Annotated in this window: 52 protein-coding genes, 1 other RNA gene and 1 pseudogene (2 of these 54 cut by a window edge); 38 read left to right on the forward strand and 16 right to left on the reverse strand. The window is 46.3% G+C overall.

Annotated features, from left to right (window positions below):
• From BM292_RS00805 to BM292_RS00845, 9 genes are all read left to right on the forward strand, one after another.
• On the forward strand, positions 1–532 hold the end of the coding sequence (locus BM292_RS00805) for an efflux RND transporter periplasmic adaptor subunit (RefSeq protein ID WP_092854340.1). It extends 686 nt beyond the left edge of the window; 532 of the gene's 1,218 nt are visible here — the last part of the coding sequence; its start codon lies off the left edge, out of view; its stop codon occupies positions 530–532.
• Entirely contained in the window at positions 525–3,701 is a 3,177-nt protein-coding gene (locus tag BM292_RS00810; protein ID WP_092854342.1) for an efflux RND transporter permease subunit, read from the forward strand. The genes BM292_RS00805 and BM292_RS00810 overlap by 8 nt, the downstream gene beginning before the upstream one ends.
• A gap of 78 nt (positions 3,702–3,779) precedes the next feature.
• Positions 3,780–4,508 carry a DUF599 domain-containing protein gene (locus tag BM292_RS00815; protein WP_092854344.1) on the forward strand — a complete coding sequence of 243 codons (729 nt, stop codon included), beginning with the start codon at positions 3,780–3,782 and terminating at the stop codon, positions 4,506–4,508.
• Positions 4,508–5,563, forward strand: a complete 1,056-nt coding sequence (gene astE, locus BM292_RS00820) for a succinylglutamate desuccinylase (RefSeq protein WP_342742006.1) — start codon at positions 4,508–4,510, stop codon at positions 5,561–5,563. Before BM292_RS00815 ends, astE begins: the two co-directional genes overlap by 1 nt.
• Before the next feature lie 86 nt (positions 5,564–5,649).
• Positions 5,650–6,849, forward strand: a complete 1,200-nt coding sequence (locus BM292_RS00825; protein WP_092854346.1) for a thiamine pyrophosphate-dependent dehydrogenase E1 component subunit alpha — start codon at positions 5,650–5,652, stop codon at positions 6,847–6,849.
• Positions 6,849–7,826, forward strand: coding sequence for an alpha-ketoacid dehydrogenase subunit beta (locus BM292_RS00830; protein ID WP_092854348.1), 978 nt, complete (start codon positions 6,849–6,851; stop codon positions 7,824–7,826). Before BM292_RS00825 ends, BM292_RS00830 begins: the two co-directional genes overlap by 1 nt.
• A gap of 12 nt (positions 7,827–7,838) precedes the next feature.
• The gene (locus BM292_RS00835) at positions 7,839–9,407 is read left to right on the forward strand and encodes a dihydrolipoyllysine-residue acetyltransferase (RefSeq protein WP_092854350.1); all 1,569 of its coding nucleotides are present in this window, start codon (positions 7,839–7,841) and stop codon (positions 9,405–9,407) included.
• Between the two features lie 126 nt (positions 9,408–9,533).
• Positions 9,534–10,298 carry an EAL domain-containing protein gene (locus BM292_RS00840; RefSeq protein ID WP_092854352.1) on the forward strand — a complete coding sequence of 255 codons (765 nt, stop codon included), beginning with the start codon at positions 9,534–9,536 and terminating at the stop codon, positions 10,296–10,298.
• 41 nt (positions 10,299–10,339) lie between these two features.
• Entirely contained in the window at positions 10,340–13,276 is a 2,937-nt protein-coding gene (locus tag BM292_RS00845) for a ligand-binding sensor domain-containing diguanylate cyclase (protein ID WP_092854354.1), read from the forward strand.
• On the opposite strand, the gene BM292_RS00850 is transcribed toward BM292_RS00845, so the two are convergent.
• Entirely contained in the window at positions 13,266–14,051 is a 786-nt protein-coding gene (locus BM292_RS00850) for an SDR family oxidoreductase (protein WP_092854356.1), read from the reverse strand. The genes BM292_RS00845 and BM292_RS00850 overlap by 11 nt on opposite strands.
• Before the next feature lie 6 nt (positions 14,052–14,057).
• The gene (locus BM292_RS00855) at positions 14,058–15,605 is read right to left on the reverse strand and encodes an AbgT family transporter (RefSeq protein WP_092854358.1); all 1,548 of its coding nucleotides are present in this window, start codon (positions 15,603–15,605) and stop codon (positions 14,058–14,060) included.
• 82 nt (positions 15,606–15,687) lie between these two features.
• On the opposite strand from BM292_RS00855, the gene rnhB reads away from it, so the two are divergent.
• Complete coding sequence (gene rnhB, locus BM292_RS00860; protein WP_130203080.1) at positions 15,688–16,266, forward strand: ribonuclease HII; 579 nt, start codon at positions 15,688–15,690, stop codon at positions 16,264–16,266.
• Here the strand turns inward: rnhB and argE are convergent.
• Together argE and BM292_RS00870 are read right to left on the reverse strand one after the other, a co-directional pair.
• Positions 16,244–17,374, reverse strand: coding sequence for an acetylornithine deacetylase (gene argE, locus BM292_RS00865; RefSeq protein ID WP_407681425.1), 1,131 nt, complete (start codon positions 17,372–17,374; stop codon positions 16,244–16,246). The two genes, rnhB and argE, sit on opposite strands and share 23 nt — an antisense overlap.
• A gap of 76 nt (positions 17,375–17,450) precedes the next feature.
• Positions 17,451–18,026, reverse strand: coding sequence for a hypothetical protein (locus BM292_RS00870; RefSeq protein WP_092854364.1), 576 nt, complete (start codon positions 18,024–18,026; stop codon positions 17,451–17,453).
• Between the two features lie 161 nt (positions 18,027–18,187).
• Here BM292_RS00870 and BM292_RS00875 point away from each other — a divergent pair, with 161 nt between their 5' ends.
• The 3 genes from BM292_RS00875 to BM292_RS00885 all read left to right on the forward strand — a co-directional run bounded on the left by BM292_RS00875 (position 18,188) and on the right by BM292_RS00885 (position 22,131).
• Complete coding sequence (locus BM292_RS00875; protein WP_092854366.1) at positions 18,188–19,120, forward strand: isopenicillin N synthase family dioxygenase; 933 nt, start codon at positions 18,188–18,190, stop codon at positions 19,118–19,120.
• A 111-nt stretch (positions 19,121–19,231) separates the two neighbouring features.
• Complete coding sequence (locus BM292_RS00880) at positions 19,232–20,950, forward strand: 5'-nucleotidase C-terminal domain-containing protein (protein WP_092854368.1); 1,719 nt, start codon at positions 19,232–19,234, stop codon at positions 20,948–20,950.
• Entirely contained in the window at positions 20,950–22,131 is a 1,182-nt protein-coding gene (locus BM292_RS00885) for a multidrug effflux MFS transporter (protein ID WP_092854369.1), read from the forward strand. Before BM292_RS00880 ends, BM292_RS00885 begins: the two co-directional genes overlap by 1 nt.
• Positions 22,132–22,258: 127 nt before the next feature.
• Here BM292_RS00885 and BM292_RS00890 read toward each other — a convergent pair whose 3' ends face one another.
• Together BM292_RS00890 and fadE are read right to left on the reverse strand one after the other, a co-directional pair.
• The gene (locus BM292_RS00890; RefSeq protein ID WP_092854371.1) at positions 22,259–23,818 is read right to left on the reverse strand and encodes an AbgT family transporter; all 1,560 of its coding nucleotides are present in this window, start codon (positions 23,816–23,818) and stop codon (positions 22,259–22,261) included.
• A 109-nt stretch (positions 23,819–23,927) separates the two neighbouring features.
• The gene (gene fadE, locus BM292_RS00895) at positions 23,928–26,387 is read right to left on the reverse strand and encodes an acyl-CoA dehydrogenase FadE (protein ID WP_092854373.1); all 2,460 of its coding nucleotides are present in this window, start codon (positions 26,385–26,387) and stop codon (positions 23,928–23,930) included.
• A gap of 184 nt (positions 26,388–26,571) precedes the next feature.
• Here fadE and BM292_RS00900 point away from each other — a divergent pair, with 184 nt between their 5' ends.
• The gene (locus BM292_RS00900; protein ID WP_092854375.1) at positions 26,572–27,270 is read left to right on the forward strand and encodes a DUF3108 domain-containing protein; all 699 of its coding nucleotides are present in this window, start codon (positions 26,572–26,574) and stop codon (positions 27,268–27,270) included.
• Between the two features lie 3 nt (positions 27,271–27,273).
• Here BM292_RS00900 and purN read toward each other — a convergent pair whose 3' ends face one another.
• Both purN and purM read right to left on the reverse strand, forming a co-directional pair.
• Positions 27,274–27,912 (reverse strand): phosphoribosylglycinamide formyltransferase, encoded by a 639-nt coding sequence (gene purN, locus BM292_RS00905; RefSeq protein WP_092854377.1) that lies wholly within the window; start codon positions 27,910–27,912, stop codon positions 27,274–27,276.
• Entirely contained in the window at positions 27,909–28,955 is a 1,047-nt protein-coding gene (purM, locus tag BM292_RS00910) for a phosphoribosylformylglycinamidine cyclo-ligase (protein WP_092854379.1), read from the reverse strand. Before purM ends, purN begins: the two co-directional genes overlap by 4 nt.
• A 162-nt stretch (positions 28,956–29,117) precedes the next feature.
• On the opposite strand from purM, the gene BM292_RS00915 reads away from it, so the two are divergent.
• The 3 genes from BM292_RS00915 to ssrA all read left to right on the forward strand — a co-directional run bounded on the left by BM292_RS00915 (position 29,118) and on the right by ssrA (position 32,815).
• Positions 29,118–30,248 carry a GNAT family N-acetyltransferase/peptidase C39 family protein gene (locus tag BM292_RS00915; RefSeq protein ID WP_092854381.1) on the forward strand — a complete coding sequence of 377 codons (1,131 nt, stop codon included), beginning with the start codon at positions 29,118–29,120 and terminating at the stop codon, positions 30,246–30,248.
• Positions 30,249–30,440: 192 nt separating this feature from the next.
• The gene (locus tag BM292_RS00920) at positions 30,441–32,375 is read left to right on the forward strand and encodes a S8 family serine peptidase (protein ID WP_092854383.1); all 1,935 of its coding nucleotides are present in this window, start codon (positions 30,441–30,443) and stop codon (positions 32,373–32,375) included.
• An 80-nt stretch (positions 32,376–32,455) separates the two neighbouring features.
• Positions 32,456–32,815, forward strand: a transfer-messenger RNA (tmRNA) gene (gene ssrA / locus BM292_RS00925).
• A gap of 64 nt (positions 32,816–32,879) precedes the next feature.
• Here the strand turns inward: ssrA and BM292_RS00930 are convergent.
• On the reverse strand, positions 32,880–33,161 hold the full coding sequence (locus BM292_RS00930) for a YebG family protein (RefSeq protein WP_092854385.1): 282 nt from the start codon (positions 33,159–33,161) through the stop codon (positions 32,880–32,882).
• 103 nt (positions 33,162–33,264) lie between these two features.
• Positions 33,265–33,492 carry a hypothetical protein gene (locus tag BM292_RS00935; RefSeq protein ID WP_092854387.1) on the reverse strand — a complete coding sequence of 76 codons (228 nt, stop codon included), beginning with the start codon at positions 33,490–33,492 and terminating at the stop codon, positions 33,265–33,267.
• 209 nt (positions 33,493–33,701) lie between these two features.
• On the opposite strand from BM292_RS00935, the gene BM292_RS00940 reads away from it, so the two are divergent.
• Positions 33,702–34,049, forward strand: coding sequence for a zinc ribbon domain-containing protein YjdM (locus tag BM292_RS00940; RefSeq protein WP_092854389.1), 348 nt, complete (start codon positions 33,702–33,704; stop codon positions 34,047–34,049).
• Positions 34,050–34,089: 40 nt separating this feature from the next.
• Here the strand turns inward: BM292_RS00940 and BM292_RS00945 are convergent, their stop codons facing one another.
• The gene (locus BM292_RS00945; protein WP_092854391.1) at positions 34,090–34,224 is read right to left on the reverse strand and encodes a DUF2256 domain-containing protein; all 135 of its coding nucleotides are present in this window, start codon (positions 34,222–34,224) and stop codon (positions 34,090–34,092) included.
• Between the two features lie 116 nt (positions 34,225–34,340).
• Between BM292_RS00945 and BM292_RS00950 the strand changes: the two genes are divergently transcribed.
• From BM292_RS00950 to murI, 11 genes are all read left to right on the forward strand, one after another.
• The gene (locus BM292_RS00950) at positions 34,341–35,558 is read left to right on the forward strand and encodes a permease (protein ID WP_092854393.1); all 1,218 of its coding nucleotides are present in this window, start codon (positions 34,341–34,343) and stop codon (positions 35,556–35,558) included.
• A 53-nt stretch (positions 35,559–35,611) separates the two neighbouring features.
• Positions 35,612–36,505: an aspartyl protease family protein gene (locus BM292_RS00955; RefSeq protein WP_177203769.1), complete on the forward strand. Its 894-nt coding sequence runs from the start codon at positions 35,612–35,614 to the stop codon at positions 36,503–36,505.
• A 21-nt stretch (positions 36,506–36,526) separates the two neighbouring features.
• Positions 36,527–37,924: a serine hydrolase domain-containing protein gene (locus tag BM292_RS00960; RefSeq protein ID WP_092854397.1), complete on the forward strand. Its 1,398-nt coding sequence runs from the start codon at positions 36,527–36,529 to the stop codon at positions 37,922–37,924.
• A gap of 144 nt (positions 37,925–38,068) precedes the next feature.
• Entirely contained in the window at positions 38,069–38,668 is a 600-nt protein-coding gene (locus BM292_RS00965) for a thermostable hemolysin (protein WP_092854399.1), read from the forward strand.
• The gene (locus BM292_RS00970) at positions 38,662–40,068 is read left to right on the forward strand and encodes an AMP-binding protein (RefSeq protein WP_092854401.1); all 1,407 of its coding nucleotides are present in this window, start codon (positions 38,662–38,664) and stop codon (positions 40,066–40,068) included. Before BM292_RS00965 ends, BM292_RS00970 begins: the two co-directional genes overlap by 7 nt.
• Before the next feature lie 14 nt (positions 40,069–40,082).
• Positions 40,083–40,772, forward strand: a complete 690-nt coding sequence (locus BM292_RS00975; RefSeq protein ID WP_092854403.1) for an iron-containing redox enzyme family protein — start codon at positions 40,083–40,085, stop codon at positions 40,770–40,772.
• Positions 40,769–41,563 (forward strand): SDR family oxidoreductase, encoded by a 795-nt coding sequence (locus BM292_RS00980; protein ID WP_092854405.1) that lies wholly within the window; start codon positions 40,769–40,771, stop codon positions 41,561–41,563. The genes BM292_RS00975 and BM292_RS00980 overlap by 4 nt, the downstream gene beginning before the upstream one ends.
• Positions 41,560–42,207, forward strand: a complete 648-nt coding sequence (locus BM292_RS00985) for a tetratricopeptide repeat protein (RefSeq protein WP_092854407.1) — start codon at positions 41,560–41,562, stop codon at positions 42,205–42,207. Before BM292_RS00980 ends, BM292_RS00985 begins: the two co-directional genes overlap by 4 nt.
• The gene (locus BM292_RS00990; protein WP_092854409.1) at positions 42,208–42,870 is read left to right on the forward strand and encodes a response regulator; all 663 of its coding nucleotides are present in this window, start codon (positions 42,208–42,210) and stop codon (positions 42,868–42,870) included. It begins immediately after the preceding gene.
• 83 nt (positions 42,871–42,953) lie between these two features.
• Complete coding sequence (locus tag BM292_RS00995) at positions 42,954–44,207, forward strand: histidine kinase dimerization/phospho-acceptor domain-containing protein (protein ID WP_233340214.1); 1,254 nt, start codon at positions 42,954–42,956, stop codon at positions 44,205–44,207.
• The gene (murI, locus tag BM292_RS01000; protein ID WP_092854413.1) at positions 44,204–44,950 is read left to right on the forward strand and encodes a glutamate racemase; all 747 of its coding nucleotides are present in this window, start codon (positions 44,204–44,206) and stop codon (positions 44,948–44,950) included. The genes BM292_RS00995 and murI overlap by 4 nt, the downstream gene beginning before the upstream one ends.
• Positions 44,951–44,954: 4 nt before the next feature.
• On the opposite strand, the pseudogene BM292_RS01005 reads toward murI, so the two are convergent.
• Positions 44,955–45,545: pseudogene (locus BM292_RS01005) on the reverse strand (EAL domain-containing protein); the annotation flags it as partial.
• A gap of 236 nt (positions 45,546–45,781) precedes the next feature.
• Complete coding sequence (locus tag BM292_RS01010) at positions 45,782–47,749, reverse strand: LTA synthase family protein (protein WP_092854417.1); 1,968 nt, start codon at positions 47,747–47,749, stop codon at positions 45,782–45,784.
• A gap of 105 nt (positions 47,750–47,854) precedes the next feature.
• Here BM292_RS01010 and BM292_RS01015 point away from each other — a divergent pair, with 105 nt between their 5' ends.
• The 7 genes from BM292_RS01015 (at position 47,855) to BM292_RS01040 (ending at position 52,336) form a co-directional block, all read left to right on the forward strand.
• Entirely contained in the window at positions 47,855–48,229 is a 375-nt protein-coding gene (locus BM292_RS01015; protein ID WP_092854419.1) for a diacylglycerol kinase, read from the forward strand.
• 32 nt (positions 48,230–48,261) lie between these two features.
• Positions 48,262–48,789, forward strand: a complete 528-nt coding sequence (locus tag BM292_RS01020) for a GNAT family N-acetyltransferase (RefSeq protein WP_092854421.1) — start codon at positions 48,262–48,264, stop codon at positions 48,787–48,789.
• 55 nt (positions 48,790–48,844) lie between these two features.
• Entirely contained in the window at positions 48,845–49,333 is a 489-nt protein-coding gene (locus BM292_RS01025) for an LURP-one-related/scramblase family protein (RefSeq protein WP_092854423.1), read from the forward strand.
• Positions 49,334–49,828, forward strand: a complete 495-nt coding sequence (locus tag BM292_RS01030) for a SixA phosphatase family protein (protein WP_092854425.1) — start codon at positions 49,334–49,336, stop codon at positions 49,826–49,828.
• 6 nt (positions 49,829–49,834) lie between these two features.
• A complete protein-coding gene (locus BM292_RS01035) occupies positions 49,835–51,016 on the forward strand; it encodes a methyltransferase (protein WP_092854427.1) in 1,182 nt (393 codons plus the stop codon).
• Positions 51,017–51,091: 75 nt separating this feature from the next.
• Entirely contained in the window at positions 51,092–51,238 is a 147-nt protein-coding gene (locus tag BM292_RS11710) for a DUF3149 domain-containing protein (protein ID WP_130203066.1), read from the forward strand.
• An 81-nt stretch (positions 51,239–51,319) separates the two neighbouring features.
• Positions 51,320–52,336: a catalase family peroxidase gene (locus BM292_RS01040; RefSeq protein WP_092854429.1), complete on the forward strand. Its 1,017-nt coding sequence runs from the start codon at positions 51,320–51,322 to the stop codon at positions 52,334–52,336.
• Positions 52,337–52,340: 4 nt separating this feature from the next.
• On the opposite strand, the gene BM292_RS01045 is transcribed toward BM292_RS01040, so the two are convergent.
• A complete protein-coding gene (locus tag BM292_RS01045) occupies positions 52,341–53,696 on the reverse strand; it encodes a patatin-like phospholipase family protein (RefSeq protein WP_092854431.1) in 1,356 nt (451 codons plus the stop codon).
• A 121-nt stretch (positions 53,697–53,817) separates the two neighbouring features.
• Here BM292_RS01045 and BM292_RS01050 point away from each other — a divergent pair, with 121 nt between their 5' ends.
• Together BM292_RS01050 and BM292_RS01055 are read left to right on the forward strand one after the other, a co-directional pair.
• Positions 53,818–55,158 carry a diguanylate cyclase domain-containing protein gene (locus tag BM292_RS01050; RefSeq protein WP_092854433.1) on the forward strand — a complete coding sequence of 447 codons (1,341 nt, stop codon included), beginning with the start codon at positions 53,818–53,820 and terminating at the stop codon, positions 55,156–55,158.
• On the forward strand, positions 55,155–56,072 hold the full coding sequence (locus BM292_RS01055; RefSeq protein WP_092854435.1) for a sensor domain-containing diguanylate cyclase: 918 nt from the start codon (positions 55,155–55,157) through the stop codon (positions 56,070–56,072). Before BM292_RS01050 ends, BM292_RS01055 begins: the two co-directional genes overlap by 4 nt.
• On the opposite strand, the gene BM292_RS01060 is transcribed toward BM292_RS01055, so the two are convergent.
• Positions 56,044–57,564 (reverse strand): putative bifunctional diguanylate cyclase/phosphodiesterase, encoded by a 1,521-nt coding sequence (locus BM292_RS01060; RefSeq protein WP_092854437.1) that lies wholly within the window; start codon positions 57,562–57,564, stop codon positions 56,044–56,046. The genes BM292_RS01055 and BM292_RS01060 overlap by 29 nt on opposite strands.
• A 106-nt stretch (positions 57,565–57,670) precedes the next feature.
• Position 57,671, reverse strand: partial view of an S-formylglutathione hydrolase gene (fghA, locus tag BM292_RS01065; RefSeq protein ID WP_092854439.1) — a 1-nt sliver only. It continues 836 nt past the right edge of the window; only 1 of the gene's 837 nt is visible here; the start codon falls outside the window, past its right edge; the stop codon is cut by the window's right edge — 1 of its three bases falls inside, at position 57,671.

The raw sequence follows: 57,671 nt of genomic DNA on the forward strand, positions 1-57,671 counted from the left end.
TATTGATCTCCCTGACGCGAACCATGATGGCGCATATCCACATGTTGCCTTAACTAGTGAGGTAGCAGGTGAGACGTATACTTGGCACGGTAACCTTGTGCGTAGCGAAGGAGTCCTCGATCAAAATAGCCGTGTAATTTATGGGGTAGTGGAAGTTGAAGACCCGTATAACCAACAGTCAGACCGTCATCCAGTTCCACTGCGATTCGGACGCTTTGTTGAGTTGGTGATTGAAGGCATTGAAGCACAGCAAGTGTTTCGTGTACCACGTTATGCACTGTCAATTAATAATACACTTTGGGTTGTCGGCGATGAGCGTCGCTTAGAGCAGCGTGAAGTGAATATTGTACGTTCAGAAGCGCAACATGTTGTCATTAATAAGGGATTAGAAAGTGGCGATTTGGTTGTGCTAACCCAACTGTCGAATGCTTTACCGAGCATGAAAGTGCGTATTCCAGGTGATCCAGTGATCAAACAACAGGAAACGAAAGAAACGCAAACCGCTGGTGTAGCAGGTAACGACAATGAGTAAGTACGATATCGATCCAAAACGAGGCATTATCGCTTGGTGGACGAACAACTCCGTTGCCGCCAACCTGTTAATGGCGCTTATCATTATTACGGGTATTTTCATGGTGGGGCAGGTGCGCAAGCAAATGTTCCCCGAAATTGAGCTAAATATCATCAGTATTCAGGTGCCGTTTCCAGGGGCAGCACCTCAAGAAGTCGAACAGGGTGTTTTAGTCAGAATTGAAGATGCCATTGAAGACGTAAACGGCATCGAGCGGGTTACTTCAACAGCACGTGAAGGCAGCGGCTCAGTATCGATTGAAGTCGAAAGTGGCTATGACGTTCAGGTGGTCATGGACGAAATCAAAATGTTGGTTGATGCGATTCCAAGCTTTCCCCAGCAAATTGAAAAGCCTAATATTTATCGGATTCGACCGCAACGTCAGGTGATTTGGATTAGTGTCTTTGGCGATGTCGGAGAAGCAACCCAAAAAGAGCTTGCGAAACAGATTCGCGACGATATTAAAGATATTGGCGGGATTACCAAAGTTGAAGTTGTTGGTGCCCGTGACTATGAAATTTCAGTCGAGATTTCAGAAGCTGATTTACAGCGTTACAACTTAACCTTTCAAGATATCGTCTCTGCCATTCGTGGCACCTCGTTGGATGTCGCAGGCGGCTCAATTCGCACACCGAACGGCGATATTTTGCTCCGCGCAAATAACCAAGCTTATGTTGGTGATGAGTTTGAGCAAATTGTTTTAATTAAGCGCCCAGACGGCACACGTTTGACGCTAGGCGATATTGCTACCGTGCAAGATGCCTTTATTGAGCGTCGTCGCTTCACGGAATTTGATGGAAAGATGGCGACTTTTGTGCGAGTTGATTCGGTTGGTGATCAAAACGATTTAAGAACAGCTGAACTAGTTAAAAATTATATCGACCGTAAACAAAAAGAGCTGCCACCGGAAATTCAAATAGCGCATTGGGGAGATTCATCATACTACCTCCAAGGTCGCCTCGATTTAATGATAGACAATATGCTGTTTGGGGGAGCGTTGGTTTTCATTATGCTAGCGTTATTCTTGCAGTTACGACTCGCGTTCTGGGTCATGATCGGCATTCCGCTTTGCTTTTTGGGCACAATTGCACTCATGCCACTACCGATGTTCGATATCTCTATCAACATGATCTCGTTGTTCGGGTTTATACTCGTGCTCGGCATAGTGGTGGACGACGCCATAGTTATCGGTGAAAGTGCCTACTCCGAGATAGAAAAGAACGGTAAGTCGATTGATAACGTTGTTATTGGCGCTAAAAAGGTCGCTATGCCGGCGACCTTTGGCGTACTCACAACGATGGTAGCTTTCATTCCAATGCTGATGGTTGAAGGCGGTATGGGCGCAATCTGGGAATCAATCGCTTGGGTTGTCATCTTGTGTTTGGCGTTTTCTTTAATTGAATCAAAATTCATTCTGCCAGCGCACATAGCCCACATGAAATTTTCGAAAAACGGCAATGAAAAGCAAAATGGCTTTCAACGGGTGCGTAATAAAATTTCTAACGGATTGCTTTATTTCGCTAAGAACTTTTATCAGCCATTCTTGAAAAAATGTCTGCATTATCGCTACACCACCTTGGCTGCGTTTATTGGGTTATTCATTCTTTCCATCGGCCTCATTGCTGGCGGGACCGTGCGTTGGGTATTCTTCCCCAATATTCCAAGCGACTTCATTCAGGCGAATGTAACCATGCAACCGGGTGCTTCTGAAGAAGCCACGATACGTACTTTGCAGGCGGTTGAAAAATCACTGATAGATGTTGATAAGCAAGCCGAAGAAGAAAATGGTGAAAACATTATCAAGCACATCAACGTGTGGATGAATGGAACCACCAGCGGAACCGTATTCGCTGAGCTTGAGAAAGGTGAAGATCGAAATCTGGATGGTTTCGCAATCATCAATAATTGGCGCGAAAGCACGCCAGAAATTGCTGGCGTGAAAGCGCTGAACTTCCAAGGAAGCATCGGCGGTGGTGGTGGTTTTGACGTTGAATTCCAGCTCACCGGTGAAAACCTCGAAGAACTTGCTGCAGCGGCGACTTTACTGAAGCAAGATCTTGCCCAATTTGATGGCGTGTTTGATATCGAAGATACCTTCGGTGAGGGCAATGATGAGATTATTCTTGAGCTAAAACCGTTAGCGACCGCTATGGGCATTACCTTGCAGGAGCTTGCAAGTCAGGTGCGTTATGCGTTCTATGGTGCAGAAGCGCAACGGATTCAGCGTGACGATGAAGAAGTCAAAGTGATGGTACGCTATCCGCTATCGGAGCGTCAGTCTGTCGGCAACCTAGAAGACATGAAATTGCGCACTGCTGATGGTTCATTGATTCCGTTCACTGAGCTTGCAGATGTACGTTTTGCCAAAGGCTACAACACGATTACACGTATTAATCGTGAGCGTTCGGTGAATGTGCGTGCTCGTGTCGATAAAGACAAAGTGCAACCGTTTGATATCGTTCGTCAAGTTCGTGAAGACAAAATTCAGCCGATTCTTGACCGTTATCCATCAGTTGGATTCCAGCTTGAAGGGGCGTCACAAGATGAAGCGGAAGCAACAAGTTCACTGGCGCTTGGTTTTGTTCTCGCATTGTTTGCAATTTATGCGCTGATGGCCGTTCCTCTGAAGTCTTATAGTCAGCCGCTCATTATCATGTCAGTCATTCCGTTCGGCATGATTGGTGCCGTGGTGGGGCACTGGATTTTAGATATGCCAATTTCGATACTAAGTTTATTCGGAATTATTGCGTTGGCGGGGGTTGTCGTAAATGACTCACTGGTTATGGTGGATTACGTTAACCGTGCGCGTGCTGACGGTGAAAGCTTACGTAAAGCTGTAGCTGAAGCTGGTGTGGCGCGTTTCCGTGCCATTATATTGACCTCGTTGACGACCTTCTTCGGTTTGGTGCCTATCGTGCTTGAGAAGAGTATGCAAGCTAAGTTGGTCATTCCAATGGCAATATCACTTGCATTCGGTATCTTATTTGCCACTGTGATCACGTTACTATTGGTACCGAGTTTGTACTTGATTCTTAATGATACGCGCCGTGGTATGAAAACGATGTTGAGCTGGTATGGTCTGACCAAGCCGCCAGAACCGAAATCAGAACAACAAAACTCTGTCACATAATGTTAAACTATTGACCTTACACTAATTGACGCTAGCAGCAATTGTGCTGCTAGCGTTTTAGTCACAGGAAGGTCATGCATGAATTTGGCGCTTATCGATATTCTCGCATTGGTATTTTTTGTGTCTGTTTGGGTTATCTACACCCAATTTGCACGTCTGCGAGCCCGCACTACTTATAGTCTGTCACACATCTTGCGCCAACTTCGTATCGATTGGATGCGCACCTTAACGCGTAAAGAACACCAGATTGCTGATGCTGCATTACTTGGAAATGTCGAGCGAACCGTCACGTTTTTTGCATCATCAACAGTCTTGGTTCTCGCAGGTGTACTAACCTTGCTGGCGTCAGCCGATAAAGTGGTTGAAGTACTACATTCAATTCCCTACACCGCAGATACCGCGCCAGATAAAGTTCAATTCAAATTAGCCGTACTATCCTTGTTGTTTGTATTTGCGTTTTTTAAATTTACCTGGTCAATTCGGCAATTTGGTTTTGTCTCAGTACTGATGGGGGCGGCGCCGCAATATCGCTCGACCGATTTCACCGATGAGCAACGCGAAGTGTTCGCACGCCAAACTGCCAAGGTCATTGATCAAGCTGGCCATGAATACAATAACGGTTTGCGTGCGTATTACTTTGCTTTGGCTTATCTGTGTTGGTTTATTCACCCATACTTATTTATTGCTTCAACTGCGGTTGTCGTACTGGTTTTATATCGGCGTGAATACCGCTCAAAAGTATTAAGAGCGCTACTAGCCACCAAAGGCTGGGAGCCAGGCCCAATTAAAGATAATGGAGAATCATAGTGACACTTGATGTACTGAAGTGGACGATTGCGAGTTATTTCGAAGCAACTGGGAAGGTTTTGCCTGACCTTCCGGCTGTACTTGGGCCTTATGACGGCGAGACTTTAGTGGGGAAATCAGTGCGTGTCGGCGCAACCCAAATCGAATTTTGGGATGCGGGTGTTATCGCAGTAGAACCTGATCAACCCGGCGACAAAGACGTGATTTTTTCTTGCGCAGTGCATGGCGATGAAACGGCGCCTATCGAAATTGTGCGAGATATGCTGACAGATATACTTGCCGGCAAGCTACAGGTGACACATCGAACTTTATTTCTAATTGCTAATCCAGCAGCGATTGTGAATGGTACCCGGTTTATTGATGTGAATATGAATCGATTGTTTAGTGGTGCTCATAAACAGGGGAATACTCCAGAACATCGACGCGCCGCTAAGCTTGAACAATACGTCACGCGTTTTTATCAACAACAGCGCCGCTATCATTACGACTTACATACGGCAATTCGTGATTCAGCGCACGAAAAGTTCGCGGTTTATCCATTTACGCACGGTGGTCCATACAAAATGGAGCAGCTAACCTATTTAGCTGAATGTGGTGTTGACACGATCTTATTGAATCAAGCGCCAACCACGACATTCAGCTATTACAGTGTTCGTGAACACCAAGCTGACGCTTTCACGGTAGAATTGGGTAAAGTTCGGCCGTTTGGTGAGAATGACATGAGTCGCTTTGCTGACGCCGATGCCATGTTCCGTAAACTTATTAGTACAACTGAAATTGATCTTCCGGCTTTCGATAGCAACCGTCACCATGTTTATGACGTAAGTCGTTCTATTGACCGAACGGCTGAAGACTTCCGTCTCAATTTTGCCGATGACGTTGCTAACTTTACCGAGTTCGAGCTGGGACACTTGTTAGCAGTAGACGGTGAGAATGAATATACAGTGGAACAGCCGGGTGAGCGGATTATCTTCCCTAATGCGAAAGTAGCCCTGGGGCAACGTGCTTTACTCACTGTTGTACCGATGCCAGTTGAGAACCTGAAACTGGTCTGATTTTTAGATTTTTATGACGCACCTTGTTTGCATGTCAGTTGACGTAAAGGTAAAGTGTGCGCAATTTTTCTTAGAACGAGAAAGTTATGGCGAAAGATAAACAACATCAGTTGGACATCGTGACCAAACCGCAGTTTATTGACGGTTCGGCGCTGAAGATTCCAATGCTACAAATCCTCGCAGAGGACGGTACCATTCGTAAAGGTGCTGAGCAGCCAGAAATGGACAAAGAGCTCGCCCTGAAGATTTTCGACACGATGCAATTTATCCGCATTTTGGATGAGCGCATGATTGCTGCGCAGCGCCAAGGCCGGATCAGTTTCTACCTGTCCTCACTTGGTGAAGAAGCGGCCAGTATTGGTTCCGCGGCTGCTCTGAGTGATCAAGATATGATCATGGGACAATACCGTGAGCAAGGCGCATTAGCGTTCCGTGGCTTTACGGTTGAGCAGTTCATGAATCAGCTATTCTCGAACGAACGTGATCTTGGTAAAGGTCGCCAAATGCCTGTGCATTACGGTTGTGCTGAACTCAATTTCATGACCATTGCCTCGCCACTTGCAACTCAGATTCCTCAGGCTACTGGTTACGCCTATGGCCAAAAAATGGACAAGTCAGGCAACTGTACGATTTGTTACTTTGGTGAAGGTGCTGCTTCTGAAGGTGATTTCCATGCCGCATTGAATATGGCCGCGGTTTACAAAGTACCAGCTATATTTTTCTGCCGTAACAACGGTTATGCGATTTCGACGCCATCGCAGGGCGAACAATATGCTGGTGATGGCATTGCACCGCGCGGTGTTGCCTATGGCATGAAGACCATTCGTGTTGACGGTAACGATGTATTTGCCGTATATCAAGCGACGCAATTAGCGCGTAAATTAGCCGTAGAAGAAAACGAGCCAGTGCTGATTGAAGGTATGAGCTACCGTATGGCGGGTCACTCAACCTCGGATGACCCAACGGGTTATCGTACACGCGAAGAAGAGAATGCGTGGCGCGCTAAAGATCCGGTTGTACGTTTCCAAAAATGGTTACAAAACCAAGGCTGGATTAGCGAAGAAGAAGCGCAGCAGAATTACGATGAGAAAAAGGCTGCGGTATTGGCTGCATTGAAGTCTGCAGAAACCGTACCTGTGCCGCATATTGATGAAATCATTGAAGACGTTTATGACACCCCACCTAAGCATCTCAAGAAGCAGCTTGAGGCGCTAAAAGCGCATATCCGCAAATACCCGGAAGCTTATCCGAAAACTGCGTCGCGTATTGATGGAGGTGACAAATAATGGCCAAGATGAATCTCTTACAAGCCATCAATAATGCGCTTGATATCGCTATGGCGAAAAGCGACAAAGTTTATAGCTTTGGTGAAGACACCGGTGCTTTTGGTGGCGTATTCCGCGCGACTTCTGGACTAACTGAGAAGTACGGGCGTCACCGTAACTTCAATACGCCACTTGTCGAGCAAGGTATTCTAGGCTTTGCCAATGGCTTAGCCTCGCAAGGTAGTTATGCGATTGCCGAAATTCAATTCGGTGACTATATCTTCCCTGCATTTGACCAAATCGTGAATGAATCAGCGAAATTTCGCTATCGTTCTGGTAACGAATTTGATGTGGGTGGTTTAACCATTCGTACGCCGTACGGCGGCGGCATTGCGGGTGGTCATTACCACTCACAGTCACCAGAAGCATACTTTGCGCATACACCTGGATTGAAGATTGTTATGCCACGTAACCCATACATGGCAAAAGGCTTGTTATTGAGCGCTATTTTCGACAAGAACCCAGTGTTGTTCATGGAGCCGAAGCGTCTTTATCGTGCGTCGGTTGGTGAAGTTCCAGAAGAAGAGTACACGCTTGAGCTGGGCAAAGCTGACGTGGTGAAAGAAGGTAAAGATATTACCGTTCTTGCTTGGGGTGCACAGGTTGAAATGGCCGAGAAAGCAGCTGAAATGGCAGCCAACGACGGCATCGATTGCGAAGTAATCGATTTGGTTAGCATTCTTCCGTGGGATGTTGAAACCGTTGCTGAATCAGTCCGCAAAACGGGTCGTTTAGTCATCACGCAAGAGGCACCAATTACTGGTGGCTTTGCGAGTGAAGTGGCGGCAACCATTCAAGACGAATGCTTCTTGTACCTTGAATCGCCAATTGCTCGCGTATGTGGTTTAGATACGCCGTATCCGTTAAGCCACGAGAAAGAATACTTTGTCGATCATTTAAAAGTATACGAAGCCATTAAAGCTTCGATGACTTACTAAGAGGCCTTTGATATGAGTAAAGATTTTATCTTACCAGACATCGGCGAAGGTATTGTCGAGTGCGAGATCGTTGAGTGGCTCGTTAAAGAAGGTGACAGCATTAAAGAAGATCAGCCGGTTGTTGATGTGATGACCGATAAAGCTTTAGTGCAGATCCCGGCCAAAGAAGATGGTGTTGTTGCGAAGTTATATTACGAAAAAGGTGATATCGCCAAGGTTCATGAGCCTTTGTTCGCAATTGATAGTGGTGCAGGAGACACGGCGGAAAAGCCGTCTGCACCTGAGCCGAAACAAGAGTCAGCACCAGCGCAAAACAATACTGAAAGTAGCGTTACCGACTTTATTTTGCCTGATATCGGTGAAGGTATCGTTGAGTGCGAAATCGTTGAATGGCAAGTGAAAGAAGGCGATAGCATCAAAGAAGACCAGCCGGTTGTTGATGTGATGACCGATAAAGCCTTGGTGCAAATACCCGCAAAAGAAGATGGTGTCGTTGAAAAGCTTTATTACAAGCAAGGTGATATTGCTAAGGTGCATGAGCCATTATTTGCGATTCGTGTTGCAGGCAGTTCAACTAACACAACGTCTGCTGAATCAAAACCAGCAGCACCAAGTTCATCATCTGCTTCAACTGCGACACACGCGCAAGCTGGAAGTGCTGTAGCGCCAACGGCTGCGCGTCAAGGGAAAGCGATTGCGAGCCCAGCAGTGCGCCGTCGTGCACGTGAGCTTGATGTAGATATCAGCCAGGTGTCAGGCTCCGGCGCGAAGGGTCGCGTCATGAAAGAGGATGTTGAAGCATTCGCCAATGGTGAGCAAGCTGCGCCAGCAACGGCTGCGGCAAATACTGCCACTGTAACAGAAACGAAAGCAGGCGGTACGCGTGTTGAACCAATTCGCGGCGTAAAAGCAGCTATGGCGAAACAAATGATGAAATCGGTAAGCACCATTCCGCATTTCACCTACGCCGATGAATTCGATTTGACCAACGTAATGGCATTGCAAAAGCAATTAAAAGAACGTTATGCCGACGACGGCATTCGCATCACCATGATGCCGTTTTTTATCAAAGCATTGTCGCTTGCGTTAAAAGAGTTCCCTGTGATGAATGCGCAGGTGAATGAGGACTGTACAGAAATCACGTATTTTGACGACCACAACATTGGTATGGCTGTCGATACCAAAATTGGCTTGTTAGTTCCGAATGTGAAGCAAGTGCAAAACAAGAGCATTATCGAGGTTGCGCAAGAAGTAACGCGCTTGACTCAAGCTGCTCGCGAAGGCCGCGTCGCTCAAGAAGATATGAAGGGTGGAACGATTTCTATCTCAAATATTGGGGTGATTGGTGGTACGGTGGCAACGCCTATCATTAATAAGCCTGAAGCCGCGATTGTTGCGCTTGGTAAAGTGCAAGAGTTGCCGCGGTTCGATGCAAATGGCAACGTGGTCGCGCGTAAGATCATGACTGCAAGTTGGTCTGGTGATCACCGTATTATAGATGGTGGAACTATTGCGCGCTTTAACAAACGTTGGCAGGAGTTCCTCGAAGACCCTACCAGCATGTTAGTGCACATGAAATAATGCTAACAGGTATTAGAAAGGCCGGCTCTGCTGGCCTTTTTTTATGAATAATTAAACTAAATTGCTAAAGCTCTGCGTATATGTGACGATAACTGTTGACTAGCTTCATTAAACGTAAAGGCAACTATGGACTTTCCTGATTCGATAAAGCAACAAACCTGCCGAGATTGCTTGAGCGGCGCATCGTTAGGATTTGAAATACGCATGGCGTTTCAGCCGATTGTTGATTGGCGTAAGAAGCAGATCATCTCATACGAAGCACTTGTGCGAGGGCCTGAGGGACAGGGGGCTGGTTGGGTATTTGAGCGCATCAACGAAAATAATCGCTATTATTTTGACCAAGCTTGTCGCGTAAAAGCGATCGAAACAGCGGCAAGATTGGGGTGTGATACGTTCCTCCATATTAATTTTTTACCTAATGCAGTGTATAACCCCGAAACTTGTATTAAAGCGACGATTGAAGCCGCTGACATGTACAAATTTGATATGACCAAATTGATATTTGAAGTCACAGAAAGTGAGCAAATTATCGATAAGGATCATCTCCAGCGTATTTTTAGCAGCTACTCTAAACGTGGCTTTAAAACGGCTATTGACGATTATGGTTCAGGCTTTTCCAGAATTGACTGGTTGACAGATTTGCGCCCAGATATCTTAAAACTCGACATGTTGTTAATACGTGACATTGAGCAATGTGAAGAAAAGCAAAAGGTGGTTCGAGACGTTGTAAAAATTTGCCAACTTCAAGGCTCACAAGTATTAGCTGAAGGTGTTGAGACCCAAGCTGAATTAGATTGCCTATTAAATCTTGGTATTCACTTGTTTCAAGGGTATTATTTAGCTAAGCCAGCACTTGAAGAACTGGCAGAGGTGCCATTTGATTCGTTGTAGATAAATGGTCAATAAAAATTATAAAACAGGGAGTGTAGAAAATGCACTTTTGGCGTTTGGGGATACTTGGCCTTGCTGCCATATTGAGTACCACTACGCTCGCATCTTTTCAATCACTCCCTCTCAGTCAGTCCCTAGAACAATCCTCAATTCCTCTAAACCAGTACGCTTTGCGTAGCTGGAATACACGCGATGGATTACCGCATAACTCAATCAACCGCATCACCCAGTCGCAGGAAGGTTATTTGTGGCTAGCAACATGGGAAGGCCCGGTTCGCTATAACGGTCGGTCGTTCAAAATTTACGATGATACGACAGTCACGAAAATGCGTGAATCAGGCGCATTAAGTGTTGAATACGATGCGTTACAGCAAAAGCTTATTTTTAGTGGGCCACGAGGAAGTGTGGTGACTTACGATAAGCAATCTTGGACGCCGCAAGTTATTGGCGCCAATTTTGTGTTTGATACTATTGTTGACCACAATAATATTCGCTGGGCGGCAACCGCGAAGGGCGTTTATCGATTATCTGATAACGGTAGCGCAGTGCACTATACAACAGCCGACGGGCTTCCCACTGATTTTACCTTTCGATTATTTGCGACACCTACTACCGGCGAACATGACGCGCGACTGTACGTCGGAACTCGCCGTGGCGCCGCGTATTTCGATGAAAAAACCGATTCTTTTATTTCGGTAGACTCAATCTCGCAAGCACAGGTGCGCGCATTTACAAGGCTTAATAACGGAACGTTGATTGTCGCAAATGATGATGGGTTGTTCTATTTAGCACCCGAGGCTGATGATTTTGAGGCTTGGCCATATCCGATGAAAGATCGTGTCACCGCCCTCAGTGAAGCCAGCGATGGTTGTTTGTTGATTGGTACGTTTGCACGCGGTATCGGCCGACTTTGTCATGATTCAGAAGACTGGCTCAGTATTGAAAATGGACTTCCTAACTCACACGTTCTTGATATTTTCACAGAACAAAATGGCACCATTTGGATAGGGACTCACGGTGGGCTGGTTCAGTTACGTGAAGCTTTGTTCCGCAGCTTTACGCCAAATCATGGCCTTAGAGGTGCATACGTTCGTTCGGTTAATACCGATAGCGCTGGGCATATTTGGGTGGGCACAAATGATGGTATCAGTCGTCAACTCAGCAGTGAAAGTGGCGCTATCGCTTTTGAAGCCGTTAATGGCGACCCTCAACTTGCCGCACTATCGGTGCTAAGTCTGGCTCATGGCGACACTGATGTTGTCTATATTGGCAGTTATACGGAAGGATTGTTTCAGCTGACCAACGGCAAAGTTACTGCCCGTTTGAATCGAAAGCTCGGCCTTGCGAGCAATGAAATACGCGTCGTTTTACCTATGTCGCAAACCGATTTGATCTTGGTTGGCACAGCGAAAGGATTATATTTGGTCAGAAGCTCGCTAGGTTCGCTCGATGTAGTGCGCCACTATACTGTTGCTGATGGTATGGCGGCTGATTTTGTGTCGTCGGTTACTATTGATGGCAATGGCGCATTATGGGTGAGCTCGACACAATCTTTAAGTTATTTCCGCCCACTAAGCGACGGGACTTGGCAGCCAGAACCTATTGAACTTGCCACATTTACTGGCGCGAGCAACATTTTTTCAGGCACCTTTCATAATAATCGTATCTGGTTTGCCACCGATCACGGTATGTTGTCGCGTTCTTTAAACGGAAATGATTGGCAATGGCTATCGCGTCGCGACGGCTTGCCTTTTGATAAGACCTTTACGATTAATTTTGATGCTGACGATAACCTCTGGCTTGGCGGTGCACGAGGCATTTTGCGTATCGCAAAGAGTGACCTTGAAAAGTGGATGATTGATAATCGGGTTACCATTAACTACCAGTTATTCACCGAGGTTGATGGCATGGTCAGTCGACAACTGACTACTGGAGGACCGGCGTCGATTATCGATAAGCATGGACGGTTGTGGTTTGCATCTGCGCTTGGTGCAGTGATGGTCGACCCACGAGTGGTAGCAGAATACAACAGCCATGCGCCGGCCCCGATTATTGAGTCGATAACGACGGATAACGGTGAACTAGGGACTGATAAACGAATTGAAGCAGGTAATACACGCACTGAGTTTCGTTATGTTGCGCTCGGCTATCACATGCCGGAAGCCTTGCTGTATCAAGTTAAGCTAGTTGGTTATGATTTGCATTGGATTAACCGCGGCAATCAATTAGAAACGGCATACACTGCGCTACCGCCGGGCGATTACGAGTTTATGGTGCGCAGTCGTTATCCGGGTGGGGATTGGTCTGAAGCCACGCGTTTTACCCTACACAAATCAGCATTCTTTTATCAACAGCCATGGTTTTGGTTTACTTTCTCACTAACCGTGATTGCGTTCGTGAGTATTGCGTTGCACTTGCGTATTCGTACGCTGCAATACACCAAACGCCGTTTACAGCGCTTAGTTCAGAAAAAGACACAAGAGCTTGAAGCGATGGCTCTGCGAGATTCATTAACAGGGCTGGCGAATCGTCGCTCATTTGACCAGCAACTCGATCATGAATTACACAATAGCCGCCGCTATGGTACACCATTGAGTGTGGCGCTTATTGATATCGATTATTTCAAACAAATTAACGATACCTACTTACATACGGGCGGTGATGAAGTGCTGAAGCACGTCGCAAAGCTGCTACAGAGCCTTGTTCGTGAAGTTGATGGCGTTGCCCGTTGGGGGGGGGAAGAGTTTGCGATTATTTTCCCACAAACACGAATAAGCGATGCATTGCAAGTGCTTGAGCGGATTCGCGTGGCGATTGAAAAGTTACGTATTGCCAAGTTTGAGCAAGCGAGAATTACAGTCAGTATTGGTGTTACGGAATTAAGTAAAGAAGAGAGCTCTGCAGAGTTATTAAAACATGCTGACAGAGCTCTATATCTGGCAAAAGAGCAGGGACGTAATTGTATCGTTACCGATTAGCGATCATGCGTCGCACAAGCGCTGGGAAAAAGCGTTGTAGAAACGGGGCAAGCTTTGAGAGTCCTGAGCCAACCACTACTTCTGCTTTTTGTTTCGCAATCGCTTCGAGTGACTTGCGTGCGCATTCTTCGGCTGAAATACCGCCGGCATTATCCGGATCTTCATGACCCAATACAGAGCCGTCACCAGTTAATGAATTATGTGCCACTTGCGTATTGATAAAGCCAGGTAAAATGGATGTGACGGTTAAACCGTACTGTGCCATTTCAGCGCGTAGTGAATCCATAAAACCGATAACGCCAAATTTCGCGCCGTTATAGCCGCTGCGTAGTTTGGTTCCGACTTTGCCGGCGACGCTTGAAACAGTCACGATTTGCCCAGAGCGACGCTCGACCATTCGGGGCAACACCAGCTTGGTAAGCGCAATGACACCAAAATAATCGATTTCCATCAGTTGCCGATACACTTTCATATCGGTTTCTAAAATTAGCGAGCGTTGTGAAACACCAGCATTGTTGATGAGAATATCGATCACTTGGTCACCGAGTATCTCCTTAGCTTGAGCTGCCGCCTGTTCGGGCTGACTCAAATCAAGCGCTAATACTTGATGGCGTTCAGGATGCGCCAGTGATTGACGTACCTGTTCAAGTGCATCTTGGCGCCGCGAGGTCAGAATCAAGTGAGCACCGGCATGCGCCAATTGTTGCGCCATGGCTAAACCGATGCCTGAAGAGGCACCGGTTAGCCAAACGGTTTTACCTTGGAAGTAACTCATGAGTTATTAGCCCGCTGGGTAAACGTAATTTGCTTGGAAGCCAAGCGGAATACCAATCATCCAGTAAATGATTAAGAAGGCTGACCAAACGACTAATAACGTCAATGTAAACGGCAACATCATGGCAACCAATGAACCGATACCGGTACTCTTAACATAACGCTGGCAATACAACACCACGAGCGGGAAGTAAGGCAACAATGGGGTGATGATATTACTGATGGAGTCACCGACACGATACGCCGCTTGGGTTAAATCTGGTGAATAACCGAGCTGCATCAACATCGGTACAAAAATTGGTGAAATCAATGCCCATTTGGCTGAGGCAGAACCAATAAACAAGTTGATAAACGCAACCAAAATGATAATACCTACCATGGTCACGCCGCCGCTTAATTGCAGCGAACTTAAGAATTGAGCCCCTTTAATTGATATTAGGGTACCGAGGTTTGAATCGCCGAAAGCTTTAATAAATAAGGCACAGAAGAACGCCATAACCATATAGTAGGCCATATCTTCCATTGATTTCGACATCGCTTTTATGACGTCTTGTGAGTTCTTGAAGCTACCAGAAATATACCCATGCACGATGCCCGGGATAATAAACAGCAAGAAAATCAACGGGACGATCATTTGCATAAGCGGGGCAGTGAATGATGCTAACTCACCGCTTGCATCCGCTAGAGGTGTATTCTCGGCAGAAGCAGCGAAATACAATGCAACGAGGCCTAGCGCCATAGTCAGCACACCCGCATAAAACGCTTTACGATCGCGCGGAGTAACATCATCAAGTGCTGGCATATCTTCTTGATCACCATCAATGCGAGCAGTGCGCTGTAGGCGTGGTTCAATGACGCGATCAGTTAAGTACCACCCAACAATAACCACAACGATTGATGAAGCTGCGGTAAAGAAATAGTTATTCAATGGGTTTAACTGAATGGCTGGATCGAGAATCTGTGCCGCGCTTTGCGTAAAGCCTTGTAATAACGGGTCGATTGCCGACGGCACAAAGTTTGCGCTAAAGCCGCCAGAAACACCGGCAAAGGCAGCCGCAATACCCGCTAGTGGATGCCGACCAGCCGCATAGAAAATCACACCGCCCAACGGAATAACTAGAACATAACCAGCATCTACAGCCGTATGACTAACGATGGCTACCAGAATCAATACTGGGGTTAATAACATTTTCGGCGTGACGTTCAGCATGAGTTTAATGGCAACGTTAATAAAGCCACTGCGCTCAGCAACACCGACACCCAACATAGCGACAAGCACCACGCCTAAGGGTGCAAACCCCATGAAAGTACCAACCATGTTGGCTAAAAAGTCTGCCATTTGGTCGCCGGCTAGCAAATTCGTAATGCCGACATTTTCTCCGGTAAGCGGGTGAACAGCGTCGAATTCAATGCCAGAAAGCAGATAACTGAATACCCAAACGATGATCAGCAAGCCAAAAAACATGACCGCTGGATCAGGAAGCTTATTACCGACTTTCTCAACCTTATCAAGCATGCGGTTGAGAAAGGTACCTGAGTCGTTCGAATCACTCATGAGGAAACCCCTTGTTGTATTGTTATTATGTATGAGACGAAAGTATCATACCGTATCAACCAGCAACAACAAGACGAAAAACATGATTTGTGGAACAGACGAAGCAGGGCGCGGGCCTATCGCCGGACCCGTAGTAGCGGCTGCGGTCATACTTGACCCGAATAACCCAATCGCCGGAATTAACGACTCGAAGAAGTTGTCTGAAAAAAAGCGTGAAGCGCTAAGCGTCGAAATAAAAGAAAAGGCACTATATTGGGCGATCGCGCAATGTGATGCGGACGAAATCGATGCGCTTAATATTCTCCAGGCGTCGCTGTTAGCGATGAAGCGAGCGGTTGAAGCGCTGCCGGTGCAACCCGACAAAGTACTCGTTGACGGTAATAAACTGCCACAATTAAATGTTCCGGCAGAAGCAATCGTCGGTGGCGATGCGATTGAAGCATGTATTGGCGCGGCGTCGATTCTGGCAAAGGTAGAACGCGACCGCCAAATGTTGGCGTGGCACGAACTCTATCCACATTATGATTTCGCCAAACATAAGGCGTATCCAACCAAAGCACATTTAGAAGCGCTTGCTGCGCATGGGCCGTGTCCGGTTCATCGGAAAAGCTTTGGCCCCGTAGCGCGGCATCTTGCGGCTACATGCACACCTGACGAATAAGAGCACGTAGTTGGTTTTGTGCAGGTGCAATTTCATCGATTTGGATAAATTCATCCGGTTGATGTGCCTGCGCAATATTGCCTGGACCCATCACAATAGTCTGGCAACCGAGCGCTTGCACAAATGGCGCTTCGGTACAGTAGTTCGCAGGTTGAGCTGCGTTACCGGTTAGTTCACTGGCTAAACGCACAATTTCCGCATCTTTGTCACAACGATAGCCAGGCACGGGTTCATGCATGTGTTCAAGACATACAGCACCTGGATATTGCGCTTTAACTTCAGCTAACCGTTGATCAATTAAGCCGTATAGCTCAGTTATATTCATCCCTGGTAGAGGGCGCATATCAATATGCAGCTCGCAACACGCGCAAATGCGGTTGGCGGCGTCACCACCGTGAATTGCTCCGAAGTTTAGCGTTGGGTAAGGTACTTCAAAAGCGTCGTCGTGATAGCGTTGCTGAAACTCCTTTTGTATTCCGCGAAGTTCAGTGATGACATCATGCATGACTTCAATAGCGTTAATACCCGCCGCAGGGTTTGAGCTGTGTCCTGATTTTCCGGTAATACGTACGGCTTCGGTCATGTGGCCTTTGTGGGTAATCACCGGCGTCATTGAAGTTGGTTCGCCAATGACGGCAAAGTCGGGCTTTAAATGACCAAACGCATCAAGTTCTCGTGCACCGGCCATGGTCGTTTCTTCGTCGGCGGTTGCAAGAATATAGAGTGGTTTTTTCAATTGGCGGAGGTCAGTGCTCCGCAGCGCTTCAATAACAAACGCGAAAAAGCCTTTCATATCAGCCGTACCAAGACCATATAAACGGCCATTATCTTCACGCAGTTTAAACGGGTCTTGGGTCCAACGGCCTTCGTCCCATGGTACTGTATCGGTGTGTCCAGCTAACATTAAGCCGCCCGATTCAGCATCTTCGGGAATGTAATGAGCAAGCAGATTAAATTTACCAGCCTGATGGTCTAATTCGTGAACATCGATTTGAAAACCGAGACATTCGAGCCATGTTGCCAATTTATCGATAACCGGCTTGTTACTTGTATCCCAACTTGGATCGAGGCAGGACACGGAAGGAATCGCGACAAGATCGCGATACATTTGAATAAAACTAGGAAGCTGCGGCACATCGAATCTCCAAAACAACCATCAATGTGCCACAGCATAGCGCATTTAATTAAAAGTGATAACTACCGCGGAAGCGAACACCATCACCATATTCACTATCTTGATAGCCAACACCCACAGATAGGTTAGAATCAATGTAATAATTCACGCCAAACTGATACTGGTTGTCGCTACCGGCATCGGTGTAATCAACCCAGCCAATACCACCATAAAACTCGAACTGTTCGATGCGCTGGCGCAGATTACCTTCAACGCCCCAGAAGTTGCTATCAACAGCACCGAAATCAACGTTACCAGCGCGCACGCCAACATCTGCAGTTAGGCCGCTACTGAGCCAAAAATAGCGGCTCAATTTAATGCTCAATGCGTCACTGCTACTGCCCGCATCATTATCGAAGTTGCGATAATAACCACTGACTACATATGGCGATTTGAATTCATACGAACCTTCAACGACAATGCTGTCGCCGCCATCATGATCAGATACCCCAATACCAAAGTAATTATATGTAGCATTACCGCGATATTGCGTCTGATTCTGTTGCGTTTGTGCATGCGCAGTACCTGCAAAAACGATACCTGCGGTCAATAATGCGACAGAAAGAACACTGTGTTGCAATTTCATCGTGATTTACCTCACTTTTTGCTAGAATCTGCAAATTACGGTAGCAACTTAAAAATGTAAGCAAAAGGCGGTTTACGCAAGATTTACCCTTGTCTAGACAGGCTAAAATCCTTAGCATATACGCCTATTTTGATATCTTCATTCCCTAGGAAAAATGTTTCATGAAATCCATTCCGCATATTGATATGAGCCTTTATGGTCAAGACTTTGATGCTTTTGCACAACACGTTGGCGAAGGCTATGAAGCCAATGGTTTTGTCGCATTGACGAAGCACGGTATTGACCAGCAACTAATTGAAGATGCGTTGGATATTTCGCGTGAATTATTTGCGCTTCCAGAAGCGGTGAAAAAGCAATATCACATTCCTGGTGGCGGTGGCGCACGTGGTTACACGCCGTTTGGTACTGAGATTGCCAAAGATGCGAAACATGTCGATTTAAAAGAGTTTTGGCACGTCGGGCGCGAAATCGAAGGGGAGCCACCGTTCCCACAACTAACCCCTAACGTTTGGCCACAAGAAGTGCCAGAGTTCAAAGGTAAAATTCTGAAACTTTATGAAGCACTGGATGCTTTGGGACTTCGCGTATTAGAAGCACTTGCCGTGTACCTCAAGCAGCCGCGCGACTTCTTTAACGATAAAGTGAACCTTGGCAACTCAATTTTGCGTCCGCTACATTATCCACCAATTATTGACGAGGGTACGCCATCTGTTCGTGCTGGTGCACATGAAGACATCAACGTACTCACATTGTTGGTTGGCTCGCGCGAACCTGGTCTCGAAGTTTTGGCAAAAGATGGCTCGTGGATTCCAGTAACGATTATTGAGGGCGCAATTATTTGTAACGTCGGTGATATGTTGCAGCGCCTAACAAATGGTGTTTTACCTTCAACCACGCACCGCGTCGTCAACCCGCCGGCGCCGTATAGCCATAAATCACGTTATTCAATTCCGTTCTTCTTGCACTTTAATCCAGATGTGATGATCACGCCGTTGGCAAGCTGTATCTCGGATGAAAATCCGCAGCGTTTTGAGCCAATCAGCTCGCATGATTATTTGATGGAGCGTCTGCGCGAAATCGGCTTAGTGAAGTAAAACACAAAGACGATATTAGATAATGGATATTGGATATTAGAAAAAGGCTAAAAACTTAGTCGCAAATATCTAATATCAAATAGCTAGTAGCTGTTTTTAAAAGGGGTGAGAATGAGAAACTTGGGAAGCATTTTATTGGGCAGTATACTGCTGGCTGGATGCGCGCATTTACCGGAGCCGCAACCCTTTCAGCTAACCGTTGCCCATGTCAATGATCATCACTCTCATCTTCTGCCAATGGAGCGTACAGCACTTGTTGTTGATGGTGAAACACATCGTGTTGAAACCGGTGGGTTTGCCCGCGTTGCGACACAAATCGAATCAATCCGGGCCAACAATGAGAACGTGCTAGCGCTGCACGCTGGCGATGCGATTACTGGCACGTTGTTTTACACCTTGTTTGATGGTGCGGCCGATGCTGCACTCATGAACCTCGTTTGTTTTGATGCGTTCGCTTTAGGCAATCATGAGTTTGATAATGGTGATGCGGGGCTGAAGCGATTTTTGGATGCGTTGAGTTTAAGTTCGTGTGGCACGGTTGTACTTGGAGCGAATGTTGAACCGGAGGTGGGAGTATCGCCGTTGACGCCGAAAACGCATTGGGACAGCTTCAAACCTTACGCGGTTTACGATATGGGTGGCGAGCGGGTTGGAATTATCGGTCTCGATATTGCCATCAAAACCAAGAACTCATCACAGCCAGACAAAACCACCATGTTTGCCGATGAATACGAAACCGCACAATATTACATCAATGAGTTGCGTGGGCTTGGTATCGAGAAAATCGGCTTACTCACGCATATTCAATACCGTAATGATTTGACCCTAGCTGAGCGTCTACCAGCGGTTGATTTTGTGATTGGCGGTGATTCTCATACATTGCTTGGTGATTACGGGCGTTTTGGGCTACCAAGTGTGGGGCCGTATCCAATGCAAGTTACCAATGCTGATGGCGGACAAGTCTGTATTGCGCATGCTTGGCAGTACAGCCAAGTGGTCGGTGAGTTAGCGATAACGTTTGATGGTGACCAAGTAGCCGATTGTGGTGGACAAGCCCACTTTCTAGTTGCAGAAGACGCACCTGAAGCACTGCAAAAATTCCCACAGTTTAGTGCAGTCAAAGAACATCCCGATGCTGTTGCCATGATTGCGCAATATCAAACTAAATTAGATGAATTGACCCAACAAGTGATTGGTATGGTTAACGAACGCTTGTGCATCAAACGTATGGGGCCATTGATGTCAGCTGAGTGTGGCATGGGACGTCAATCAGACGCACATCGGGTTGTTGCGGAAGCGTTCTTGGCCAGTGCACCACAAGCCGATTTTGCCTTACAGAATGGCGGTGGCGTGCGTCGTGAAATTAATGCGGGCGAGTTGACGGTCGCTGATGCATACAGTTTATTGCCGTTTGCGAATACTTTGGTCGAAATACAAATCACCGGCGCCGAAGTGAAACAAGTTTTGGAGCAAGCGCTAAGCTACGCCATTTCGGCAGGGGGCTCAGATGGCGCTTACCCACACGGCGCGGATATTCGTTTTGACGTGGATATGACGCAAGCCGATGGAAAGCGTATTAGTGGCCTGGAAGTACTCACTGAAACCGGCTGGCAAACGTTGCAAGAAGACAAAACGTACACAATGATTACCAATAGTTTCCTAGCCGCCGGAAATGACGGTTGGGCGCTACTGGGTGAGCTCTCTGCACAAGGGCGTACCACCGATACTTACGTTAATTACGCACAATCATTTGTTGATTGGGCCCGTAAAACAAAAACAATAAAACGGCCGAATTCGCATAGCACCAAAAGCTATCGAGCGGCCGAGTAATGACAGTATTTCACGTTTCCGACAAAGCTCGGTTTGATCTAACCGTCATCGTTCTCGCTTTATTAACGGCCTTCGGGCCGTTATCCATTGATATGTACCTGCCAGCGTTTGGCGACATTGCATCAAGCTTCTCGACCGATTCAAACCGAGTCGAGCTATCACTTACGTCGTTTTTTCTTGGTCTATTTATTGGCCAGCTACTTTACGGTACCGCTTCAGATCGATTTGGTCGTAAGCCACCGTTATATTTTGGCCTTGTGCTCTATGTTGTGACGTCCATTGCTTGCGCCTATGCGCCGAACCTGGAAAGCCTGATTGTATTGCGCTTTTTACAAGCTATCGGCTCTTGCGCCGGACTGGTTATCGCGCGGGCAATGGTACGTGATTTGTATACGCCTCAAGCCTCTGCACAGGTATTTAGTTTTTTAATCTTGGTTATGGGTATAGCACCCATACTGGCGCCATTAGCGGGAGCCTACGTGACGGCGGCATGGGGATGGCAAGCCATTTTTATCATCGTCGCGAGTTTAGCCGTGGCATGTCTCGCCATCGTTCATGTGCGTCTGCCAGAAACGCGCGCACCCAATACGGCTGTAAGAATACGCTCAAGTTTGCCAATTTATTGGAGCGTTTTACGTGACCCATCGTTCTTACGCTATTCATTAAGTGGCGGCATTGCGCAATCGGGTATGTTTGCCTATATAACCGCATCGCCATTGGTATTTATTGAACATTTTGGTTTATCACCAACGCATTACAGCTGGTTGTTCGGTGCTAATGCAGTCGGCATTATTGGTATGGCGCAGTTAAACGCGTGGATATTGCGTCGCCGCGATTCCCGCAAGATTTTAAATAAATCGTTACCAGTACTGGGTGTTGTTTCGGTACTACTCATTATTGCGGGTTGGAATAATTTCGGGCTTATTGGCGTTCTGGTGCCATTATTCCTTTATGTCAGTACATTGGGCATGGTGTTCCCCAATGCGATGGCTGGCGCGCTTGCTGAACAGCAAGAACGGGCCGGTTCAGCATCGGCAGTCACCGGCAGTCTCCAATTCTTAATTGCAGGCTTAATTTCGGCGTTGGTGAATGTGTTGGGTCATCAGCACGAGTTGGCGATGGTATTTGTGATGGGCGGCTGCGGTTTGACGGCTGTTATCATCTATCGCCTCCTGCGTTGAAAACAACGGCGATATTAGCTATTGGATATTAGATATTAGAAAAGAAAGGCCGCTGGCAAATGCTCAGCGGCCTTTTTTGTTTTTAACTAATATCTAATATCCAATAGCTAATATCGTATTTGATCTTTTAAGGGTTGTAGTAGGTTGGGGTGTTGACGCCTACAGGCATATCCAATGCAAAAACCCACAAGAAGAACAAGCTCGCCCAACCAATTAGGAATACAATCGTATACGGCAACATCATTGCTATCATCGTGCCAATACCAGTGTCCTTCTTGTATCTCACTGCAACGGCAAGTATCAGGCCGAAATAACTCATCATTGGCGTAATAATATTGGTCACCGAGTCACCAATACGGTAAGCCGCTTGGATAACCTCTGGTGCGTAACCGATAAGCATGAGCATTGGCACAAAAATTGGTGCGGTAATCGCCCATTGTGCTGATGCTGAACCAAGCATCAGGTTGACGAACGCGCACATCAAAATAAACAAGACAAACACCGATGGACCGGTAAGGCCAACTTCTTGCAAGAAAGTGGCGCCTTTGATGGCTAGAATGCTACCAAAGTTCGTCCAGCCGAAGAACGCAACAAATTGGGCGGCAAAGAAGACTAATACAATGTACATGCCCATGGTACTCATGCTTTCGGACATGGCGTCGATAACATCGCGGTCGCTACGCATGACTTTGGTGATTCGTCCGTATACATAACCGGGTACGGCGAAGGTAATAAAAATAAACGCAACAATGCCTTTTAGAAATGGCGAGCCAGCGACTTCGCCAGTTTCTGGATTACGCAGAATTCCCCATTCAGGCACGATGGTGAGCGCTAATAAAATACCCAAAATCAGGAAGCTGAGACCAGCGCCAATGAGTCCTTTTTTCTCTAATGATGAAAGTGCCTCAATTTTTTGCTCGCTGAGATTAATCGACGCCTCTTTCGGGTTGTATTTGCCTAGCTTAGGTTCAACGATTTTCTCAGTCACGATGGTACCCATAATCGCGATTAAGAATGTTGAGATAAACATGAAATACCAGTTCGCTTCAGGGCCAACATAGTATTCAGGGTCAATTATGTTCGCTGCTTTGGTGGTGATACCAGCAAGCAACGGATCGACTGTACCAATCAGTAAGTTAGCGCTATAGCCAGCAGATACGCCCGAGAATGCGGCGGCAAGACCAGCGAGAGGGTGACGCCCCAGAGAATGGAAAATCATCGCTGCAAGAGGAACCAATACAACGTAACCGAGTTCAGCGGCGGTATTTGAAACTACACCGGCAAAAACGACGGCAACGGTCACGGCACGCGGATGCGCATTCATCACTAAGCCGCGCATCGCTGCTGAAAGCATCCCTGAGCGCTCAGCAATGCCCACACCGAGCAAGGCAACCAATACCGTACCCAATGGGGTGAAGCCAGTAAAATTGGTGACAAGGCCAGTGACAATGCGTTGTAAGCCCTCAGCATTCAGTAAACTGACCACCTCAATCATTTCGCCACCTGGGCGTGGGTCTTGTGCGCTTAGGCCGAAGTAGCTGGCAACGCCACTTAAAATAACGATGCCGAGAGCAAATAAAGCGAACAAGGTGATTGGATGGGGTAGAAGGTTACCGAGCCATTCGACAGTGTCGAGAAAACGCGTAAATGCGCCGCGCTTTTCAGTTGGTTGTGAGGCTTGCGTCATGCAATTCCAGCTCCTGTATTTCGAGTTGTTTTATTGTAATAAGGGCCGAATTGTACACATAAAAAAGGCCAATCGCGAGGATTGGCCTTTGATTCAGGATAAGCAGTTGTTATGCCGCGTTATCTTGCTTTTTAACCGATGCTAACGCCACTTCGCGTGCATGTTTGCCGGCAATCAAATCTTCATGAGCGAAATCATCAACATTGATTACGCGCAGACGACCTTGCTCAGCGCGGCGTAATAAGTCGACTTCTTCGTCGCTGAGTACGCCAAGCTCTTTGCCTTTTTCCGCCACTTTATCTAGGAACATAAATGGCATACGGCGATCGTCGGCGGCTTTGCGAACACGGTCGAACAATGGTTCGGCAGCAATGATATCGCGCAACGTTTGTTCTAGGTAACCAAACTGACCTTCAGGTGCCAAGAACTGACCTTGACCTAAACGCTCGCGGCTCGCATTCGGCACTAATAAGATTTTAGCAACTTTGCTATCTAATTTATCCGAAGGGCGCTTCGCGATACGTCCAAACGGATACATAATCGCTTTCATGGTTTTACCCACGGCACCAAAGTTATCTAATAATGCCAACTGGCTTTCTTGTAACTTGTACAAGGTATCCTGTAAGGCCCAATGTACCAGCGGCAAGTCGTCTTTTTGACGGCCTTCGTCTTCAAAGCGTTTTAACGTAGCTGAGGCAATAAATAAGTAGCTCAACATGTCGCCTAAGCGCGCAGAAATACGCTGTTTACGCTTCAATGAACCGCCCAATACGCCCATCGCAACGTCTGAAAGCAACGCTAAATTGGCGCTAAAGCGGTTCATTTGTTTGTAGTACTTCGCAGTGCTGTCGCTAAACGGTGCACTAGTGAAGCGCCAGAAACCTAAACCGAGTACTAACGAACGCACAAAGTTGCTCATACCGAAACCAATATGGCCCCAAATTGCTTTGTCGAAACGCTTCAAACCTTCTGCATTGGTTTCAGCTGACGCCAGCATTTCTTCCAACACGTAAGGATGACAACGAATTGCACCCTGACCGTAGATCATTAAGTTACGGGTAAGAATGTTTGCGCCTTCTACCGTAATTGCGACCGGTACACCCTGGTAACCGCGGCCTAGGTAGTTATTCGGACCTAAACAGATACCTTTACCACCGTGGATATCCATCGCGTCATCCATACATGCACGTAATTTCTCGGTCATGTGGTACTTCGCAATGGCTGAAATCACCGATGGCTTCTCGCCCAAGTCGATTCCTTTGGTAGAGAATGAGGTAACAGCATCCATCAAGTAGGCATTACCACCAATACGTGCCAATGCTTCTTGTACGCCTTCCATTTTACCAACAGGTAAGCGGAACTGACGACGAATGTAAGAGTACGCACCTGTAGCAAGCGCGATAGATTTCACACCACCAGCACTGTTTGAAGGCAAGGTAATTGCACGACCAACCGACAAACATTCAACCAGCATACGCCAGCCTTTACCGGCCATTTCTGGGCCACCAATAATATAATCGAGTGGAACGAATACATCTTTACCGCGCACTGGACCATTTTGGAATGGCACGTTCAGTGGGAAGTGACGACGACCCGTTTCAACACCTTTGGTATCATGCGGAATCAATGCGGCAGTGATGCCGAGCTCTTCTTTGTCGCCGAGCAACTTGTCAGGGTCTGACAATTTAAATGCTAAACCAAGCACTGTAGCCACTGGCGCAAGCGTGATATAGCGCTTGTTGAAGTTTAAGCGAATACCGACAATTTCTTTGCCTTCCCATTCACCCTTACAGATAACACCAGTGTCAGGAATCGAGCCTGCATCTGACCCAGCTTCTGGGCTCGTTAACGCAAAGCATGGGATTTCCTGACCGTTAGCTAAGCGAGGTAAATAGTAATCTTTCTGCTCTTTCGTACCATAATGCTGTAATAATTCACCCGGACCAAGCGAGTTAGGTACGCCGACTGTTGATGCCAAAATAGTGCTCACACCAGCAAGTTTTTGTAGCACACGCGATTGCGCGTATGCAGAAAACTCCAAGCCGCCGTATTCTTTTTTGATGATCATGGCGAAGAATTTATGATCTTTCAGATACTGCCAAACGTGCTCAGGCATATCTGCCAGCTCGTGGGTTGCTTCCCAGTCGTTCATCATTTTGCAGATTTCTTCACAAGGACCGTCTAAAAACGCTTGTTCTTCAGCGGTTAGTTCAGCTTTTTGAATACTGTGTAGATTCTTCCACGTTGGTGCGCCGCGAAATAGTTCGCCTTCCCACCAAGTGGTACCCGCATCAATTGCATCTTTTTCAGTTTCTGAAATTTCTGGCATAACTTTGCGGTAAGCATTGAGAATTCCCTTCGACAGCACACCACGGCGGAATGGGGTGAGGTTCAAAGGCACTAAAACTAATGCTAATAAAATCCACAGCACTGGGCCGACGATGTCGAACCAGCTACCAATGGCGAACATACCCACAATGCCAAGGCTCGTGACGAGCAATGAACTGCGGTAATACAAAAAGCCACCTAAGACTAGCAAGGTAGCAATAACCCATAAGGCAATGCTCATGTTTTTAACTCCGTTGTTCTACTAGAGGTCTGACCAGTAATTTGTACGTTGAGGGTAGTTGGTTTGATCACTTTTTTCAAGCATAAAAGTGTTGGTGAGAGGGATAATTAAACTTTCTTTTAATGTTTCTGTCTTAAGCTATAGTTAACAGGTTCTATTGAGAAACAATAAGTTAGGAAGGTGTATGAAACGTGTGCAAGGTTTAATGGCTGCTATAGCGCTAACAATTTCTGCATATGCAGTCGCAGCTGACGGTTTAACACCGTACGAGACACGTTATGAGGTTATTCGTGGCGGCAGTAATTATGGCGAAGCCGTGCGAACGTTGACGTTTAACGACGGGCGTTACAATTTGTACACTGAAACTGAAATCTCGCTGTTATTTTTGTCCGATCGACGCCGCTTCTGGTCTGAATTTAGCCTGAATGACGCGCAGGTCATGTCCCATGAATTCACTTACAAGCGTTCCGGAACAGGCCGTAACAAGGGCTTTAGTGGCTATTTTGATTACGACCAAAAAGTGATTGTCGATAATGACAGTAAGCAGGCAATGGTAATTGATCCAAACGTTTACCATATGGATGAAGCGGCAAGTATTGAGCAGTTGCGTCTGGATATTCAGGGCAAAGACAGCACTTATCGTTACGCTGTATTAGATGAAAAAGGGCAAGCGGACGAGTTAGTGTTTAAGCGTGTCGGTGAAGAAATGCTGACTTTACCTTATGGTGAAATCAACGCGATAAAGGTAGAGCGAGTGCGAGAAAATTCGCGTCGCGAAACAGATTATTGGTTTGCACCTGAGCTTGATTACGTGCTGGTTAAAATGGCACAGCGTGAAGATGGCGATGAAGTCGCCACCTTGCAGCTCAAAACTTTCAATTAATTGCTATTCCGCGGCATAACCAGCAGGGCCAAGTAATTCCCCATCAAGTTCGGCGCCGTCTGCAGTTAAACGCAGACGGTTCGTGCAGAACCAGTTCACCACTAACGGATAAATGGCATGCTCCTGCGTGTGCACCCGTTGTTGCAAGTCAGCTGCGGTATCTTCTGGGAAAACAGGCACCGTTGCTTGTAGTATAACCGGGCCGCCGTCGAGTTCTTCCGTAACGAAATGAACGCTGACACCGTGTTCGGTATCACCAGCATCAAGAGCGCGTTGGTGGGTGTTCACGCCTTTATATTTCGGTAGTAAGGACGGATGGATATTCAACATACGACCATGATAATGGCGTGTAAACTCAGGCGTCAAAATACGCATGAATCCGGCTAACACGACAAGATCAGGCTGATAAGTATCAATTAAGCGCTGCAAATCAGCGTCGTAGGCTTCACGACTTGGATAGTCTTTGTGTGACAGCACTGCGGTGGCGATGCCAGCAGCTTGTGCTTTTTCCAAACCGCCAACATCCGCTTTGTTACTAATTACGGCAACAACTTCACCAGCGACGCGGCCATTATTGCAGGCCTCAACGATGGCCTGCATGTTGGTACCCGAACCGCTAATTAAAACAACAATTCGTTTCATGAATGGATTTCTACTTGCGCTTCGTCGCCCGTACGAGCTGCAACTTGACCAATAACCCAAGCATCTTCACCGTGCTCGCGCAGTAAACTTACCGCTTGATCAGCATGTTGTTGTGGTACAGCCATAATCAAACCAACACCGCAGTTAAAGGTGCGATACATTTCTTTGGTGGTGACGTTACCGTGCTGCTGTAGCCAATTAAATACAACTGGCCATTCCCAACTGCTATCGTCGATAACGGCTTTCGCTGACTCAGGGAGTACACGTGGAATATTTTCCCAGAAACCGCCACCAGTAATATGCGAAATAGCATGCACTTCATGCTTTTCAAGCAAGGCCAGTACCGACTTCACGTAAATTTTGGTTGGCGCCAGTAAATGCTCAGCTAGCGGTTTGCCGTCAAGCATTTCAGCCGCTGCATCGGTTTCACTCACTTCAAGAATTTTACGTACTAGTGAGTAGCCGTTTGAGTGTGGGCCTGAAGAGGCGAGGGCAATCAACGCATCGCCCGGAGCAACCTTGCTGCCATCAATAATTTGTTCTTTTTCGACCACACCCACACAGAAGCCAGCGATATCGTAATCGCCATGCTCATACATGCCCGGCATTTCTGCCGTTTCGCCGCCAATCAGCGCACAACCCGCTTGCATGCAGCCTTCGCCAATACCGGTTACCACATCTGCAGCAACATCGACATCCAGTTTGCCAGTAGCGTAGTAATCGAGGAAGAACAACGGCTCAGCACCTTGAACAATCAAGTCGTTTACACACATAGCAACTAAGTCGATACCCACGGTGTCGTGCTTTTTCAAGTCGATAGCTAAGCGTAGTTTTGTACCAACACCATCGGTGCCTGAAACTAAAACAGGCTGTTTGTATTTGGTTGGTAACTCGCAGAGTGCACCGAAGCCACCAATGCTACCCATTACTTCTGGGCGTTTGGTGCGTTTAGTGACGCCTTTAATACGTTCAACTAAAGCATTACCTGCATCGATATCAACGCCAGCGTCTTTGTAACTTAAAGATGGTTTTTCAGTGCTCACGGGTGGGTCCTCAGCTCGGGCAAAAAATTTGCGCGCTAGTTTAGCACTTTCAATGCGTTTGCGCGATAGTGGATTGCGTGCAGATAGTTGTTTTTTCGTTCAACTTTCAGCGTATAATAAACGCTCTCATCGTAGCGCGTGTTCGCACGCTTAGGCTGTTGTATGCAATTCAATGTTAACCAACTACAACTTGTTCCCGCGAGTCGTGAAGATATTGAAGCTTTAGAGCAAATTGAAAATTTAAGCTTTGTTACTGATCGCATTAGTCGCCGCAGTTTCCGGCGTTTTATTGATCAAAACATTGGTGATTTCAAAGTTGCGAAATGGCATCAGCAGGTGGTGGGTTATTATATTGTCTTGTACCGACAAGCCACTGAATTGGCGCGGCTATATTCGCTAGCGGTACATCCTGATTTTCGTCGTCGTGGAGTCGGCCGGCTGCTACTTCATAGCGCAGAAGATGATGCTGATGCGCGCTACTGTTTATTCATGCGTCTTGAAGTGAAAACCGATAATACTGCGGCGCTCAAGATGTATCATCATGCCGGCTATTACGATATGGAAATTCGTCCGGAATATTACGAAGACGACAGCGATGCATTAGTTTTGCAAAAACTTTTACCGCGATTCGAATCCAATGAACTAGATAACGGTAATCAGCGATTAGTGCCATACCGCACTCAAACCACCGAGTTTACCTGCGGGCCGGCAAGTCTGCTGATGGCGATGGCGTATTTTGATATTCCCTGCCATGACCCACATCATGAAGAATTAGAAATTTGGCGCGAGGCGACCACTATTTTTATGACCTCGGGGCACGGTGGTTGCGGCCCGCATGGCTTGGCTCGAGCCGCATTAAAACGCGGACTCTCGGTCGAATTACATGTGAGTGAACAGGGACCATTACTGCTTGATTCAGTGCGCAGTGCTGAGAAAAAGCAAATCATGGCGCGCATTCAAGAATCTGATATTGCTGCGCTACAGCAAGCTGAAGTACCAATTGTGGTTGGCGACTACTCGGTGAGTCAGCTATTACACGATTTATATCAAGGGAAGCTGGTCATAGCGTTGATCAGTACCTATGTATTCGACGAGAGTAAGGCACCGCACTGGGTGTTGATATGTGCCGCCGACGAGCACTATGTGTATATTAACGACCCTGATCAAGACAGTTTTCCATGGCAATCGCCAGCTGAACGCCAATACCTTCCTATTCCTTTAGCAACCTTTCGACGCGCCTTTGGATTCGGCAAGCGAAAGCAAAAAGCTGCGGTTGTCGTTCATACAATGTAAACGTAACTCACTGACTTTATTTACTTTCTCTTAACTTTGTTGTGGTTCGGTTGTGGGCTTTTGTCTGCTACGTTGAACATCTGGTGGATTTTTACTCACCAGTTTCTTGCAGCCGAATGTCGTATCCCGCCGCTGCTGTGTATCACTGGCTTGCAATAAGCCAATGACAACAATAAAAAGAGATAATACAGCATGAGAAAAACGAATATCATTGCGCTGTCAGCATTGGCAGTATCTATTTCTGCTGCCTTTGCGCAGCCTCCAGAACACTCAAACGCAAAGCCACTTCAAGCAGTCCAGTCGGTTGAATCCGACCAACCTCAGCGTTACATCATTAAATTCAAAGAGAACAGCAAAGCAGCTAAGCGCGCGGGTAATCGTGGCCGCTCTGAGCTAGCACTAGCACATGCCAGAGGAATGGTCGAAAAGGCCGGTGGTAAGGTAAAAGTGAGCATGCGCCACAATCTCGCCATTGCCGCTGAAATGTCACCGAAGGATATGAAACGGTTCCAGAAGAACCCGAATGTCGAATTTATCGAAGTTGATCAAAAACGCCGCTTTATGGCGCAAACCGTGCCTTACGGTATTAATATGGTGCAGGCAAATTTAGTTGACGATAGTGTTGCTTCCGCAGCTGCCGGCGGTAAAAAAATCTGTGTAATCGATTCAGGTTTAGATTTACCGCATGAAGATATGGGCACCCGCTTCGACACCATCAATGGCACAAATAACAGCGGTACTGGCAATTGGTATGATGAAGGCGGCCCGCACGGCACTCACGTTGCCGGTACTATTGCCGCATTGAATAACGGATTAGGTGTGCGTGGCGTGATTGGTAGTAACCCGAACATGCACATTGTGAAAGTGTTTAATGCCAGTGGTTGGGGCTACTCATCATCGCTGGTAGCAGCCATCGAAACCTGTGCTGACAATGGCTCAGACGTGGTGAATATGAGCTTAGGTGGTGGTGGTGCAAGCCAAACCGAAGCAAACGCCATGCAGAACTTGTTTAACCAAGGTGTGTTGTTAATCGCTGCGGCAGGTAATGACGGTTCTGCCTACAGCTCAACTGACGCGCTCTCATACCCAGCGTCATACAACGCTGTAATGTCAGTTGCAGCTGTCGATAGTAATAAAGCGCTTGCGTCGTTCTCGCAAAAAAACAGTCAGGTAGAAATTGCGGCACCAGGCGTGAACGTACTTTCAACTTATCCTGAGGGCACCGGTAGCCAAGGTAACTATGGCAACATGAGCGGAACCTCGATGGCATCGCCACATGTCGCCGGTGTTGCCGCGTTAGTTTGGTCACATCACCCGACTTGTAGTGCTTCGCAAATTCGTGATGCGTTGAATGCATCAGCGCAAGATCTCGGCTCAGCAGGCCGTGACGTGAAGTTTGGTTACGGGTTAGTGCAAGCAAAAGATGCTGTTGATTATCTCGATGCCAACGGTTGTGGTGGTTCAGGTGGCGGTGGCGATCCTGAGCCGCCTGCAGAAGGTGAGTTGAGCAACGGCGTTACGGTTTCAAATCTAGCTGCGAGTACTGGTGCTGAGCTCTATTACACGCTCAATGTGCCGGCCGGCGCTACTGATTTGAGCTTTAGCATGAATGGCGGCTCAGGTGATGCTGATTTGTATGTGCGTTTTAGCGCACAGCCAACCACATCAACCTATGATTGTCGTCCATACCAAACAGGTAACACCGAAACATGTACGATTTCGAACGTACAAGCTGGCACTTATCACGTCATGGTACGTGCTTATTCAAGCTTTTCCGGTGTGAACTTAACCGGTTCATTCACCGAGCCAAGCAGTGGCGGTGGAGAAGGTGGTTCAGCCTCAGCAACAGACCTATCTGGTGCAACCGGCTCGTGGACGCATTATTATGTTGACTTGCCAGCAGGTATGACGAGCTTGAACGTAACCATGTCAGGCGGCACTGGTGATGCCGACCTATATGTTCGCCAGGGCTCACAGCCAACTGGTTCGAGCTATGATTGTCGTCCGTACCGTTCAGGTAACAACGAAACCTGTGCGATTGACAATCCAGGCAGCGGTCGCTGGTACATCAGCTTGCAAGGTTATCAAGCCTATTCAGGCGTCGACTTACTGGTTGAATGGCAGTAACGCTGTTTAATTGCGCTGTCGGCACTTGAAATGGCTGACAGCGTCACCATATAGGTGTAGACTTAAATACGTTAACCTTAGGGGCTGATTTGGATTCGACGGAATACACGAAACCCAAGGTGCATGCCGAGGTGAGGCAGGCCTCGTAAAAAGCCTCAAACTAATAGTTGCAAACGACGACAACTACGCTTTAGCGGCTTAATAACCCGCTGAGTCCGACCCCTAGCGCTTTGTCTGTGAGACTAGGATCAGTCGGTTCACCCCAAAGCAGACTCGCGTGGAGGCTTCGCCCGTAGCCAAAGCGTTAAAACCAATCGGGATCGTCACCTTAAGTAGCCTGTCTGTCGGCGACTTGGTGATTAACTAAAAGACTGACTAAGCATGTAGGACCGAGGATGTAGGTATTACGGACGCGGGTTCAACTCCCGCCAGCTCCACCACATTCAAATAAAACGCCGCTCAATGAGCGGCGTTTTTGTTTATGCATTGTGATGTAACCGATAGCTACGCGACTTTACTCACCGCTGGTGCAGGTTTCGGTGCCGCTTTCTTCGCTGGCTTTTTCGCGCCAAGAGCAATAAGTACTTGGTCGCGCTCGCGGGCAAGGAAGAACGCTAAGTCTTCAATGGTTTTCTCATCGGTGACGGTTTCGCTACGTTCAAGTAGAGACAACAGTCCGTCCACCATGTCCAACATTTTGTCGTAGGCGTCAGCTTCTGCTTTACTTTTAAACGTCATTTTTTCCTCTCCGTCTCGCACAACAACGTATTGGGTTACTACAGCCATGGTTCATCCTCTTGGATATCGATAATGTACTGTGTATTTATACAGTTATCGTGTACCTCTTGCAACCTTACCAGCAATGTTTACGAGGTGAACCAAAGGTAACTCACTGATGAGGTTTCAATTTTTTCTTTGCGGCGAGAATTTCATCTAACGGAGCTTCTTGCGAACCGGGCATATTTTCGTCAGCTGCAACTTGCAGTTCACGCGCGTCGTATTCCCATTGTTCTAACACTTCCAGCTTTTCATTATCGCTTAAGTTGGTGTCGTTCAGAATGTCGCTTGGCTTGTTGTAGACCGCTGATGGGTCTCGTAATATCGCGTCGAGTCTCATAACGCCTCCTTAACTCAAGTGAGTTAATGCTAAGTCTCGTGTGATTTCACCCTTAAGTTTAGTCGAGTTAGCCGGTCTTGCCATTCTTCGTCATTCTAATATGGCAACATTGCCTGACAGTTTAAAACTTTGGCCGTGATTCTAATTTAAGAGCGAAAGCGCTATGATCGCGCCACTGTTAACCGCTACGTTAAATAAGAAGTGACACCATGAGCTTACCTAATTGTCCGAAATGTGATTCAAGTTATGTTTACGAAGACCAAGCACTGCTGATTTGCCCAGAGTGCGGTCATGAGTGGAATCCAAATGAAGTTGTCGAAGACGATACCAAGCAACTCAAAGATGCGAACGGTACGCCATTAGCCGAAGGCGATAAAGTAACGCTCATTAAAGATTTGAAGGTGAAAGGTTCGTCGCTAGTGTTAAAAGTAGGTACTAAAGCGGTGATTAAACGCTTTGTTGATGGCGATCACGATATCGATTGCAAAGTCGATGGCGCTGGCGACATGATGCTGAAATCACAATTTGTAAAGCGCCAAGGTGGCAAGGACGATTAAGCGTTATTCGTAAATCCCCATAAATAACTTAAGTGCCGACCTAGCGTTTGCTACGTCGGCACCGTTCTGAGCAGTATTTCACTTCATCCCAACAGCGTTCCCACTTTTTACGCCAAGTAAATGGACGGTCACAAACTGGACACACTTTTGTTGGTAAGTTTTGTTTCTTCTTCATGCCCCATTATTAGTATCAAACTCATTATTCAGATCAGTTTGAAAAACAACCAAATTTGACGGTGTAACAAGCGGTTGATAGGGTGAAAAACACACTCTCATTAAAAAGGCGTGCGCATGGACAGTTTTCTTACAAGTTGGGGGCAGTCTGTTTACACCAGTTTGGGATTTTTCTGGATGGCGCTCTGGGCGTTCGTGCTTGGCTATTTTATTAGTAGCCTGATCCAAGTTTTGATTACCAAACAACGCATGCGTAAAGCTATGGGAGATAACAACTTAAAGTCCGTCTCGTTAGGCACGTTCTTCGGCTTTATCTCGAGTTCATGTAGCTTTGCTGCGTTATCAACCACACGTGCTTTATTTAATAAAGGTGCGGCTTTTAGCGCGTCGATGGCATTTATGTTGGCATCGACCAATTTGGTTATCGAATTAGGATTTGTGATCTCGATTTTTCTCGGCTGGCAATTTGTGGTTGGAGAATATATCGGCGGGCTTTTATTGATTGCTTTGGTCTGGCTCTTCATCACGTTAACAAAGCCACATAAGTTGATTGAGAACGCTCGCCAAGATGAAGATGACGAAACTCACGAGCATGGCAGCGCTTGGTCTGATTTATTGCAATTAGATACTTGGCGCCAGGTTGGGCACAAGTATGTGATGGAATGGCAAATGGTGTGGCAAGACGTATTACTTGGCTTCACAGTCGCCGGAATTATCTCTGTGTTTGTGCCCAGTAGCTTTTTTGAATGGCTCTTTTTAGGGGTAGGAACGAATACGGAGATGAGTTTCTGGGCACTGTTACAACAAGCTGTGGTGGGCCCTATTGCTGCATTCTTCACCTTCATTGGTTCCATGGGAAATATTCCGTTAGCAGCGGTTCTTTATGGTGAAGGTGTTGCTTTTGCTGGTGTCATGGCCTTTATTTTTTCAGATTTAATTGTATGGCCGGTGCTACGTATTAACGCTCGCTATTACGGTTGGAAGATGGCGCTATACATTGCGCTCATGCTGTTCGTCTGTTTAGTCGCTGCTTCTCTTATCATGCATTACGGCTTCTATTGGTTTGACTTGTTACCGGACGCATCGCAGTGGGCATCACCAGCGGAGCAAGAGCACTTTAAACTCAATTATGGCTTTGTGCTAAATATTCTATTCTTGATTATTAGCGCCGTGCTAGTGTTGCTATGGCGTCAACACCGCCGCAATAGCGAGCATCACCATCATCATGATCACGGCAGCTCAGATGGTGTCGGTGCCAAAATTATGAATGGTTTAAGTGTTATGAGTGTGATCTGGTTAGTCGGTGGTCTTTGCATTTATTTGCTTGACTTATAACCAAATGTTAACGAGCATCCTGTTGATAAAAACAACAAAATGGGATGCTCGTTGTGCGCAAATTACTACTAATCATTGGATTCTTTCTTTCAACATCAGCAGTAGCTGGTGTATCCGCATGGGTGCCTTTTGAGCACGAAAGCGGCCATATTCGTGTCAAAGTCGTGGTTGAAGGCGTTGAAGGTTGGGCGATTATGGACTCGGGCGCCAATATCAACGGTATTAACCAAGCATTTCTCGAAAAGCATGGTATTTCGCCAAAACAGCATCGCGGTAAAATCAAAATTCAAGGCGTGCACGGTACCCAAGAGCGCACCGCTTATCGAGATATTCAAACTGAGATGTTTGGACAAAAACTTGCGTTAGATTATGTTGAGTTGAACTTTGGTGGCGAGGATACTGCTATTATTCTTGGTTCACCGGTGCTTGAACAATATGTGCTGCAGTTCGATTATCCCAATAGTCGGATGCGGTTTATTGATCATGACTCGATCGATATGGCCAATGTCAAAAACTTACCGATGCGCCCACGCCGAGGTATTGGTGACCCGATTGTTAAAGTCGAACTGAATGGTGAAACTGAAGTTTGGCTGATTCTTGATACCGGCAGTACCAGTGGTGTCTATCTCAGTCGTGAAGTTGCAGAAAAGCATGACTGGTTAACGAAATTTCCAGTCGTGCAAGGTATTTCACGCGGCGTGAATACAACGGGTAATGTTGAGATGTTTCGAATTCCAACGTTAAGCTTTGGTCCGTTCGAACTAGAAAACGTTGGTATTACGGTGCCAGAAGCCGGTGTTAATGCAAAGTTTGGTGAAGCTGAAGATGAGCTGAATACCCGCATTGGCAGTGTTCGTGTCGACGGCTTAATTGGTTATGACGTGTTACAACACTTTATTTTGACCATCGATTATAAATTCGGACGTGGTCACATTTACGCCGAGTAATTTAATTCTAGAGGTAGGTTTATGCGTACAAAGATATTAACGTCTTCTGTTTTATTGTTGGCTTTAGCCGTCAACCATGCACAGGCTCAAGAAACAGAAACGACTCTTAATGCGTACGCGGCAGGCTATGTTGCAGGTTATACCTGTAGCGCAGTATTTAACGCGAATAAATCTGAAGCGGCTATTCGTGAACATGAGTTAACCGGCATTTATCCGCTTATTGCCGATAGAGTTGCTGACTTAAGTTCCTCTCTAAATCGTTATATTGATCGTGACAATAAATGGGTGCGGGTGGCATACGACGATGGCGCTCGCGAGCGCATATCGGTGTGGCGTGATCGCTTAGGATGTGTTGACCTTCCAGTCGGGGCTACCATTGCTGACGCCGCTAAGGTATCGCGACCTTTTACCAACCAAGAAGTTACGAAAGACAAAGGTGAACCTTGGCGTGAGCGCCAACCGGTGAATCATGTCACCGGAAATTTAGAGCTTGATGGGGTGATTCAAAAGGCCTTTTCAAAACACTATGGTGCTGGCGCTCGCACCACCGCGATTTTGATTGCTACACCTGAAAAGATTATTGCCGAGAACTATATTGATGGTTTTACACCAGAAACTTCGCAACGTACGTGGTCGGTAGCTAAAAGCATTGCGGCCAGTGTGGTTGGTGCAGCCGTATTGCATCGCGATGTTGATGTTAAAGCGCCTGCAACCATTGAAAATTGGCAATCTGAGTTAGACCCTCGCCGTCATATTACCCTCGAAAATTTATTGCACATGGCTTCTGGCCTAGATAGTAACGCGGCAGGGAATCGTACTGACCGTGTCTATATGGGGGGAGGTCGCGTTGTTGATACTGCGGCAACGACCGCACTTGAAGTAACGCCGGGCTCGCGTTGGAAGTATGCGAATAACGATACCATGCTAGCCATGCGCGCCGTGCGCGAAGGGTTCGACAATGCTAATGATTATCTGAAATTTCCGTATGAGATGTTACTCGACAAAATCGGCATGCAACATACGTTTTTGGAAACCGATTGGAATGATGATTTTATTATGTCGTCACAAGTGTGGACAACGGCTCGTGACCTTGCGCGGTTAGGGGTATTGCACTTACAAAATGGCATGTGGCAGGGCGAACGTATTTTGCCTGAAAACTGGTTAAGCTATATTAGTGAAGCGGCGCCGGCTCAGCCTGCGACAGGTTCACCGGGTTATGGTGCGCAGTGGTGGCTATATAATGAACGCTTCCCTGATTTACCGAATGACACCATAGCCGCTCGTGGTAATCGTGGGCAGTACTTGGTGATTATCCCGAGTAAGAACCTAGTTGTTGTGCGGCGTGGCTATGATATCGCTGGCGAAGCCGGCTTTAGCGAACACGATTTTGTGCGCGATGTTCTTGCGGCACTTAAATAACTTGAAAAAAATGGCAACGCAGGGAACCTTTCTGCGTTGCCGTAATACAGCGTTATCTTTCCTTCTTTAAGAATTCCTTAAGCTTCCCCCTCTAATCTTACTGCATGACTAAACAGCATCTATTGCTTTAAGCAGGAGTCGCTCATGCAGTACGAACTTATAAACCGTTCTCACACGCTTCGTCGCGAAGTTGAACAATTCATTTGTGAGCGTTATTGGATAAGCTTTAAAGCTTGTCTACAAAACCTTCCTGAAATGCTGTTGGTGGTTTTTGAAGATAACGCGATTGTCGCCGCTTGCGGCATTCAGCTTGCCGAGCAACGCGCCTTGTTCTCGGAATACTATTTAACGAACCCGGTCGAGTCTTATCAGGTTGCGCATAAAGCGATGCCAACCCGGGACAAGATTGCAGAAGTCGGGTCGATGGCCGCAACATCTGCGGTGTATCTGCAGTTACTTTTTAGTGCAATTGTTAGCGCCCTAAAAGACTTGCGGCGTGAAGTGGCGGTATTCACTGCAACACGTTACTTAAACTTGAAACTGGCGCGGTCGGGCGTGAAGTTGACCATCTTGGCGCAGGCTAAAGAGTCAGCTCTGCCAACTGAGTTACAGTCGATTTGGGGCGATTATTACCAGCATGAACCGATGGTTTTTGCTGGGTGGGTCGCTCAGGGGAAGTTTTTACAGGCTCCGCTTGAATCGACCAAGGCCAGCTTTAGTTTGTTGGAGTCGATTGCATGTTAAAGCAATTCCAACAGCGGCTTGACGCTCACGCTACAGCGAATCCAGAACAGTTAGCACTTGTTGATGGCAACATGCAGTTAACCTATGTGCAACTTGCAGAGCAGTTATCGCAGTTAATTGAGGTGATCAATAAAACTTCTTATCAACGTTTTGCGCTGGATATGAGCAATAGCGTGAACTGGGTGATTTATGATCTCGCGATTATGTTTTGCCAGCGTGTATGTATCCCGATACCGCCATTCTTCACGCCTGAGCAACGCATCAATGTATTACGTGACAGTGGCGCTGATGTTGTTGTGCTAGGTAACGGCAAATTACAGCCTCTTGCACCAACAACTATTCCAGAGTTACCGCTACATACGGCAAAAATTACTTATACGTCGGGTAGTACAGGAGCGCCAAAGGGTGTTTGCCTGTCTACCGATAATCTATTTAACACCGTTGGCGCGTTAACAGAGCGCGTTGGCGATGTTGCGACGCAACGTCACTTGGTCATCATGCCGTTAGCGGTGTTGTTGGAGAACGTGGCGGGCGTTTATTTAAGTTTATGGCTTGGCCATGAAGTAGTGTTGCCGTCTTCCGATGAGTTAGGTTTAAAAGGTTCGTCGGGCCTCAACGGTCAGGCTTTTTTCCAAGCGCTGAATCATTATCAACCCCAGAGTCTCATTCTAACACCGGCGCTATTAGGCGCAGTTGTTCAGGGCGTGAGTTCGAATTATCTCGAAGCGACTCAATTCAAATTATTAGCCGTGGGTGGTGCACGTTTGCCTGAGCCGCTTGAACAAAAGGCGTATCAATTGGGTTTGCCTGTGGTGCAGGGCTATGGCCTATCTGAGTTTGGTTCTGTTGTGGCATTTAACAAGCCCAATAACAGCGTGCTAGGAAGCGTCGGGAAGCCACTAACCCATGCCAAAGTTGAGCTGAAAGACAATGAAATCTGGGTGTCAGGTAACTGCATGCTAGGCTACCTCAATCAACCCGAAAGCTGGTATCCCAAAGGGCTACCCACCGGTGACTGGGGGCAGTTTGATGCGCATGGCAATCTCCACATTCTCGGCCGTAAAAAGAACACGATTGTGACGGCTTTTGGTCGCAATGTTGATCCTGAATGGCTTGAGGGACTGCTCGCGCTTGAACCTGAAGTGTTGCAAGTGGCGGTACTGGGGGATGAACAAATTCCCTTAACAGCACTCTTGGTATTGCGCGATAAAACTAGTGATGCAGCGACAATTATTGAACGCGTGAATCGCGCACTTCCGGATTATGCACACATTCAAGACTACAAGGTGTTGACCACGCCTTTTTCGGTAGCAAATGAACAATTAACCGGCACCGGTCGATTACGTCGTGACGTCATTCGAACAAATTTTGAGCCAATTCTTTTCTCCAGCGCAACGTAGCGAGAGGTATATTTATGTCATTTTTCAATCAACTATGCGAAGCAACTAAAGCAGAAAAACAATATTTGCTCAGCGCACCAATCATCGCTGATGCTTTGGCTGGCCGCATTAGCCTTGCTCAATACCAGGCTTTTCTGACCCAAGCATTTCATCACGTTAAACATACGACGCCTTTATTGATGCGTGCTGGAAGCCGTATTTCTCATCAGCAAGAGTGGATGCGTCGCGCCATCATTGAATATATCAATGAAGAGTATGGTCATGAGCGCTGGATTCTGAATGATCTTAAAGCCACGGGCTTGCAACCCAAAGTTGTCGAGCAGAGTGAAGCACACACGTCCACCGCGGCAATGGTCGCCTTGGTTTACCATCGCATTGATGATGTTCATCCAGCGTCGTTCTTTGGCATGGCACATGTACTTGAGGGTACGAGCGTGAAGTTGGCAACTCAAGCAGCCGGCAAAATTAAAGATAATCTGAAGCTTCCAGACACAGCTTTCAGTTACTTGTTATCACACGGCGACCTTGACCTAGAACATGTCGAGTTTTTTGAAACGCTAATGAACAAGGTGACCGACGAAGCTGCGCAACAAGCCATTATTACGACAGCAAAACATGTTTATCGGTTATATGGCGATATGTTCCGGGCTATACCGGAGCTAGCTGCTGAGCCAGTAAGCGAAATTCATGAGCTCGCATCATGAACACGGTGAATTGGCGTAATCAACATGTGTTGCTAACCGGAGCTACTGGCGGTCTAGGACAGGAACTTGCTCGTCAACTCACCGCCAAAGGTGCTCGGGTAACACTAGTTGGTCGTAACCTCAAGAAACTTGAGCCGTTGGCGGAATCTCTACAGCAGCCGTTGTTAGTGGCTGATGTTTTAGCGGATGACTTTCTCGAAGTTGTTGATGCGTATATGCAAGCTCAGCACGAACGGCCGGTAACAGCGCTTATTAATAATGCTGCCATTACCGTCGTCGGGCCATTTGAGTCAGTCTCTGGGGCCGATATTGAAACCGTTATTCGAACCAATCTGATCCGTCCGATGCAGTTAACGCAGCTGGTGTTACCGCAGTTGCCAAATTTTGGTTGGGTCTTAAATATTGGCTCGGTGTTTGGCGCGATAGGATTCCCTGGGCAAACGCTTTACAACGCCTCTAAATTTGGCATGCGGGGATTTACGCAAGGATTGCAACGTGAGCGCGAACAAACGGAGGCGAAAGTTTTTTATTGTGCGCCGCGAGCGATTGCTACATCAATGAATGATGGCTTGATGAGCGCAATGAATCGTGCATTAAAAACTACTGAAGATACGCCGGAAGTTGTTGCACAACTTGCCTTACGGCAAATAGAAAAGGGGCATGCCAATACCACAATTGGTTGGCCAGAAAAGCTTTTGGTTCGTTTAAATGGAATCCTCCCTGGGATTGTCGACGGAGCCATGAAAAAACCTCGTTTACTACTTAAACAGCTCACTAAAGGAGCCGCATGATGAAAGTAAAATCATATATTAATGGTTTAGGTTTGGCGCTAACTGTGTTGGCGTCATCAGCGTATGCCGACGAAGCAACCTTAAGTCAGATTCAAACTCGTTGGGCAGAAGTGAATTATACCTTACAGGGCGATGCCCAAAAGGATGCTTTCGAAGCGTTGTTAAATGAAGCGAAAGCTTGGACTGATGCTGAACCCAATAATGCGGAAGCATTTATTTGGCGTGGTATTGTGCAAAGCACATTTGCTGGTGCTAAAGGTGGCTTGGGTGCGTTAGGTTTAGCAAAAGATGCCCGCAAATCGCTTGAGTATGCACTGAAGTTAGATGCTAGCGCTTTACAAGGCTCAGCATATGGCAGTCTTGGTACGTTGTATTATAAAGTGCCTGGTTGGCCACTCGGCTTCGGTGATGATGAAAAAGCTGAAGAATTATTGCTAAAGGCACTCGAGATTAACCCCGATGGTATTGACCCCAACTACTTTTACGCCGACTATTTGTATGAAGAAGGAAAATATACGCGAGCACAGCAGTTTGCTCAGCGCGCATTAGCAGCTGCACCTCGGCCACAACGGCCGTTAGCGGATGCGCAGCGACGCATTGAAGTTGAAGCGTTGCTAGCCAAAATAGGAAAAAAGGTAGGTTAAATGCGGGTTCTTCTGGTTGAGGATGATGCACTACTGGGTCAGGCGGTCCAACTTGGACTGTCTGACCGAGACTTCTCGGTACATTGGGTACGAACGGGAGGGGCTGCGATTTCTGAACTTAACCATAACGAATACGACGCCATGATCCTTGATCTTGGTCTTCCGGATCTCGACGGTACGCGTGTCCTGAGCAGCACACGTAAACGCGGTGGAACGATTCCAATACTAGTATTGACCGCACGTGAACATGTTCACGACAAAATAGCTCATCTAGACGCTGGGGCGGATGATTATCTCACTAAGCCGTTTGATATGAATGAACTTGCTGCGCGCTTGCGGGCTTTATGCCGGCGGCGAATTGGCCAGGCATCCTCAGACATGCAGGTTGGACCTTTGCAGCTTAATATCAACACAAGAGAGGTTACCGTTTCCGGAGCACCAATCAGTTTATCGCGCCGTGAATTTGAGTTACTAAAAGCCATGATGTCAGCTCCTGAGCGTGTTTTAAGCCGAGACAGGCTTGAGCAGGCGGTATTTCAAAGTGAATCGGACATTGAAAGCAACGCGCTTGAGGTACATGTTTCTAACTTGCGACGTAAATTAGGACATAAAGAATGGATTGAAACCATTCGCGGCATCGGATATCGGTTAAAATGCAATTAATCTCGCGGTTAAGAAAAAAATTCCGTTCAATTCGACGCAGAATCCTCGTATTCGTATCGGCCGTTTATTTAATCAGTTCAGGCTTGTCTGCGATATGGATCTATTACGAGGTTAGCCATGAAGTTGACGAATTGTTTGATGCAGAAATGGTGCAGCAGGCAAAAACGCTAGCCGCATTTTTACCAGAGCATCTAACCGAACAACATCTTGATCTCGGCTCACGTATTCTGGGTGATGTGAGTAATCATGAATATGAAGACAAATTGTCCTACCGAATTGTGGACCTCGATTCGGAATGGTCAATTCGAACGCTCGGCGCACCATCACAACAGCAAGTTCCATTTAAACTCGGTTTCAGCACGATTCATTTAGATGGTGAAATTTGGCACGCATTCGGAATGAACTCAGGCAATTACCATGTGCTGCTGTTACAAGAAGATAGCTTCCGCTCTGAACTACGCAGTGATCTTGCGACAGATACTTTAGTGCCTGTTTTGATTTTACTCCCAATGATGTTGTGGTTAGGTTGGTGGACAATCAATCAAAGCTTTGTCAGTTTTCAACGCTTGGCGAGTCACTTACGAAAACGGCGGCCAGATGACTATAGTGCCATAGAACCAGCCAACGATGATGAAGAGGTGGCGGTTGTTAAACAGGCTTTGAACTACTATTTGGGGCGCATTGAACAAACGTTCCACCGGGAGAAGCGATTTTCAGCCGATGCCGCTCATGAATTAAGAACGCCTCTTGCGAGTTTAAAAGCAAGCTTGCAGAACTTAATATCCAGCAAAGAACAACCGCAACAAGACCAATTAAAAAATTTACTTTACAGCACTGATCGTTTGATTCAGCTGGTGGAAAGTTTATTACTTTTGTCGCGGGCAGAATTACCACCGACACAAATCGAAAAAGTGAACATAGCCAAAGAGGTACGTCAAATAATTGCTGAGTATTATGCTCTTGCAGAGGCAAAGGGGTTGACCTTTGATGTGGATTTGCCCGAGTTACTGACTGTTGATGGCAACCTAGATTATTGGCGCGTATTGCTTGCTAACCTCATTGATAATGCGATCAAATATTCGCCTCAACACACCCGTATTGAAATCACCTTAAAAGCTGATTCGTTACAGATTAAGAACGCGATTGTTGAAGATCATCGTGTTGACGTAGAGCGTTTGAGCGAGCGTTTTTATCGTGGGAAACACCTCGATGTGCAGGGGGCTGGGTTAGGTTTAAGTATTGTGCAAAACCTTGCTCGTCAACTGGGTGTTTCAGTTGAGTTTAGTCATCAACAACAGTATTTTATCTGCCGCGTTCAATGGGGAGATAATCTGTGAAGGTTGGGGTATTCGATAGTGGTGTGGGTGGTTTAACGGTTGCAAAGGCACTACAACAAAGTGGATTATTTAGCGAGCTGTTGTATTACGGCGATACTGCGCGTGTTCCATATGGCAATAAAGACAAAAATACAGTCACCCGCTATGCGCTTGAGGCAGTCGAGTTCTTTAATGGCTCTGATGTTGATTGTTTAGTTGTTGCTTGTAATACGGTGAGTGTGACCGCTTTAGAAGCGATGCGACAGTTTTCCAATAAGCCTGTTTATGGTGTCGTTGAGCCCGGTGTTTTGGCTTTGAAACAGTTGAATTTAGCCAATCAGGATGCTCGGATTCTAATTATTGCAACGCGCTCAACTATTAAATCTGGCGTGTATCAACAGCATATCGGCGAGCTTGGTTTTAACCATATTGACGCGATTGCGACACCGTTATTCGTTCCCATCGTCGAAGAAGCATTATTTTCTGGGCCAGTATTAAAAGAAACGATACATCATTATTTTGCTGATTTAGAGCAACCTGATGTGGTGTTACTTGGCTGTACTCACTTTCCACTTATAGCCCAGCAAATTTCGGATTATTGGGGCGGCGTCAAAACAATTCATTCAGGTGAAGCAATGGTCGATTGGTTGCGCCAGCATCTTCGTATAGAGCCAACTTTTGCTGAGACGTCGATTTCGATTCATGCATCCGAAAATGTTGCCGCAGTGAAACAAACAGCACAACATTGGGGCATCCAATTATAACGTTTTAAAGTTGTGGGTTAGTGTTTAAGAACGCGACTAAGTCTTGCTCAGAGATAGGTCGCGATAGCACATATCCTTGAATGGTTTCACACTTCATAGTGCGTAAAATCGCCACTGTATCATGCTCCTCGACACCTTCCGCGGTTACGGATAGGCCTAGCATATGTGCCATTTCAATTGTTGATTGCACTATTTTGTGATTCCGTTCGTTGTTGGCAATATCGAACACATAGCTTCTATCAAGTTTGATTTCAGCGACAGGGAATTTACTTAAGTACGACAGTGACGAGTTACCTGTACCAAAATCATCAACTGAACAGCTGATTCCGAGGTCATTCATTTTTGATAACACATAAAGGGCACGTTCGGAGTCGTCAATCAAACCCGTTTCGGTAATTTTCAATTGCAGGCATTGTGGATCGATATTGGTCACTGTATTGCGCATAAAACTGACAAAATCGAGCTCGGTTAAATCACGTGTTGAAACATTAATGCTTATCACCAAACCTTTTTGACAAAGATTCAGTCGTTGAATCATCGCAGTGGTTTCTTTTATGACCCAGCGTGTAACCTGCGTCGCTAAACCAGTTTCTTCTAATAAAGGAAATTCTCATCAAGCCACTGAAGTGGCGGGTAATATTGAGAGCCTGTAAAAATAATCGTCGTGTTGTTGGCTAAGGCTATGTGCGGCACTACCGCGACAATAAGACAAAAACAACACGACAGAAACGTTCGCTTCCAAAGCATTCCCAATGGCTTTTTAGAATAATTAAGTCATTGTTTTAGAATGGCATATCTTTCAAATAGATCAATTTTTGAACAGTTATTAATTTAGTGTAGCTCTGGTGGTACGTAATACATCCGGTTTTCATACAAGACGGATGGCAACATAGCGTGTGCCCGGATACGCTGTAATGCCTTTTCATTGAGTCTATTCATACTTGGCGTAAGCGTCTTGCTCGTGGCGTCGTAACTGAATTCTTGATGACCTTTGTCGAGGGTTAAAACGGTTAAATGATCATCTTCGAACCAACCAAAGTTATCACCAAATTGCATAAACGCCCGATTCGCTGGCGCAATATCGGTTCGGCTTAAGTCTTGACCTAGGGTTGGAACGAATGTGCTGACCCCAGCAATAGAGAGTAGGGTCGGTGCGAGATCAATCTGGCTGGCAATCGAAGTGACCTTGCGTGGCGAAATGTCAGCGCCCAGAATAAGGCCCGGAATATGAAATTTTGACAGTGGAATGAGTTCATCGCCATAAACGCGTGTGTCGTGGTCAGCGACCACTAAGAACAACGTGTTTTGCCAATATTCACTTGCCATAGCTTGATTAAAAAACTCTCCAAGCGCATGGTCAGCATATTTAACGGCGTTATTAACGGTATTTTGCGGTTGTTCTAAAAGCGTCACATCACCAACAGGAAATTCAAACGGCTCATGGTTAGATGAGCTAAACGCTAATGTAAATGTTGGTTGCTGGCTATCTTTATTGGCTACAAGACGGTTATGTAGCTTTTGAAATAAATCTTGATCGCTCACTCCCCAGCTACCAACAAACAGTGGGTTCTCGAAATCATCCTGGTCGATGATCTGTTCAAAACCATTGCCGCTGAAAAATGCAGCCATATTGTCAAAGTGCGATTCGCCGCCATAGATGAATTCCGTATGATACCCTTGGCGTTTAAGCGCGTCGGCAATGGTGAAGAAGTAACGCTGTGAATTTGAGAGCTTGACAGTGCTGCGAGCTCGAGACGGCGGAAATCCAGCAACCACAGCTTCAATGCCGCGCACGGAACGAATACCTGTTGCATAGAGTTGTTCGAACCACCAGCCATTGTTTTTAAGCTTCTCAAGGTTGGGGGTTGCGGCAATTCCGCCGAGCGATTCCACAAAAGTGGCACCCAAGCTTTCTTCAAGAATAATGACAATATTAAGCGGTTTATCTCGCGTCACGGAAGCCTGTTGATAGTGCACGGTTGGGTACTGCTTTGACGGAAAGGTTGCATCGCTTAAATGCGGTTCTGCAGTAACAATTTGAATCACCTCACTATCGCTTAGATCACCATAGACGCTATTTGCTTTGGCTTCGTGTTTGAGGTTATAAGCTGCATAAGCGACCGAATAACTTGAGTTGATAAGTAATGAGTTGACCATCGCATCACTGGTTACGGCGAAAAAGGCCGGGTTGGCAGGACGATGCGCCAACGTGGAACGTATGCCTAATACGGTTACAATGACGATGAATGGCCAAAGTATCCAAGCAGACACATGATGCGGCTTGCGTTGCTTGCACTGATGGTAGACTTTATTTATTGCTTTCGTTAAGCCATAAAGAGTCAGTCCGACACTGATCACACCAAAAATTAACCAACCACGAAATCCTTCCCATAAGGTTGAAAGGACTTCTTTCGGGTACAGTAGGTATTCAAAAAACAGGCGATTTGGACGCGTATCGTATTGCATGAGAAATGCCGGCGTTGCGACCTCTAAAAATACGATAACGATGAAGCAGAATGCTAACCAAATCAAGCTCAGCTGAAACCAACGTCGGTGTAGCCGTGAATTATTAAAAAAAGGAAATAAAAGCAACGGAATTAGGGTGAAATAACCTACTTGGATAATATCGGCACGCAATCCGAGCAAAAAGTAAGTTGTTAGTGTTGTGGCGTGTAGAACACGATCATGAAACAAGAATAAATAACCGAGCCGAAATAAACTCAGCACAACGAGGCTGCTTGTCACAAATAGAATGATTGGCAGATAACTTGTCATACCTGATTTAATTGCTTTGATCATATGTTCTCGCAATGTAAAAGAATACAATGACGTTATCAGGCAATCCTTAAGCGAATCTTAAGAAATGAATAGTATTCTTGTGCGATTGCAAAAGAGAGGGTTCCTATGAAGGCAAACAAAACAGGATTAGACAGAATTATTCACGCAACTTTTAATTCGATGCGTGGCATTGCAAAAGTGTGGAAATACGAAGCGGCATTTCGTCAGGAAGCCATTCTATGTGCGATTTTAATCCCCGTGGCTTTATTGATTGAGGCATCACTAGTCGAGCGCTTATTACTTATTTTTACGTTGTTTATTGTGGTTATTACGGAACTGCTTAACTCAGCCGTTGAAGCGGTGGTTGACCGGATTGGCGCCGAATTTCATGAACTGAGCGGTCGTGCTAAAGATATTGCTTCGGCAGCGGTATTCTTTGCTTTAGTTCTGATGATCGTTGTCTGGTGTGCCATTCTATTTACCCCACAATTTTTACAATGACTCGAATACTGAGATAAAGGAATTCTCTGCGCATGTATATTTTCAAGTCACCGCGTTGCCTAGAAACCGAACGTTTCGAGTTGCGGCAAGTATGTTTAAACGATGCGCCATTCTTACTTGAGCTGTTTAATGATCCTAGCTTTATTCAGAATATTGGCGATCGAGGTGTACGTTCAGAACAGCAAGCGCAAACGTATTTAAAATCTAATGTGATAAAGCCACATCGGTTTGATTACATGGGGTTATGGGTAATTCACTCAAAGGAGCGAAAACAAGCGCTCGGTGTCGTCAGTGTGCTGCAACGCGACTATTTACAGCATCTTGATTTAGGCTATGCATTGCTACAGTTTGCGCGTGGAAAAGGCGTCGCATTTGAAGCAACACAAGCAATTCTGGAGTATCTTACTCAGCAGTGTGAGGTGTCTACCGTTGACGCCATTGTTAAACCAAGTAATGCCGCTTCACGCCGCTTATTAGAAAAACTGGGCTTTCAATTAGATGGCGAGGTAACGACCCCGGACAATGAGAATCTGTGTTTGTATCGCTACCGAATCACCTAAATATATGGCACTCTTTGTCCTAAGCAGCAAAAAATAAGAATAAAATGAGGCGATTATGGCAAAGTCTTTAACGGTTTCTACACGAGTTATTTCATTATTCGGGCGCATCGATATCACCGACGAGAATGGTCAACTTTGTTATTATGCGAAAGGTGAGTTTTCGCTGTTAAGGCGGCGTTGGCGCATCTATCGTGGCGATGATCAAGAGATTGCGCAATTGATTCACAAACGTTTTGCCATTCGCCCAACATTTTTAGTCAGTGGTATGCTTGGAGACATGGTGTTGCAGCGAAAGTTTTTTTCGCTGAAACGAGAGTATTGGGTTACCGGTGGACCTTATGATGGCGCTTGGTTTAAAGGGAATATACTTGACCTTGCGTTTACCATTAATCACAACGGCAGATTAATCGCTAAGGCGGCTGAGAAATTAATCTCAATCCGTGACACGCATCGCATTGACATCCATGACGGTAATGAGAATGACGAGCTATTTACCGTGATAGCAATGGTGGCGATGCAACTTGAAAAAAAGGCTTCCGATTAGATGCTCAAATTAGCATTGGCAATTATTATTCTAGCTTTGGGGGGGAATGCCATGGCGCATGCAACTGAAACCTTTACTATTTACGTGACGCGCCATGCAGAGAAGGTCCCTGATCAAGTTGATCCAGGTTTGTCGAATAAAGGTCAGCAACGCGCGAATAATCTCGCCATTATGTTGAAACACACGAAGCTTGAGAAAGTACTCTCGACGAAATATAAACGCACACAAGAGACTGCTGCGCCAGTTGCCGCTCAGTTTAATTTGCCAGTAACCACTTATGTGGCAAGCGATAGCGAAGCTTTGGCAAAGGCGCTGTTAACTGAGCAACGTAATGCATTAGTGATTGGTCACAGTAACACTGTACCGACGCTCGTTAAATTTCTTGGTGGTGACGATTTCGAACTAAGTGAACGTGATTACGGCGATGTGTTTATGTTGCAATTTCACGCCGATGAGTTAATTGTCACAAGACTCGTTGTTACGGTTCCTGAATAATAGACAATGCTAAAGCAATACATTCAAACGCTTGCTGATTATCAGCAGTTTTGGCAATTTTCACCTTTTCAAAATACCCTGTTGACGACCTATCCGTGGCCGCAAGACTTGATTAACGCATTGTTAGAACTGAGTCATAGCGATGTCGAAAGAATCGATAGTAGCTTTGAATATCAGCGTGAATTTTTTAGGCCGTGGTTCGGCGACGTATTCTCACTTCCGAAAATACCACAAGCACTAGCACCTTCTCATCAAACAGCACCATTTTGGCTCACTAACGGCATCGGGGGACGTAAGCTGGCACAAATCAATGCGTTTATTGAACACGTTCCACAACGGCAATCCGTTATTTTAGAATGGTGTTCCGGTAAGGGGCATCTTGGGCGATTGCTGGCTTACGCAGGGCAGCGTCAGGTGATTAGTGTCGAATGGCAACAACAGTTATGTGAAATTGGGAAACGTTTAGCTCATCAACATCAGCTTGCACAACAATTTATCCACGCCGATGTGTTGAATGCCGATTTGTCAGCCACTTGGGCTGTTGCTGACTGCGCTGTTGCGTTGCATGCATGTGGTGATTTGCATGGTGAAATGTTAAAGCAAGCTGTAACACACCGCTGTGCCGATATTATGCTTGCGCCGTGTTGTTATCATTTGAGTGAACCAACTGATTACATTGGCTTTTCTCAAGCAGCACAACGTCAATTGCACGACGCTTCACTGGCGTTAACGACAGAGCAACTAAAGTTAGCCGTGCAGGGGCAAGTGACGGCCGGCGACAGGGTTGCTCGGTTACGACAAACCGAAGTGCAATGGCGGCTGGCTTATCAGCAGCTTTACCAACACGTAACTGGAGATACGAAGTATCGTGCGTTGCCGTCTGTCGGCAAGCATTGGTTTAGCGGTAATTTTGAAGATTTTGCGATTTGGGCGGCTAACTACCATCAACTTGAATTGCCATCGAAATTGAACTGGTTACAGCTATTAGAAGACGGGCATCAAGCGGCTGAACGGGTTGCTCGACTAGAACTTGTGAGGCATGTTTTTCGGCGCCCGTTAGAAGTCATGTTGGTGCTCGACCGTGCCGAATATTTAAAGGAATCGGGTTATCGTGTATCGGTTGCTGAATTTTGTTCCTATCAATTAACACCGCGAAACTATTTAATTCGTGCTGCGCTCGTCAATTGAAAATATTGATGTGGATCAATATTTTAAAACGATAAAAAACTAAGATATTCATAAGACCACAAAAGGAGTAAGGTTATGAATATTTTGCGCGAATTTTTTACTGACCCAGTATTATTCTTCTCATTTACTGGGCTCGCTATTGTGATTGGCCTATGCGTTTTCTACGCAATATTTTTCATCAAGAAGGCAGCCGAAGCAGAGCAGAATCAATCTTCACATTGAGTAAAGCAGTGATCGAAAACCTCGGCACAAGCGTATTTGATGAGCTAAAGTAATGATACTTCTAATCATAAGGTTACTTCCATGAAATACGCACTTCCGAGTTCGCTTTCTCTATCGCTTTCTGCGGTAGCATTGACAATGCTCACTGCAACCGCGGCTCATGCAGATGATCATAATTATGCCCCGCCAGCGTCCGCCAACGCGCAAGACTTTATTGCTGTGTTTAAAGAATTAAATGGCGTCCACCCAGGTATTCGCAAAGCTCATGCGAAAGGTGTGTGCGCGGCAGGAACATTCACGCCATCGGCCGCCGCTAGTCAGCGCTTTAATACCGCTTTATTTGATTCCGGCGAAGTCCCGGTAACACTACGTTTTTCTATGGGTGGCGGAAATCCAGAAGCTGATGAGCGCCAAGGCACTCGTGGCGTGGGGATTCAATTTCAGTTACCAGATAACAAACAGCACAACATTGCAGGAATTACTTCCGCTTTATTCTCGGGGAGTACGCCAAATCATTTTCTAGGTTTATTGCAGTGGAACTTGAAAATTATGCGTGGTGAGGCGACGCGTGAGGACATTGCGAAGTACATTGCTGCTAACCCATCAATGCAAGCAGCTGTTGATTGGAACAAGGGCAGAATGCCATCAAGTGAATATACCAATGCAGATTATTACGGAATTCACGCATTTTGGGTTGCCGGCGAACAGCAGCGCGAGAAGTTTCGCTGGCAGTTGTTACCAAGTTCGGGCAATGATTATTTAACGCAAGAAGAACAGAATTCGCTGCCGACCACATTCTTAGCCGAACGTTTAGTAGAACGACTTGAAGCAGACGGTGAGGTGAGCTTTGATTGGCATTGGACGATTGGCGCTGAGGAAGATCCAACCAATGATCCTTCTGTTTTATGGCCAGAAGATCGTGAGCGTGTCAATGTAGGTAAAATTACCATTACTGCAGCCGGTGGCGAAGATTGCACACCAATCAATTTTGACCCAATGCGTGTTGTTCGTGGTATTCAGCCGAGTGATGACCCTGTATTACCTATGCGTTCAGCCGCTTATGCCATTTCGTTTGGTCAGCGTTTAAGTAATCAATAGTTACTTATTGTTCACTTTTAATTTCTTGAATCAACCGTTGAAAGTCGGTGTTGTTTTGTAGCAACTCAACACCGACATCGGTCAACGCGTCTGCTTGTTCTTCGCTTAACGAAAGACTCGTTGGTATTTGATTAAAGAATCCGCGCCGAGTTTCTTGTTGAATCCCTTCAAAGCTTATTTCGATAAAATAGGGATCAATCGGCTGCCAGAAGCTGGATAGTTCATCAGACCATCTCTCCATACTTCTTCGAATTAAACTGATCGTCGCGGCATTATAGCGATGTAACTGGGTATCGGTAACGGCACTAATCGTTGGTTCGATATCAGGAATCGCATTGGTGTGCTCGATATTGTAGCGCGGTTTCGTTGATGCATTGACTGAGATAATCACCAAACGCTTAGAAGGCTTACTGCCAATTCGCTCCATAAAATTAGCAATACCACCGCCAATTTCAACCATCTCATAAAACGCCATGAGTCCCAAATTATCGGTGATTCCACCGTCGATTAAATGAATATACTGGCGTTCTTCGCGATTCTTATAGCTTCGCAAGGTTTCTACAGTTTCCATAAGGTGCGGTGCTAGCTTAGCTTCCTCAATTCGGTCTTCGTTAAGCTGTTCTAGGTAGTTTTGTGCTGGGTTGTAGCATCCCTGATGATTTTTTAAGACCACCGGATTAAGCATGACGGGTACGGCCGAAGATGCGGTAACTGCTCGGGCTAGAGGAAAACTCGCAATATTTGAGCACAACAGATCAAAATATTCTTGTATAAATGAAAACCGAATACCGCCGCCTAAATCTGATGCATTGATCAGTATTAACGGGCCATCTTGTTTGCTTAAATCAGCGAATGTAGCGCCTTTGAACAATCGTTGTTCATATATACGAGTGGCAATATCGGTACGGCCTTTGCGCGAAAACCACAACATAGGGCTCGCCAAACCATATAGCCATTCGGAAACATAATCGCGCTGTAGGAAATCTTGTTCAAAATCATCAAAGATTTTATCGCCGTGTAAACCATAATATGCGGCAGTAAAACTCCCCCCGGAAACCGAAGTAATTAAATCAACTTCATCGAGTAAGCGAACTTCTTTGTCATCAATGATAAGTTGGGTGTCACGGAGACCTTCGAGGACACCATAGGATAATGCCGCTGCGCGACTACCGCCGCCAGAGAACGCTAAGACCAAGGTAATGTCATCTGAGCGAGAATGGTTTGCATCATAATTCATCAATGAATAGTTTTGCGGCGCATCATTTTCGGTTTGTGATTGGTTATCGATAACGCCGTATGTGGCGCAGCCGGTTAGCTGCAAAAATACCAAAGCACTCAAACCATTTATTAATAGACGCATAAAATCTCCAGAACTCAATCTTGCTCCAGTTTATGAAGTGCAACGAAAATTTGCTAGTAAAGCTTGCGAATTAACTCGCTTAGTTTATGGTTAATAAAGTATATAAACGGTCGGAGAACCTGTGTTTTCAACTCATAAACGCCGCATTGCTTTTATCATTGCTGTTGTGGCCTCGTTGTTGTTCGCCCTTGTGGCAATAGAATATTTGCACGTGTTGAATAAAGAGCGTGTGAAGTCTGAGCAACTGAGCCAGTTACAAAGTGAATTTACCGCTGTGCGAGCGGATCTCGAGTCTGAATTAAATGCCGCGCTTTACAGTGTTTGGGGTATCGCGAGCTATCTTGCGACTCACCCTGATAGTACCCCGCAAGAATGGCGCGCAATGGTGCAACCTATTGTCGAAGGCAATAATTTCGTTCGAAACTTTGCTATAGCACCAAACAATGTTGTGTCTTTTGTTTATCCTAGGCAAGGTAATGAATCTGTGCTGGGGTATGACTACGAGAGTAATCCCGAACAGCGCGACGTCGTAAAACAGGCTCAACTCACTAAAAAAACCTTACTAGCGGGTCCTGTGTCTTTGGTGCAGGGCGGCGAAGGCTTTATTTATCGCATTCCAATTTTTAGCCATCAAGATGATACAGAAACCTATTGGGGGCTTATTGCGTTAGTTATTGATAGTAATAAATTATATGAAGCGACAGGCGTATTAAATTTAGCGGCATTCTACGATGTCGCTATTCGTGGCCGCGATGGTAAGGGTGGTACTGGCGAAGTGTTTTTTGGTAAGGAGACGACCTTCACAACGGCAGATTATACCGAAATAGTGCGTTTCCCCAACGGTTCATGGACATTGGCGCTTTCGGCTAGTTCGTTTATTGATGGGAACTTCTGGGAGCAACAGCGCATTCGACTGATCGGATATCCATTTGTAGCTGCCTTGTATATCATGCTCTTTACATTGTTTGCTTGGTACCGTTCGTCCTATAGCGAAGCGATGGCCGACCCGCTAACTAATGTCGCTAATCGCCGAATGATTATGGATAGGCTACAGACTCTAACGCAGATTAATGAGCGACATCCAACGCCTTTTGCGGTTGTTGTTGTGGATATTGATCGATTCAAACGGGTGAACGATGAATATGGTCATCAAGCCGGAGACACCGTATTAAAAACCGTGGCGCAACGAATGTTCACCAATACCCGTGCTACAGATACGGTCGCACGTATTGGTGGTGATGAATTTCTAGTCGTTCTCATGGGCGTGGACAACGAAAAAGTGATAGTTGAACAATGCGACAAGCTTGCTGAAATTATTTCGAAACCCATCCGGCATAAAGCAATAGACATTAATATCACTGCTAGCCTTGGTTATGCACTATTCGGACGAGATACAAAAACCGTCGAAGCTCTTATTCAACGAGCTGACCATAAGATGTACAAAAATAAACGGAAGTCATGAAAACGCACAGAACAATAGCTGAACTTATTGAAGTCATTCCAGACGCAGCACTTATTTTAAATCGCAACAACGAGCTTGTTATGGTGAATACCATGCTCACAGAGATGTTCGGTTACGCACAGCGGCGTGAGCTTCTTGGTCAACCTCTCGATATTCTCCTACCAGAACAAGTTCGAGCTGGGCATGCGAAGCATGTGGCAGCATTTTTTAATTCTGCACAGAATCGTCCGATGGGGCGAGGTTTTAAGTTTGTTGGTGAACGCAAAGACGGCAGTACCATTTATGTCGAGATCATGCTGAGTCATGTCGATTTTGATGGAGAGCATTTTGCGATCGCATTTGTGCGCGATGCCACGTCTTTAAAAGTAACAGAAGATAAAATTCGCCGTGAATTGGAGCACGAACGTATCTTAGCGCAAACGGATCATTTAACTGGGGTGGCGAACCGCCGCGCTTTTGTTGCTGCTTTGGATGATGAAATTCATGACTTGCGCGATCATGGACTAGAGTTTGCCGTATGTTTTATCGACCTTGATGACTTCAAAAAAATTAATGATACCCACGGTCATGAAATGGGCGATCAGGTACTACAGCAAATTGCGCATGTGATTGAAAGTACATGTCGGGCAAATGATTTAGTTGCTCGGATTGGTGGGGATGAGTTTGCCACCATTCATGTTGGGGCAACGCTTCAAGATGCAATGACGGCGCTGGAACGGATTCGTGAAAGGCTAGTACATGAATTTGCTGAGCACGATTGGCCTGTCACCTTGTCGATGGGGATATGCCACTGCAACGACCCACAGCAGCACTTCGAAGTCGCAACCATATTACGCGCTGCAGATAAAGCCATGTATGAAGCCAAAAAGCAGGGTAAGAACCAGATTAAGATTGCGCACGTTGCCGCTGTTTAAGGTTCTTAATAAACGTAATGAGATGATTGATAGACATAGGGCGCGCGTATAAAAAGCCTTGAAACTCTTGGCAGCCAGCAGTCATTAAATAGTTCGCTTGAGCGTGAGTTTCCACACCTTCAGCCACAACGCGCAAATGTAGCGCTTGCGCCATGGCTAATATCGTCTTTACAAGCTTCGCATCTTGCTTGTTTTGGACAATATCTTTGACGAAACTCTGATCGATTTTAACTTCTTGAATAGGCAGTAATCGAAGCGTGTTCAACGATGAATAACCGGTGCCAAAATCGTCAAGCGACACTTGTACGCCTTTCGCTGTGAGTTTCTCAAGAACTTGTCGCACACCTTCTAAGTTAAGTAACGCTGCACTTTCCGTAAGCTCTAACTCGATGACGGACCAATCGCCAGGTAACTGCGAAAGATTAGCGAGAAAGCGATCGCAGCTCTCGTTACCATTAAAGTCAGCGGCTGAAACATTGAATGAGACCCGCTGTACATCTCGATACAACAAGCCATGCTCGGTTAATTCGTCAATAGCTTGACGCATGACGAAGTCGGTGATGCCGCAAATGAGACTATTTTGTTCAGCTAGAGGAATAAACTCAGCCGGCGATATCACACCACGTTCTGGATGATTCCAGCGGACTAAGACTTCAAGCCCAGTCATTCGGTTTTCTTGGACACAAAACTGTGGCTGGTAAACGACACTCAGTTGACGCTTTTCAATAGCGGCTTTTAGGTCAAACAACAACCGAGCTTTATTCGACATGATTGCACTTAATTCAGCGTTATAGAGCTTGTAGCTGCCGCGACTCGTTTGCTGTGCTTGGTCTAACGCTAGATTGCCGGCATCGATTAATTGGCTCGCATCTGAACCGTCACGCGGGTATAACGCCAGTCCGGCGCTAGCTGTAAAACTCAATTGTGGTGCTTCTGGAATGCGAATGTGCTCAATCCTACGCTGAATTTTCTGCAGTACGGGTAATACGGCGTCGGGCCAAGTGGAGTCAGGTAACGCAACCGCGAATTCGTCATTACCAAACCGAGCAATCAGTGCTTGCTGATGGCATGATTCTCGTAATACACCAGCAACGGCGACTAGAAATTTATCTCCAGCTTCTAAACTGACATGGCTATTAATTTGTTTGAAGCCATCAATGTTGAGCATGATGACACTGAGATTTTGTTGGTTATCGTACGCATATTGAATTTCGCTTGCCAGTTCGCGCTCAAACATATGGCGATTCAATAATAACGTGAGTCCGTCACGTTCAGACAAGTTGCGTTCGCGCTGTAGCGCACGAAAAGCTAATACGTAGAGGAGGGCAGCTGTAATGGTGACGTAGGCCCAACCTTTATAGGTTTGTAACTCAGTTAAATACGTTGATTCTGCTGCGATAGTTAGCAAAAAACGGTCTGAAAAACTAATCCAGATATAACCAAGAAATAAATAAAGAAACGCTATGGCGGCTGCGGCACGGCGCGGCGACATATACTGCTCCTTGTCGGTAATTGAAAACCATTCCCGAAATAGGGTTAAATTTACATTAGCAAGGAGCAGAAAATTTCACCAGATTTTTTTAATACAACCTTATTAAT

The organism is Pseudidiomarina tainanensis (assembly GCF_900115255.1).
GTDB classification, from domain to species: domain Bacteria; phylum Pseudomonadota; class Gammaproteobacteria; order Enterobacterales; family Alteromonadaceae; genus Pseudidiomarina; species Pseudidiomarina tainanensis.

Excerpts from the sequence above, each read along its gene's own strand:
- BM292_RS00810 (WP_092854342.1), top strand. The coding sequence starts at position 525 with ATGAGTAAGTACGATATCGATCCAAAACGAGGCATTATCGCTTGGTGG.
- BM292_RS00815 (WP_092854344.1), top strand. The coding sequence starts at position 3,780 with ATGAATTTGGCGCTTATCGATATTCTCGCATTGGTATTTTTTGTGTCT.
- BM292_RS00825 (WP_092854346.1), top strand. The coding sequence starts at position 5,650 with ATGGCGAAAGATAAACAACATCAGTTGGACATCGTGACCAAACCGCAG.
- BM292_RS00830 (WP_092854348.1), top strand. The coding sequence starts at position 6,849 with ATGGCCAAGATGAATCTCTTACAAGCCATCAATAATGCGCTTGATATC.
- BM292_RS00835 (WP_092854350.1), top strand. The coding sequence starts at position 7,839 with ATGAGTAAAGATTTTATCTTACCAGACATCGGCGAAGGTATTGTCGAG.
- BM292_RS00840 (WP_092854352.1), top strand. The coding sequence starts at position 9,534 with ATGGACTTTCCTGATTCGATAAAGCAACAAACCTGCCGAGATTGCTTG.
- BM292_RS00845 (WP_092854354.1), top strand. The coding sequence starts at position 10,340 with ATGCACTTTTGGCGTTTGGGGATACTTGGCCTTGCTGCCATATTGAGT.
- BM292_RS00850 (WP_092854356.1), bottom strand. The coding sequence starts at position 14,051 with ATGAGTTACTTCCAAGGTAAAACCGTTTGGCTAACCGGTGCCTCTTCA.
- BM292_RS00855 (WP_092854358.1), bottom strand. The coding sequence starts at position 15,605 with ATGAGTGATTCGAACGACTCAGGTACCTTTCTCAACCGCATGCTTGAT.
- rnhB (WP_130203080.1), top strand. The coding sequence starts at position 15,688 with ATGATTTGTGGAACAGACGAAGCAGGGCGCGGGCCTATCGCCGGACCC.
- argE (WP_407681425.1), bottom strand. The coding sequence starts at position 17,374 with ATGTATCGCGATCTTGTCGCGATTCCTTCCGTGTCCTGCCTCGATCCA.
- BM292_RS00870 (WP_092854364.1), bottom strand. The coding sequence starts at position 18,026 with ATGAAATTGCAACACAGTGTTCTTTCTGTCGCATTATTGACCGCAGGT.
- BM292_RS00875 (WP_092854366.1), top strand. The coding sequence starts at position 18,188 with ATGAAATCCATTCCGCATATTGATATGAGCCTTTATGGTCAAGACTTT.
- BM292_RS00880 (WP_092854368.1), top strand. The coding sequence starts at position 19,232 with ATGAGAAACTTGGGAAGCATTTTATTGGGCAGTATACTGCTGGCTGGA.
- BM292_RS00885 (WP_092854369.1), top strand. The coding sequence starts at position 20,950 with ATGACAGTATTTCACGTTTCCGACAAAGCTCGGTTTGATCTAACCGTC.
- BM292_RS00890 (WP_092854371.1), bottom strand. The coding sequence starts at position 23,818 with ATGACGCAAGCCTCACAACCAACTGAAAAGCGCGGCGCATTTACGCGT.
- fadE (WP_092854373.1), bottom strand. The coding sequence starts at position 26,387 with ATGAGCATTGCCTTATGGGTTATTGCTACCTTGCTAGTCTTAGGTGGC.
- BM292_RS00900 (WP_092854375.1), top strand. The coding sequence starts at position 26,572 with ATGAAACGTGTGCAAGGTTTAATGGCTGCTATAGCGCTAACAATTTCT.
- purN (WP_092854377.1), bottom strand. The coding sequence starts at position 27,912 with ATGAAACGAATTGTTGTTTTAATTAGCGGTTCGGGTACCAACATGCAG.
- BM292_RS00915 (WP_092854381.1), top strand. The coding sequence starts at position 29,118 with ATGCAATTCAATGTTAACCAACTACAACTTGTTCCCGCGAGTCGTGAA.
- BM292_RS00920 (WP_092854383.1), top strand. The coding sequence starts at position 30,441 with ATGAGAAAAACGAATATCATTGCGCTGTCAGCATTGGCAGTATCTATT.
- BM292_RS00930 (WP_092854385.1), bottom strand. The coding sequence starts at position 33,161 with ATGGCTGTAGTAACCCAATACGTTGTTGTGCGAGACGGAGAGGAAAAA.
- BM292_RS00935 (WP_092854387.1), bottom strand. The coding sequence starts at position 33,492 with ATGAGACTCGACGCGATATTACGAGACCCATCAGCGGTCTACAACAAG.
- BM292_RS00940 (WP_092854389.1), top strand. The coding sequence starts at position 33,702 with ATGAGCTTACCTAATTGTCCGAAATGTGATTCAAGTTATGTTTACGAA.
- BM292_RS00945 (WP_092854391.1), bottom strand. The coding sequence starts at position 34,224 with ATGAAGAAGAAACAAAACTTACCAACAAAAGTGTGTCCAGTTTGTGAC.
- BM292_RS00950 (WP_092854393.1), top strand. The coding sequence starts at position 34,341 with ATGGACAGTTTTCTTACAAGTTGGGGGCAGTCTGTTTACACCAGTTTG.
- BM292_RS00960 (WP_092854397.1), top strand. The coding sequence starts at position 36,527 with ATGCGTACAAAGATATTAACGTCTTCTGTTTTATTGTTGGCTTTAGCC.
- BM292_RS00965 (WP_092854399.1), top strand. The coding sequence starts at position 38,069 with ATGCAGTACGAACTTATAAACCGTTCTCACACGCTTCGTCGCGAAGTT.
- BM292_RS00970 (WP_092854401.1), top strand. The coding sequence starts at position 38,662 with ATGTTAAAGCAATTCCAACAGCGGCTTGACGCTCACGCTACAGCGAAT.
- BM292_RS00975 (WP_092854403.1), top strand. The coding sequence starts at position 40,083 with ATGTCATTTTTCAATCAACTATGCGAAGCAACTAAAGCAGAAAAACAA.
- BM292_RS00980 (WP_092854405.1), top strand. The coding sequence starts at position 40,769 with ATGAACACGGTGAATTGGCGTAATCAACATGTGTTGCTAACCGGAGCT.
- BM292_RS00985 (WP_092854407.1), top strand. The coding sequence starts at position 41,560 with ATGATGAAAGTAAAATCATATATTAATGGTTTAGGTTTGGCGCTAACT.
- BM292_RS00990 (WP_092854409.1), top strand. The coding sequence starts at position 42,208 with ATGCGGGTTCTTCTGGTTGAGGATGATGCACTACTGGGTCAGGCGGTC.
- BM292_RS01010 (WP_092854417.1), bottom strand. The coding sequence starts at position 47,749 with ATGATCAAAGCAATTAAATCAGGTATGACAAGTTATCTGCCAATCATT.
- BM292_RS01015 (WP_092854419.1), top strand. The coding sequence starts at position 47,855 with ATGAAGGCAAACAAAACAGGATTAGACAGAATTATTCACGCAACTTTT.
- BM292_RS01020 (WP_092854421.1), top strand. The coding sequence starts at position 48,262 with ATGTATATTTTCAAGTCACCGCGTTGCCTAGAAACCGAACGTTTCGAG.
- BM292_RS01025 (WP_092854423.1), top strand. The coding sequence starts at position 48,845 with ATGGCAAAGTCTTTAACGGTTTCTACACGAGTTATTTCATTATTCGGG.
- BM292_RS01030 (WP_092854425.1), top strand. The coding sequence starts at position 49,334 with ATGCTCAAATTAGCATTGGCAATTATTATTCTAGCTTTGGGGGGGAAT.
- BM292_RS01035 (WP_092854427.1), top strand. The coding sequence starts at position 49,835 with ATGCTAAAGCAATACATTCAAACGCTTGCTGATTATCAGCAGTTTTGG.
- BM292_RS11710 (WP_130203066.1), top strand. The coding sequence starts at position 51,092 with ATGAATATTTTGCGCGAATTTTTTACTGACCCAGTATTATTCTTCTCA.
- BM292_RS01040 (WP_092854429.1), top strand. The coding sequence starts at position 51,320 with ATGAAATACGCACTTCCGAGTTCGCTTTCTCTATCGCTTTCTGCGGTA.
- BM292_RS01045 (WP_092854431.1), bottom strand. The coding sequence starts at position 53,696 with ATGCGTCTATTAATAAATGGTTTGAGTGCTTTGGTATTTTTGCAGCTA.
- BM292_RS01055 (WP_092854435.1), top strand. The coding sequence starts at position 55,155 with ATGAAAACGCACAGAACAATAGCTGAACTTATTGAAGTCATTCCAGAC.
- BM292_RS01060 (WP_092854437.1), bottom strand. The coding sequence starts at position 57,564 with ATGTCGCCGCGCCGTGCCGCAGCCGCCATAGCGTTTCTTTATTTATTT.